This window comes from Microtetraspora sp. AC03309 (assembly GCF_020826795.1).
Classification (GTDB): domain Bacteria; phylum Actinomycetota; class Actinomycetes; order Streptosporangiales; family Streptosporangiaceae; genus Microtetraspora; species Microtetraspora glauca.
This window is the reverse complement of record NZ_JADDIL010000055.1, coordinates 1-57671: the sequence shown is the minus strand read 5'-3', so window position 1 is coordinate 57671 and position 57671 is coordinate 1. Positions and strand designations below refer to the sequence as shown.

The following is a 57671-nucleotide window of genomic DNA, read 5'->3' as shown; positions in this document are numbered from 1 at the left end:
CATGAACTCGGACGTTCCCTGGGCGAATACCGCCAGTCCGAGGATGTAGATGGCGAAGGGCATGAGCGGAAACTCCACGGCCGCGTCGGAAAAGCATCACAAGGGGACGCGGCGCGCCACCACGCAACCCCGAACCGGCCCGTTTTCGGGCGTACATCCAGGGCGCGCGGGCGCTACCGCGTGAAAGGAGAGGCCGGGTTCGGCACGACACCGCGGCACCACGACGGTGGCGGAGGTGGCGGCACTCCCGGAAAGAGTCAGTCCGTACGACGGTGATCCGGCGGCGAGGGTGACGAAAGGGCGCGCGGCCTCAGGGACGGCGCTGCCGCGTGACATCACAGGAAGCCACCGAAGGACCGGTGGCTAGCGTCTTGACGCCTCAGGACTGGACATGGGCCACACCATAGTCAACGCCGGCAAGACCCGTCCACCCGTGTCTCATCCACCACATAAAGGAAACCGACCGGCCCACGGTCACCCGAGCGCGCGTCGGCGACGAATCGGGACGGTCACCCAGAGGCCGGGCCGCTCCAGACCTCGGCGTCGGCGAGGAACGCGTGCGTCGCGTCCCCCGCCACCGGGACGCCGCCGACAGCCAGCGTGCCAGCCGGGCAGGGCATGTAGACGTTGGTCAGCAGGTGCGGGATCCCGCCGAGGTCGAAGTCCTCGACCCGGCAGGCGCGCCGCTCCAGCGGGGGCCCGTCGATCGTCACGGTCACGTCGGCCGCCGAAGCCCGCAGGCCGGCGGTGAGGTCCAGGTCCATGTCCACTGGCGCGACGGTGACCTCGGGCTCGGGCCAGTGCAGGCCCGCCACCTCGGGGAAGTGCCGGGTGAACTCCTCGGCCAGCCAGAGGGCCAGCGTCGGGTCGGGGCCCAGCGCCCTGGTGCGGCCCTCATGCCACAGCACGACCGCCCTGCCGCTCCCGGCCTGCGACCAGTCGGCGCGCCAGACGGAGGCGAACGCCACGCGCCGCCCTCCATCGGAAACTGTCAGGCCGGGGTTGGCGCCGATCAGCCGAATCGACATAGACGCTCCGTCCTCTCGCGTTCGGTCGGGAGCCGCCCGGTGCCGCGGCCGACGACCGGGGCGGTGATCGGCCGGGCGGCCCCAAGGACGGTACAACACCCCGCTATGCGCGGGAGAGTCCGCTTCACCCCTGGCCTGAAGGCCGGAGTAATGCGGGCGAATCCGGGTAGCCGCCGCACCGGTACCGCCTGCTGATCAATGCGGTCGGTGACATGCTCTGAGAGGTGATCGCGCCAGGAGCGGGGAGAACCCAACGGCTACGGTCCCGCGGTCGCCGGCCCCCGTTCCTGAACGTGAAAAGCGCCTTCGGCGGGGCGCTGACAGGACCTTCGGCGCCCGCTGCGCCTCCCGCTCAAAGGCGCTTTTCCTCACGGCGTGTTCATCAGCAGCAGTGGGCCATATCGGCCGACGCGGACGATGCGACGACCACCCCACCGGCAGTGGCGGACACGGCGAACAGCACGGCGGCCGTCAGGCGTAGCAACGTGCGCTTCATGGGATCTCCTTCGTTGGCAACAGTCGGTCACCTCGGTCCGGGAGTGGATCCGTCGGCGACCCCATCCCGGTTCGTAGACGACGATGCGCGGCCGACCCTGGACAAACCTTGCGAACAACCTTGAATCGGCAGATCGGAACCGTTACGCATTCGGCGCCGGTCGCCCGGCCGTCTGAGCGTCGATCCGCGCGGCGGCCCCGTCGTCCACCACGTCGACTGCCATGGCGTGGCGGCGCGACCCCACCGCCACAAGATCGGCCAGGTCTCGTTCGTCTTCGGCCACCGGAACTCGCAGAGCGACGTTCGTACCCGAATCGGGGTAACAGCGGCGTTACGGATCCATTCACGGCCGTGTAACCCGCTTCCGGCCACCATGGCGCCATGATCAAAACCCTCTGCGCCGCCGTCCTGATGGCGGCCTGCTCTATGTCCGCGCCCGCGTCCTCCCCGGCCACCACCTCAGGCGAGCGCTGCGCCGCCGCCACCGCGCCACCTCCGGAGTCGGCGCCGCCGACATCGGTGAGCACGCTCCGGCAGGCGTACTTCTGCGTGCTGGACAACTACTACAGCGGTCCGGCCATGGATCCGAAGGTGCTGCTGAAGAGCGCCTTCTCCGCCTATACCCAGGACCTGATGCGGCGCGACGCCGATCGGGCCGACCTCCGGCTGCCCGAGCTGACCGGGAACCGCGACATCGACTGGGCCGCCTTCGCGAAAGTCCTCGGCGCCGGTGACCTGTCCGCGCTGCGCGCCGCGATCACCGCGATGGTCGCCGGACTGCACGACAACCACGCCCGCGCGGTCAGGCCGACTCCCTCGCCGGAAGGCGGGCCGACCGGAACGGGCATCGTGGGCATATCGGCCCAACAGGGCCAGCAACTCGACCCGGCGGCCAAGCCCCCGTTGTTCATCACCAGCGTCCTGCCCGGCAGCCCCGCCGCCAAGGCCGGCATCAGACCCGGCGACATCATCGTCAAGGCCAACGGCGTGCCGGCGTTCACCGGGAACACCGTGAACCAGAGCATCGTCGAAGCCTTCGCCACCAACCCGGTGAAACTCACGCTCAAGCGCCCTACGACGGGCCGGACCCGCACCGTCGACCTCAAGGAGGGGCCCATAACGAGGCAGGCTACGACGGTGACATCGAAGGCGCTTCCCGGCGGCGTCGTGTACGTCCAACTGCCCGGATTCTTCGAAGGCGCCGCCGACCAGGTCATCGCCAAGCTGAAGGGCAAACCGACGGCAGTGGTCCTCGATCTGCGCGGCAACGGCGGCGGGTCGCCCCGCGAGGTGACGCGACTGCTCGGCGCGTTCGCACACGGCAAGGTCACCAGCTACTTCTGCCCGCTCAAGGGAGACTGCGTGCCCAACCGGACCGACGACACCGTAGCGCTGCTCGGCCTGCGCCTCGTCGTCCTCGCCGACCGGAGATGCGCCTCGGCCTGCGAGGACTTCAGCGCGGCCGTCAAGGACAACAACCTGGGCACCCTCATCGGAACCCGCACCGCGGGAGCCGTCTCCGGCCCCGCCGAAGCCTACCTCCTCAACGACGGCAGCCTCCTGTTGCTGCCCAAGGTCCGGCACCTCGGGCCCGCCCGCGAGACCGTCGACACGATCGGCGTACCGGTCGACCACTACGCCCCCATGACCGCCCTTGATTCGGCCACCGGGCGCGACCCGGGCGTGGCCAAGGCGCTCACGCTTCTTTGACGCCTTCAGGCTCGGGCGGCATGGTCGAGGTGGCGCGTCCGGCTCCTTGAGTCAGGCGCGCCCGGACGCGGTCGGTCAGCGCTGCCAACGCCCCGAGGCCCGCTCGTCGCCACCGCGAATCCGCCCAGAACGAAACAACGATCATGCGGTCCGGCCTGGGCTGTAGTTTCCCGGCATGCGTGAGGTGAGCACCGCGGACGGCCGTCTCCTCGCTGTGGAGGAGTGGGGGGTCCCGGACGGCACCCCGGTCTTCTCCCTGCACGGCAGCCCGATGGGGCGGCTGGCTCGACACCCGGACGACTCCGTGTTCACCGGGCTCGGCATCCGGCTGATCACCTTTGACCGGCCGGGGTTCGGCGGCTCCACCCCACGGCCCGGACGCCGCGTGGCGGACGGCGCCGACGACATCGCCGTCGTCGCCGACACCCTCGGTTTCGACCGCTTCGCCGTCTACGGAGTCTCGGGCGGCGGCCCGCACGCGCTGGCGTTCGCGGCTCGTCACCCCGACCGCGTCACTCGGGTGGCCTCGCTCGCCGCTCTGGCACCGCGCGACGCCGACGGGCTCGACTGGACCGCCGGGATGATGGACGGCAACGTCCGCAGCGCCGCCGTCGCCCTGCAGGACCGCGAGGCGATGGCGGCCCACCTGGGGGCGAACTCGTCCGGCCCGCCGCGGCTGCCCGTGACCGAGGCCGCCGTCCTCACCCGTCCCGAGATCAGTGCCATGCTCGCCGCCGCGTACGCCGAAGCCGTCCGCCCCGGCATCGACGGCTGGGTCGACGACGTCATGGCCCTGTTCGGGAACCCGTGGGGTTTCGACCCCGCGACCATCACCGCGCCGGTCCGGCTCTGGCACGGCGAACTGGACCAGGTCGTACCGGCCGCCCACGCCCGCTGGCTCGGCGCCCGTATCCCGACCGCGACGTTGATCGTCCAGCCCGACGCGGGCCACGCGGGTCACTTCGACGCGACCCCGGCCACTCTGGACTGGCTCCTGAACGGCGACCGCGCGCTCTCCGGCACCCCCATGCCCGGCACGGGGCTCTTTGAGGGCGTTTGATCACAGTCTGGTGCGATTGCATGTGCCTCGCCAGGGTGTGGTGGATTCGCCCTCAGTTTGTTCATGAGCACTGAGCGATTGCCGGATCCGACCCGGCATCGCGCGGCCTGCGTCCCGGCGGCTCACGCGTCTTGGCGGTCGCGGGAACGAACCTTGGCCCAGGCTTTAAGTCAACTGCTTGACTTAAGCTAACCACCCGAGTTGACTGACAGCCAACTGGCAGTCAGACCGGAGGGGGCCGCAGTGAGTCCAGGTGACGGTGAGCAGGTACTGAGCTACCCGATTCCCAGCGAGGCGGCGCTCGAACCGCCGGCGGAGTGGGCGGCGTTGCGGCAGCGGTGCCCGGTGGCGCGAGTGAAGCTGCCCAGTGGCGACGAGGCGACGCTGCTCACCCGCTACGACGACGTCAAGCAGGTGCTGGCCGACCCGCGCTTCACCCGGTTGCTGAACGCGGACGACGCGGCGCGACTGTCGGACAACGAGTCGGGCGGGCTGTTCAGCACCGACATGGCGCAGGTGATCCCCGACAGCGGCGAGGGGCACCAGCGGTGGCGGCGGCTGGTCGGCAAGTGGTTCACGGCCAAGCGGATGGCCGCGCTGCGGCCCGTGATGGCGGAGATGGCCGAGCAGCTCATCGACGACATGATCAAGCATGACCAGCCGGCCGATCTCAAGGCGTGCCTGGGCTTCCCGCTGCCGGTGTACGTGATCTGCGACCTGCTGGGGGTGCCCGCCGCCGACCGGGACAGGTTCGCCTACTGGTCCGACACGCTGCTCAACCTCACCCGCTACGGCCAGACGGAGATCGACGCGGCACAGGCCGAGTTCATCCAGTACATGGCCGACCACGTCGCCGCCAAGCGGGCGCAGCCGAGCGAGGACCTGCTCAGCGAGCTGATCAAGGAGTCGGACGCCGACGGCGGCCGGCTGTCCGACGTCGAACTGCTGGCCACGGGCATGGCGCTGCTGGTGGCCGGGCACGAGACCACGGCGAACATGATCGGCAAGATGGTCGGCATGCTGCTGGCCGACCGCGCCCGATGGGAGCGGTTGCTGGCCGACCGGTCGCTGGTGCGCTCGGCGGTGGAGGAGGCGCTGCGCTTCGACGCCAACCCCGGCTTCGGCATGCCGCGCTATCTCGGCGAGGAGGCCGAGGTCGGCGGGACGGTGCTACCGCGCGGCACGACGGTGATATGCAGCATGGCCGCGGCCAACCGCGACGAGAGTGTCTTCGACGGCGCCGACGAGATGGATCTGGGCCGCAGCCCGAACCCGCACCTGGCCTTCGGCTCCGGGGCGCACTCGTGCCTGGGTCAGGCGCTGGCCCGCACCGAGCTCCAGGTCGTGCTCGAGGTGCTGCTGCGCAGGCTCCCCTCCCTGGAGCTGGCCGTCGCGGCGGAGGACCTGCAGCGGGTGGACGGGCTGGTCGTCGGCGGCCTGCGCGAAGTACTCGTGCGCTGGTAGCCATGACCGACAGGACTGTTCGAGCCGAGCGGGTCAGTGCGACGCGGGAGCAGATTCTGACGGCGGCGGAGCGGTTGTTCGCCGAGCACGGGGTGTTCGCCGTGTCCAACCGCCAGGTCAGCGAGGCCGCCGGACAGGGCAACAACGCCGCGGTCGGCTACCACTTCGGTACGAAAGCGGACCTGGTGCGTGCGATCGTGCGCAAGCACGCCGAGCATATGGAACGCATACGCCGGCGGATGCTGGCCGAGGTCGGCGACTCCGCCGAGCTGCGGGACTGGGTGGCCTGTCTGGTGCACCCGATCACCGAGCATCTGGCCGCCCTCGGCAACCCCACCTGGTTCGCCCGGTTCGGCGCCCAGGTGATGACGGACCCCGCGCTGCGCGCAATCATGATCGACGAGGCTCTCACCTCCCCCACGCTCCTCCAGATCCTCGACGGGCTGAGCCGATGCCTTCCCGAGCTGCCGGTCGAGGTGCGCGCCGAACGCGGGGACATGACGCGTCAGCTGATGATGCACGTGTGCGCCGACCGCGAACGCGCTCTGGCCGACGGCGGTCCGACGCCGCGCTCCAGCTGGCACAGCGCCGGAACCGGACTGGTCGACGCGATCGTCGGGCTGTGGGCGGCGCCCGTCACACCGGACGCGGAGACGACCTGAAACAGAGAGGAACCCCACCATGAAGATCAATGTGGACGAGGCCAAGTGCTGCGGCGCCGGCCAGTGCGTGCTGCTCGCGCCGGAGGTGTTCGACCAGCGCGACGACGACGGTGTCGTGATCCTGCTGGAGGCGGAGCCGTCCGAGCACCTGCACGCGGCGGTGCGCGAGGCCGCCGCCGTCTGCCCCGCGGCCGCCATCGAGCTGAGCGAGAGCGCGTGACCGCTCCCTCCGGCGTTCTGGTGGTCGGCGCCTCCGCCGCCGGGCTGTCCACCGCCGAAGCGTTGCGCCGCAAGGGCTACCAGGGCCGCCTGACCGTCCTGGGCGCCGAGCCGCACCTGCCGTACGACCGGCCGCCGCTGTCCAAACAGGTCCTGGCCGGCGCCTGGGATCCCGAACGTGCTCGGCTGCGGCCGCAGGCGGCCCTGTCGGCGCTGGAGGCCGAGTTCCTTCTCGCCGACCCGGCCGTCGGCCTGGACACCGAGACGCGTACCGTCCACACCGCGTCCGGGCGCGCCCTGCGCGCCGACGCCGTCGTCGTCGCCACGGGACTGCGGCCCCGAACGCTCGCCGGGCAGGCCGGACTGGCCGGGGTCCACACGCTGCGCACGCTGGACGACGCCGTGGCGCTGCGCGCTGACCTGCCGGCTTCCTCGCGGCTCGTGGTCGTCGGTGACGGGGTGCTCGGCGCCGAGATCGCCGCCACCGCGCGAGGCATGGGGCTGGCCGTCACCATGGCCGGTCCCCAACCGGCACCCTTGGCCGGCCAGCTCGGACCGGTGGTCGCGGGACTGCTCGCCGACCTGCACACCGAGCGCGGGGTCCGCCTGCGGCTCGGCGCCGGAGTCAGCGGGCTCACCGGGCATCACGGGCGGGTCACGGGCGTGCGCCTGGACACCGGCGAGGTGCTGCCCGCCGACGTGGTCGTGGTCGCGGTCGGTGCCGACCCGGCGACCGGCTGGCTCACCGGCAGCGGCCTGCGGGTGGACAACGGGCTGGTGTGCGACTCACGCTGCCGCGCGGCCGAGGGCATCTACGCGGCCGGTGACGTGGCCCGCTGGCACCACGTCACACTGGACGCCTTGATCCGGCTGGAGAACCGGACCAACGCCACCGAACAGGCCACCGTCGTCGCGGCCAACATCCTCGGCGACGACCAGCCCTACCGGCCCGTGCCCTACTTCTGGACCGACCAGTTCGACGCCAGGATCCACGTCCACGGGACGCCGTCCGCCGACGCCGAGGTGACCGTCGTGGACGGCGACCTGGCCGGTCGCCGCTTCGTCGCGGTCTACCACCGCGACGAAGCGATCACCGCCGTCCTCGGCTGGAACATGCCCAAGCAGGCCCGCCTGCGCCGCGGGCAGATCGGCGACGCACTCCCCGACCTCGCTCCGGCGCTGTGACAGCGGGCGGAGAATCGGCTTTCCCCTGCTGATCGCCTCCGCCGGCCGGCAGGGCACCGCGTCCTGTCATGCGGTCCCTCCTGGCCGGAGATCGCGACCGGCTCCCGGTCTGACATGGCATGCCCGGAAGGACCGCGAAAGGGCCGGACGCCGGGCGGGTCAGCCGCCGAGCGCCGCGACGAGAACATGGGACGCCCCGTCCGGGATTAGGAAAGCCTTATTTTATTTAGGTTAGCCTCACCTTATGTTTGCGCACCCCGGAGTTCCCGTCTCACCTTCGGGCTGCTCGCGGCGGCGATTCCCGTCCTCGCGGTGGTCCCGATGCTGACCGGCGCGGCCGGATCGCCGTCGACGGCGCCGAGATCCCGGTGGGCGTCGTGACGAGCGTGCTCGGCGGCCCCTTCCTTCTGTGGACCCTGCTCACCGACCGGAGGTCGTGAAATGCCATCAGAGAACCCGACGACGATCACGACGACGAGTCCGGCGGACCACCGGGTGACGCCGCTCGTCGAACCGTCTCCGATCCGGGGGAAGCGTCGCGTGACCTTCCTCTGGCAGGCTGGGTCCCCCGGAGAACGGGCGGTCGTCCTGATCAACACGATCACCGACAGGGACCGGCACGCGGGCGACATCAGCCGCCACGTGATGACCGGGGAGGCGGGCGGCGACCTGCTCACCCTGACCTACGAGCTGGACGAGGACCTGCGCGCCTCGTACCAGATCCTGCCCTGCACTCAGATCCCGGCGACGGACCGGAACTCCTGGCGGCGGGTCATGGAGACCGCGCTGCCCGATCCCGGCAATCCCGAGACCGTCCCCGGGCAGCTCGGCCGCGGCCCCTCCTCCCTGCTGGAACTGCCGCTCGCGCCCGCCCAGCCGTACCGGGCCCGGCGTCCGGGGACGCCGGAGGGACGGATCCACGAGGCCGGGGTCGCGGGACGGCGGGTCTGGGTCTACACCCCGCCCGGGCACGACGCGAGCACGGGCGACCACCCCGTCCTGGTCCTCCTGGACGGGGACACCTGGGCCGGCCGGATCGCGCCGACGCTGGACAACCTGATCGCGGACGGGCGGATACCGCCGGCCGTCGCCGTGCTGCCCGACGCGGTGGACCGGCCGGCCCGGCTGCGCGACATGGCGTGCCACGAGCCGTTCGTCCGTTGGCTGGCCGACGAGCTGCTGCCGTGGGCCGGGCGCGAGTGGGGGGCGACGGCCGATCCCGCCCGCACCGTCATCGCGGGCCAGAGCCTCGGCGGGCTCACCTCCTCGTACGCGGCGCTCATCGCGCCGGAGCGGTTCGGCAACGTGCTCTCGCAGTCGGGGTCGTACTGGTGGAGCGACGAGGATCCGGAGTGGCTGACCCGGCGGTACGCCGGGGCTGCGCGGCTGCCGGTCCGCTTCCACGTGGAGGCGGGCAGGCTCGAATGGCTGCTGCTGGAGGAGAACCGGCGCTTCGCCCGGACGCTCTTCGACAAGGGCTACGACGTGACCTACACCGAGTACAACGGGGGCCACGATCCCGCCTGCTGGCTCGGCGGCCTCGGCGAGGGCCTCGCCTCCCTGGCTTCGAGGTGGTCCCGGTGAACGGCCCGGCGAACTCGAACGCCCTCACGTCCCGGAAGCGGCGATCACGTCACCGACGACGCCGGGCGAGGTGACCCGGCGCGCGTACTCGGGCTGGCGCAGTTCGCCGCCCATGAACGGGTGGGGGTTGCGGTACACGGCGGGGCTGGGGGCGTCCACCAGCGCGGCGAAGTGGATCTCCTTGGCTCCGGTGGCCGCGACCACACGGCGCACGTTGCGCGGGGTGATGCCGCCGCCGGGCATGATGATCATCCGGTCCCCCGCGTGTTCGACGAGCGAGGCGATCAGCGGCGCGCCTTCGAGGGCGGTGGTGTCCTGGCCCGAGGTGAGCACCCGGTCGACGCCCAGCGGGGCGAGCGTGTCGAGTGCGGCGAACGGATCGGCGGTCATGTCGAACGCCCGGTGGAAGGTGACGGAAAGTCCCCCGGCGGCGCCGATGAGCCGCTTGACGACCTCGACGTCCACCTCTCCGGACAGGGTGAGCGCCCCTATCACCACGCCGTGCGCGCCCGCGTTCCCGATGGCCGCCACGTCGCGTTCCATGGCCGCGATCTCGTACTCGTCGTAGACGAAGTCGCCTCCTCTGGGACGGACGATCACATGGACGCGGATCGCCGAGACCGCGGCGATGGTCGCCTCCACCACCCCCAGGGTGGGCGTGAGACCGCCCTCGAACAACGCCGAGCACAGCTCCACCCGATGCGCGCCGGCCCGTTCCGCCGCCAGAGCGCCCGCGGTGCTGTCGATGCAGACCTCGTAGGTAAGGCTCATATCCCCTCCAAAGCGTGGATTTCACCGACGGGGGCGCCCCCGCCCAGCACCGGGACGCGCTCGAAGCCCGCCGCCGCCGTGACGTCGCCGCCCGCCGCCTTCAGCACGGCCAACGCGATGGCGTTCGTCGCCCGAGGGCTGCCGTCGACGACCTTGACCGCTGCCGCGTGTCCTGTGGCCAGAGCGACGACGAGCACCCCCTCGGCCCCGCCCTTCGCCACCGCTCCCGGCAGCGCCCGCATCAGGGAGGTGTTGGGGTGGCCGGTGCCGCCGACGTACTCGGGATGCTCGCGCATCGCGTCGGCGACCGCCCTCGGCGCGGTTCCCGGCTCGGCCAGCACCATGCGCTGGACGGCCAGCGCCAGCCCGGTCAGTGACATCCCGAACAGCGGCGCCCCGCAGCCGTCCACCGCGACGTGGGCCACCTCCTCCCCCGACAGTTCCTCGACCACCTCGCGCACCCTGCGCTGCAGGGGATGCGCCGCGTCGAGGTAGGTGCCGGTCGGCCAGCCGGAGGCCGCGCAGGCGGCGAGCATCGCGGCGTGCTTGCCCGAGCAGTTCATGCGCTCGGCAGACGCGCTCATGCCCTCGCGGATCAGCCCGTGCCGAGTGGCCTCGTCCTCCGGCCAGTCGGCGGGGCAGCGGAGCGCGTCGAACCCGAGCCCCACCGCGTCGAGCATCTCGGCGACCAGCCGTACGTGGACGTCCTCTCCCGTGTGGCTGCCGGCGGCGATGGCCAGGCGGGGCCCGTACAGATCGGCTCCGGCCGAAAGGCACGCCAGCGCCTGCAGCGGTTTGGCCGACGAGCGCGGCAGTATCGGCGCACCGGCCAGGCCGAGGGCGACGGCCGCGGTGCCGTCAGGCGCGAGGCCCACGGCGCTGCCGAAGTGCAGGCTCTCCGTGAATCCGGAACGCACCACCTCGGCGAGCGGGACGAGTCCGGGCACAGACGGTTCGGGCACAGACGGTTCGGGCACAGACGGTTCGGGCCCAGACGGTTCGGGCCCAGACGGTTCAGGCACGGGCGATGCTCCTTCGTGATCGGTCGGCCGCGACTGCGCGGGTCTCCTGAGTACGGGCTTCGAGGACGCGGGCGAGCTTCGACAACGACCCGTTGATCGCCAGGTAGACCAGCGCCACGACGATGTAGGTCTGGATGAGCAGGCCGTTGTAGGCCGCCAGGACCTTGCCGCTGTAGAGCAGTTCGGCGTAGCTGACCACGAAGCCGAGCGACGTGTCCTTCAGCAGGCCGACCGACTGGCTGACGATGGAGGGCAGCACGCGCCGGGCCGCCTGCGGCAGCACGATCATGCGCATGGTCTGGCCGTGCGTGAGCCCGACGGCCAGACCCGCCTCGCCCTGCCCCTTGTCGACGGACAGGATTCCGGCCCGGAAGACCCCCGCGAACGCCGCCGCGTTCGACACCGCGAGCGGCACGACGAGCTTCCAGAACAGGGGCAGGTCCACCCCGTATCGGGGCAGGGCGAACAACACGACGTAGACGAGGAGCAGCGCCGGGATGGTCCGTACGGCCTCGATGTAGGCGGCCGCGGGCAGGCGCACCCAGCGGCGGCGAGACAACCTGCCCAGCGCCAGTGCCAGTCCGGCCGCCATGGCGAGCGCCGCCGCGACGACCGCCGCCAGCACCGTGGACCACAGGCCTCCGAGCAGGTAACGCCACATCGGCCACGTCGCGTACGGCTGCCAGCGCTCCGGATCGAGCTGGCCGCCCGCGGCGAACTGGCGGACGGCCAGCGCGAGGAGCCCCAGGATCGCGACCGTGCCGACCACGGTCGCGATCCGGATCCTACGGCGGGCGCGCGGTCCGGGCGCGTCGAAGAGGAGATCGCTCATCCGGCCGTCACCAACCGTCGTTCGAGCCGGCCGGTGACGAGGCCGACACAGGCGGCGATCAGCGCGTAGGCCAGGCCCGCCCCGACGAAGATCGGGATCGGCTGGGCCTCGATGAGGTTGACGCGGTTGGCCGCCGCGGTCAGGTCGACCACGCCGACGGCCGCCGCGAGCGAGGTGTTCATCGTCAGGGCGATGAAGACGTTGCCCAGCGGCTGGATCACCGTGCGCAGCGCCTGCGGCAGGACCACGTGGCGCAGCGACTGGCCGAAGGTCAGCCCGAGCGCGCGGGCCGCCTCACCCTGGCCGGCGGAGACGGCGTTGACGCCGGAGCGCAGCGCCTCGGCGATGTAGGCGGCCTCGTAGACCGCGATGACCACGACGGCGGTGACCAGCAGATCCGCCTTGATCCCGATCTCCGGCAGGCCGAACACGGCGAGCACCAGGAGCACCAGGAGGGGCAGGTTCTGGAAGGTCTCGACGTACGCGGTGCCGATCCCGCGCAGGACCGCGACCGGGCTGACCCTCATGGAGGTGACGACGAGCCCGAGCACCGCGGCGCCGGCGAACGAGGCCGCGGTGAGCTGGAGCGTCACGACCAGCCCCTCCCAGAACTCGGGAAGGTGATCCAGGAGCACGGACATCAGGAACCCGGAACCGATCCGATCTGCGGCGGGGCCGGGGCCTCGCCCTGGACGACCGTGCCGATGGAGTTCTTCCAGATCCCCTGCCAGACACCGGCGCTCTGGGTCTTCTTCAGCCAGTCGTTGACGAACTTCTTGAACTGGTCGTCACCGTGCTTGAGGCCGATGCCGTACGGATCGGTCGTGAAGGGGCTGCCGACGACCTCCACCGCCGGGTCCTTCTGCGCGTCGGCGATCAGGAGGGTCTCGTCCTGGACGTAGGCGACGCCGCGATCCTGCTTGAGCGCCTGGATGCACTCGGGGTCGCTTCCGAACGTCACGATCTCGGCCTGCGGGGCGAGCTTCTTGATGGCCGGGATGGCCGGGGTGTTGGCTCCCGCGATGACGGTCTTGCCGTTGAGGTCCTCCGGTTTGGCGATGCCCGTCGTCCCCTTCTTGACCGCGATGGTCAGGCCGGACGAGTAGTACGGCCCGGCGAAGGCGACCTGCTCGGCCCGCTCAGGCGTGATCGTGTAGGTCTGGAAGACCACGTCGACGGTGCCGTTGCTCAGCAGCGCCTCACGGGTCTCGGAAGCCGAGTTGACGATCTTCACCTTGGGCTCGCCGATGATGTACGTGGCGAGGGCCTTGCCCATGTCGGCGTCGAATCCCTCGACCTCGCCGGTCACCGGGTTCTGCTGCGACAACAGGGGTGCGTCGAGCGACCCGCCGACGATCAGCTCGCCCCGCTGCTTGATCTTCTCCATCGTGGAGCCGGGCAGGATGTCGGCGGCCGCGGCCACCGGCGCGTTGGCGAGCACACCGGCGCCCTCGGCGGCTCCTCCCGTCTCGCCCGGCACCGCCGGACTACCCGAGCCCGTGCCGGAGCAGGCGGACAGGCCGATCATCGACACGGCGGCGACAGCGGCCACCCGCTTCATGGACACCACCATCGTGCCCACCATCCTTTGCGATCAGTGAGTGAGTACCTTGGCCAGGAAGTCCCTGGCCCGGTCCGTCCTTGGAGCTTCGAAGAACGTGTCCGGCCGGCCTGTCTCGACGATCCGGCCGCCGTCCATGAACACCACGCGGTCGGCGGCCCTGCGGGCGAACCCCATCTCGTGGGTGACGACGACCATGGTCATGCCGTCCGCGGCGAGCCCGGCCATGACGTCGAGGACCTCGCCGACCATCTCGGGGTCGAGCGCCGAGGTGGGCTCGTCGAAGAGCATCACCTTGGGGCGCATGGCGAGCGCCCGGGCGATGGCTGCCCGCTGCTGCTGCCCACCGGACAGGCGTGCGGGCAGCTTGCCGGCCTGCTCGGCGATGCCGACGCGTTCCAGCAGGTCCCGCGCGGTCCGCTCCGCCTCGGCGCGGCCGACGCCGCGCACCTTCATCGGCGCGAGCACGACGTTCTCCAGGACGGTCTTGTGCTGGAAGAGGTTGAAGGACTGGAACACCATCCCGACGTCGGCCCGGAGCCTGGCCAGTTCGCGGCCCTCCTCGGGAACCGGCACTCCGTCGATGCGGATGGTGCCGGAACTCGCGCTCTCCAGCCGGTTCAAGCAGCGGCACAGGGTGGACTTGCCGGATCCCGAGGGGCCGATCACCACGAGGACTTCGCCCTGCGCCACTTCGAGGTCGACATCGTGGAGAACATGATGATCACCGAACCATTTGTTCAGTGCTTGTATCTGGATCATCGGCCATCTTCCTTCGAGATCGAAGATTAAACGGACCGTAATGGACGATTCTCACGCAAGTCAACACATTGCCGCACTAAGTACAGCCGTGGTATTCCTCTGTTCATGTCAGGCAAAGAGCGACTGCCCGTACGAGGGGCTCAAGGAGACCTCCTGCGCCTGGTCGCGGGCGGCCACGCCGAGTCCCGGGCGGAGCTCGCCCGCCTCTCCGGTCTGGCGGCCTCCAGCGTCTCCCTGCGCGTCGAGGAACTGATCGATTCCGGCCTGCTCGTCGAGGAGGGATCCGGAGCCTCCCGCGGCGGGCGGCGGCCACGGCGGCTGCGGCTCAGCCCCACCGCCGGACTGCTGGCGGTGGCCGACCTCGGGGCGCACCACGTCCGCCTCGGCCTGCTCGACCTCAGCGGCACCCCGCTGGTCATCGAGGAGCACCCCTGCGACATCAACCGGGGCCCCGAGGCGGTTCTGGACTGGATGGCGGACGTGTTCGACGAACTGCTGGAGCGCCACGGGAGGGACGGCTCCTCCGTCGTCCCGCTGCGCGGGATCGGCACCGGGATCCCCGGTCCCGTGGACCCGGCCAGCGGTCGCGTGGTGTCCCCCTCGCGCATGCCCGGCTGGAACAACTTCCCCGTCGCCGAGCATCTGGGCAGGCGGTACGACCTGCCGGTCCTCGTGGAGAACGACGCCAACCTCATGGCCATCGGCGAGGCCCGCGCCTGGCCCGGCTGCGACAACCTCATGGTCCTGAAAGCGGGCACCGGCATAGGGTGCGGGGTCATCGTCGAGGGCCGCCTGCACAGGGGACGAGGGGCGGCGGGCGACATCAGCCACGTCCGGGTCAGGACGGACTCCTCCGTCACCTGCTCCTGCGGGCACTCCGACTGCCTGGAGGCCTACGCCAGCGGAGCCGCGCTGATGAGCGCCCTGGCCGAGCAGGGCATCACCGTACGACGGCCCGCGGGCATCGTGACCTCCGTCGACGACGGCGTACCCGAGGCGACGGCGCTGGTCAGGAACGCCGGGCGCCTCATCGGCGAGGTGCTCACCGTGCTGGTGAACTTCTTCAACCCTGACGCCATCGTGGTCGGTGGCAGCCTCTCCGCGGCCGAACCGCTCATCTCCGCGATCCGAGCCGCCGTCTACGAGCGCTGCCTACCTCTCGCCACGCGCGACTTGGAGATCGCCGTCACCCGCGTCGGCCGGGACGCGGCCCTCCTCGGTGCCGGATCCCTCCTCCTGGACGCCGCGCTGGCCTTCGAGTCCACCCACGGCTAGACCGGGGCGTGTCACGTGGATCTCCGCCACGGCGAGTGGGCGGCGCGTAGGCCGAGAAGATCCTTGAACCCGAGTTCTCCGGGTCAACGCCCGTAACCGACCTCCGCACCGGCGACCGTCGAGGGTTCGAGCGCGGGAGCGGACGCGGCGGGATCTCCGTACATCCGATGGTCGTCCGTGACGAGTGTGCCGGGGTCCACGTAGTACCGGCCGGAGGCGACGGGCTCCCCGAGGAGGAGGCGGCGCGCGGCGTCCGTGACGATGCCTCCGCCGAGTGAGACTCCGGAGGCGAGTTGAGGCCAGCTGCTGATCGTCTTGCCGATCTCGGGGAGCGAGGCGACCATGCGCGGGCTCAGCAGCCGTTCACCGAGGAGGGCCAGCACGATGGGGATCTTGTCCTCGGCCGCCAGCCCGTCCAGATCCTCGGCCCGGACGTCGCCCAGCAGGCCGTGGAGGATCGGCCGATCGGGCTCCAGGTCGAAGCGCTCGACGTCCAGAAGACCTCGATCGCTCGTGTCCATGAGCACCGGGATGCCGTGCGCGCGTGCGCGCTCCCGTACGGCGACCTTGACGTGCAGGTCGTCGCACTCCTCGACGAGGAGGTCCAGCTTGCCGCCCGCGAGAAGGAAGTCGTCGACGGTGTCCCGCCGCACCCCGTGCGGGTAGCGCTCGATGTCCAGGTACGGGTTGATCTCGGCCATCTGCCGCGCGGACAGAACGGTCTTCTCCACTCCGAGGTCCGGCAGGCCGGCCCTGATCCGATTGAGGTTCGTCATTTCGAGCGTGTCGAAATCGGCGAGCCGGAAGAAGCCGCCCACACCTTCGAGGGCCATCGTGACCGCCGCCGCGTTGCCGACGGACAGTCCGATGACGCCGATGCGCATGCCGGAGAGGCGTCGCTGCTCGGCGCGAGTGATCTTGTTTCGGTTGCGGTCGGTGCGCAGCTCTCCGAACTCCGCGGCGGGAAGCGCGCGTACGAGTGCGCCGGACCACGGATACCAGACGAACGTGCCGTACCGCGTGAGCTCACGCCCGGCCAGGTGAAGCCGGATCCGCCGGTCCAGTTCTGCGTCGGATCCGCTCACCGCGGGGTCGCGGGCGGCCATCAGCTCGGCCAGCTGCCTCTCCACGGAGTCGTGGACCCGCCGTACGGACCCGGAGCGCAGCAACCGGTGGAGCGCCGCTTCGTCCTCTTCGGCGGAAAGGTCGAAGAGGACGGGACGCCAGTCGGGCGATCCTGGGGATGTGGCGGAGAGTCTGGTCAGCTCGTGCCAGAGTTCGTCATGCATCGGAGTTCCTCGGGGGTGGCGGTGATCGGTGGGAGATGACGGGACCGGCATGACGAGGACAAGCGGGCGATGTCGGGGACCGGCGGGAGATGACGGGGATCGACGTCCATTCCATCGGCCGGCACCCGCTGTCATCGCGAAACGGCGGCCAGTTCCTCTCTGGGACCGTACGGACGCATGGCGCCGGCGAGAGCCGCGACGCCGTCGCGCACGGCGTGCAGAACCTGGGCGCGTGTGGCGAAGCTCAGGAACACCTGCTCGTGCCGGTTCGTCGGCGGGAAGAACCCGTCGACGCACAGAGCGGCGTCCGCCGTCCCGTAGGCGGATGTCAGGACCGCCTTGTCGGCGATCTTCCGGAACGAGACCCACGTGTCCCAGTCGGCCGCGAACCGGTCGAGTACGGCTCCGCGAGCGAGGCGCGCCAGTATGGTCGAGAGGCCCTTCCCGCGGAACTCCGGGTGGATCCACAGACCGCCGACGTGCCCGACCCTCCCGGCCAGCGTGGGAAACGTCGCCGGGAGAACCAGCCGGAGCCCGTCCGGCATGCCGGCGGGAACCGGATCGAACCACAGTTTCAACGACCTGACCAGCATGGTGAAGTCCGTGGTCTCGAACACCCGGCCCGCGATGCAGGCGACGGTTCCGCCCGTCTCGTCACGGACCCACAGACAGAGGCTCTCGCCGGGCGCCACCTTGCCGCACCCGGGATCGAACGTCGGGTTGACCCCGTCCGTGCCCGCGGCGCTCCTCATATGGGACGCCCAGCGGGCCAGGTCGTCGCTCAGGAACAGACGCAGTCCGCGGATGCCCGACAGTTCGACGCAGGTGGCCGCCAGTTCCCGGACCTCGGCGAGGCGGAAAGCCGCTTCGACGGTGGATGGATTCAACGACAATTCCATGACTGCCCCTCAGGCATGCGGATGTACGGGTGACGCCGTGTACTCGTCGAGGACGGTAGTGGCGGCATGTCAGAGCCGGATCCGAGTCGTCTCAAGGTCGGCGGCGTCGCCCTCATCACGGGCGGGACGGTCCACGCGGCCACATCCGCGTCACCGCCCAGGTTTTCACGTGGGCATCGGTTTTCAAGCGCACAGCAATCGAATAGCCGTATATACGAAACCTCTGACACGCCCCCTGCACAACTCCATCCACCGCCGCGGCGAGCCCGCCTTCACGATCGAGCGATCTGGACACCACATGACGTCGGCCATCCCATGCCACTGGAGCGATCACGCGGAATCCGGGGATCATCCGCGGCGGGTCCTCCCCACGCGTCCAGCCGGGCACTCGGCCGGACGCTCGGCCGGGCGCTCCCGTCCCGCGGCCGATGCGGCGGCCGGGATGCACCGGACCCCGTACTCCACGGCGATCGGAGCGGCCAGATGAACCGGACGGCGACGAGCCCGCCGAACGCGCGCTGCACACTCGTGATCGCGGCGGCCGGCTACGGCAAGACCGAGACGCTGCACCGCTGGTTACGCGGCCACCGCGCGAGCTGGCATTCCGCGGTGGTTCCCGACCTCGGCGACGAGGACGTGGCGGTACTCGACGATCTGCCCGCGGTCCCCGCCGCCGAGCTCAGGGCGTTCGTCGAGCGCGCGGCGCCGAAGACGAGGCTCATGCTCGTCTCACGCCTGCCCCTCCCCGGTCTGGCGGCCGTACCCGGTCTGCGGATGATCGGCCCGGCCGATCTCGCGCTGCCTCCGGCGAGGGTGGCCGCGATCCTGCGGGAACAGTACGGCGTGCACGACGCGAACCTGGCCAGAAGGGTCCACGGCCTGACCGCGGGCTGGCCCGCCCTCGTCCACCTGACCGGCGCGCGACTGGTCACGGCGGCTCCCACTCCCGCCGAACTCCTGCCCGCCAGCATCGCGGGCCCGGGAACCGCACCCTTCGGATTCGTGGAGACGGAGGTGCTCGCGCCCTTCGAGCCCGGCACGCGCCGGCTGCTGCGCGCCATCGCGCATCTGGGCCCCGTCTCCGCCGGGCTCTGCCGCGCGTTGGGCGTCGACAGTCCGGAGCCGGCGCTCGACCTGTTGCTCAGAACCGGCCTGCTCGTCCCGACGCACAACACGGCCGCCCGCCCACACGACGATCCGCGGTGGGCGCCCACGTACCGGCTGGTGCCGTTGGTGGCCGAGGTGGTCCGGACCCGCTGGCCGCTCTCCGAGGCGAAGCGCCATCGACTGCTTCGCGACGCCGCGGGCTGGTACGAGCGCATGCGGATGATCGGGGCGGCGGTCACCGCCCGCCGGCACGCCGCGGACCACTCCGGCTTCCTTCGCGTCCTCCGGGAGCACGGTCGCGAAGGGATCGCGGAGGGCTCCGCCGCGGCGGTCGGCGACGCGATCCGTTCGCTTCCGCCGGCGTCGCGCGACCGGGAACTCCGCCTCCTGCTCGGGCAGGCGCTGACCGTGACGGGTCACTTCGACGAGGCGCTCGCCACGTTCGCCGCCGACGCGGACCGCCTCGACGCGGGACTCGCCTGGCGGCTCGGCACGGTGCACTACCTGCGCGCGCGCCCCCATGCCGCGATAGAGACCTTCGAGCGGGTGGAGCTCCCGGAGGTGGAGGGCGTCGACGAGGCGATGCTCCACGCGTCGCATGCCCTCGCCCGCTGGATGATCGGCGATCTCGTGCGATCCGGCGAGTTGTCCGAGCGGGCGCTCGCCGTCGCCGGCCGCGGCGACGACACCGCGGCCGCGGCCATGGCCCACACGGCCCTGGCGATGCACGCGACGCTGTCCGGGGACCCGGTCGCCAACGCGGAGCACTACGAGCGCGCGCTCGGGCTCGCGGAACGAGCCGGAGACGTCGTCCAGGTCTCGCGCGTCCGCGCCAACCGCGCCGGGCTGTTACTCAACGAGGGCAGCTACCCGGAGGCGCTCGCCGAAGCGCTCGCGGCGGCGGCTCTCGCGGAGACGTGCGACGCGATGGCGGTTCTCCCCGTCGCCCTGTGCAACGCCGGTGAGGCGCTCACCCTGCTCGGCCGGATCGAGGAGGCGTCCGATCTGTTCGGGTACGCCGTGTCGCTCTACCAGCGGCTCGGCTCGGCCAAGGTGGCCTACCCGTTGCTCGGGCTGGCCGACATCCACCACTGGCGAGGGCAGCACCAGCTCGCCCGCGCCGCCTACGAGGAAGCGGTACGGATCGCCGAACCGACGGGCGACCTGCAGGCTCTCGTGCCCGCGCTGTCGGGTCTCGCGCTGGTGCTGTGCCGTGATGACCCGGGTACGGCGGAGCGCCTCGCGACCCGCGCCGCCACGATGGCGACGGGGAGACGCGCGGCGCGGGCGCTGATCGTCAGGGGCTGGGTCGCCGTCCTCTCCGGCGATCTGGAATGCGCGGCCGGCATGGCGGGAGAGGCGGCGGATCTCGCGCGCCGCCACCGCGACAAGCCCGCCGTGGCCCAGGCGCTGGAGCTGCACGCCGCGATCGACCCCGCCCAGGCGGCGCACGCGCTCGCCGAGGCCGCCACGACATGGCAGGTCACCGGGGCCACCCTGCACGTCGATCGCCTGCGGGCGATGCGCGGCCGGCTGCCCGACTCCAACGCCGCCGACCGCATCGAGGGGCGGGCCGCCGCCGAGAGGCTCCGGGGGGCGGGCATCCGGCTGATCTCTCCGCTGGCGCCGGAACCTCCCCAGGTGTCGATCTCGACGCTCGGCCGCTTCGAGGTCGTGGTGAACGGCGTCACGCTGCCCCCGTCGGCGTGGCAGTCCAGAAAGGCGCGCGACCTGCTGCGGATCCTCCTCTCCCGGCGTGGCCGGATGACCGGGCGCGAGGAGATCGCCGAGTCGCTGTGGCCGGGCGAGGATTCCGGCAGAGTCGGCCACCGGCTGTCGGTCGCGCTGTCGGTCCTGCGCTCGGTCCTCGATCCCGACCGCCGTGCCGCGACCGATCACTTCATCCGGGCCAGCCCCGGCGCCGTGGCCCTGGACACCTCCCGGGTGACGATCGACGTGGAGGACTTCCTGGAAGAGGCGGAGCACGGTCTGCGCCTTGGGAAGCACGGCCGGGCCGTACTGGCCGGCGTCGAGCGCCACTACACCGGGGACTTCCTGGAGGACGAGCCGTACGAGGAATGGGCGGTCGCCACCCGCGAGCTGGCACGCGCCACCTACCTGCGGGTCGTGCGAGCGCTGGCGCGGCTCGCCGTCGAGGCAAGGGACGTCGACGAGGCGATCCGATGGCTGCTGCGCATCCTCGACCTGTCCCCGTACGACGAGCAGCCGCACCTGGACCTGGTCCGCGTGCTCAGCGACGGGGGCCGGCACGGGGAGGCGCGGCGGGCGTACCAGAGGTACACGGCGGCCATGCGCGCGATCGGGGTCGCTCCGTCGCGGCCGCCCGCGGCCGGGGACCGCGCACGGCCAGACGGGGCGGGGCCCTGACCTCCCGCGACACCGAGGAGGAGACGCGGGGTGTCGGCGCCCCCGGCACCGGGTCATGAGTCCCGCGGGAGTGGGCCAGGCGACGGCTCCGATCGACGCCGGAGAAGCCGAGGAGATCGTATCCGCGGTCGGCGGGTCACCCTTCGAGATGTACCTCCGCCTCTCGTTCCGTGAAAGCGGCTGCGCTTTCTGCCGGCCGCACGAATCGCCGACGGAGCGGGGCGTGGGCCGCATATTCACGTTCGAGACGTTCGAAAGCCTGGACCACACGATCCAGTTGATCGCCGGTATTCCTCAGGTCAGCGCCGTGAATATCCTCCCCGCCGTCACGCGGGGGGCGGATCCGGGCTCGCGGAATCTCCGGCACGTCCCGCGGGATTCCCACAGCGCCGAGGTACGCGACCAGATGTGGCTCTTCGCGCGGAACACGATGCGCGCGTTGGGATACGTCGAGGGTCCTGTCTCCTCCATGCGCCGGTCGAGCCGGTCGGACCGGCGAAGTGACGAGTTCGAGCAGGTCGTTTCCCTGGGAGTCGGCATCTCGGCGTCCGGCTATCTGGACGGCCCTGACTGGGGAGCGCGGTACTACAACGCCCGCGATCCCCGGGACTACGCGGAGCGAATCGGTCGCAACCGGCTGGCCATCTGGCGTCTCGGCAGGTTGGACCGCACCGAACAGGTGCGCCGCACGATCATCGCCGGCCTGGCGAACCTGGAGGTCGGCGACCTGTTCGAGATCGAAGAGCGCTACGGCGTATCGATCGACGCCCTCTACGGTCGCGTCTTCAACGCCCTGCTCGAACTCGGTCTCATCGGCGTCGACACCGCACGCCGTGGAATCCGCCTCACCGAAGAAGGGCTCTGCCGCCTGGAGGAGATCACGTACTTTCTCGGCAGTGACCTCGTCAGGACGCCTGCGATGAACCGCCGTCGCCGGACGATCCCCACCATCGCACGGTCACCGTGCCGCGTAGGGACCGCCGACGGTTCGAGGCCTTCGTCGGCGAACAGGACGAGGCTTTCCTGCACCGGCTCAGGTGAACGCGTCCCTCTGCCATCCCGGCCGTCGGCGGGTCACCGCACCACGTGATCACGGTCAGTGCGCGGCCGGTACGTCGACGGGCGCCTGGCCGCGCCGTACGCCCAGGACCGCGGCGAGGGCGCCGGCGACGCACAGCACACCGGTGACGGTCAGCGCGGCGTGGAAGCCGTCGACGAACGCCTGGTTGCTCCCCTCGATGACGGCCGCCTTCAGGGTGGCCGGCATCGACGAGGAGACGGGGGCGACACCCTGGGCGACGGCGCTCACGGCCCCTTCCAGCTCGCGGGCCGTGACGGCGGGTGTGCCGGCGTCGGTGAGGGCCCCGAACAGGGCCGAGCCCGCCCTGCTCGCCAGAAGCGACGCCAGGACCGAGGTGCCCAGCGCGCCGCCCAATTGCAGTGCGGTGCTCTGCAGGCCGCCCGCGACGCCCGCGTCCTTGATGGGGGCGTTGCCGACGACGGCCTCGGAGGAGGCGGACATGACCATGCCGACGCCCAGGCCCAGCAGGACGAACCCCGGCCACAGGGAGTGGTAGGACGAGTCGACCGCCACCCCGAGCAGGGCGAAAGCGGCCCCGGCCTGCAGCGCCATGCCCAGCGGCATCGTCAGCCGGGGGCCGAAACGCTCGGTGAGCTTGGCGCCGATCAGCGGCGCGACGATGGAGGCGAGGCTGAGCGGGAGCGTGTAGACACCGGTCATCACCGCGCTGTATCCGCGGACGTTCTGCAGATAGAGCATCAGCAGGAAGATCACGCCGAGCAGCACGAAGAAGTTGAGTGCCGTGATCACCGTACCGACCGTCAGGGACGGATTCCGGAACAGCCGCATGGGCAGCAGCGGGTACCGGCGCCGGGTCTCGAAGAGGCAGAACCCGGCCAGGACGAGGACGCCGAGTCCCAGGCAGCCGAGCGTGGCGGCGGAGCCCCAGCCCCAGGTCTCCCCCTTGACCACGCCGAAGACCAGGATCAGCATGCCGAGCGCCAGCAGGGCCACGCCCACGACGTCGAATCGCTCCGCGCCGCCGTGCGGCCTGCTCCGGGGCAGCACGCGCAGGCCGAAGACGAGGCCGACGACGCCGATCGGCGCGTTGATGTAGAAGACCCACTCCCAGCTGACGTGTTCCACGAACAGCCCGCCGACGATCGGCCCCAGCGCGGTGGAGACGGACGAGACCATTGCCCAGATGCCGACCGCCATTCCGAACTTCGCCGGGGAGAAGACGGCGCGCATCAGCCCCAGGGTGTTGGGCATCATCAGCGCGGCGAAGAGCCCCTGGACCGCGCGGAGGGCGATGACTCCCTCGATCGAGCCGATCAGGCCGATGGCGACCGACGAGACGACGAAGCCGGCCATGCCGACGAGGAAGAAGGTACGGCGGCCGAACCGGTCCCCGAGCTTGCCGCCGAGGATCAGCAGGGCGGCGAGCGCCAGCAGGTAGGCGTTGGTCACCCATTGCAGCTGGGCCAGGGACGCGTGCAGATCGGCGCTGATGTACGGATTGGCGATGGACACCACACTGCCGTCGAGGCTGACCATGAACAGCCCGAAGCAGACGGCGGCGAGAGTGAACCAGGGGTTCAGGCGCGCGGGTGGTCGGGCGGGAGCCACGCCGTCCGTGGATGGAGCGATCTGACGGTCCACGGAGGGAGAAGTCATGAAGGGGTGGTTCCTTGTCGTTCGATACGGCTCTTGCGAGCTGGCGGCCGCCGGACGCGTCATCCGGTGGCGGGGTGAACCTGACGGAGCAAGGCGGTGAGGGCGGGCAGTGCCTGCCCGATGGCCGCGACCTCGTCGGCGCTCAGGGCGTTCAGACCGTCGCCGAGGACCGTCGACGTCAGGGCCTCCGCGATCGCGAAACGCCGGTCGGCCTCTTCTGTGGTGTGCAGATGCACGATGCGGCGGTCGGCGGGATCGGTGACCCGCTCCAACTGCCCCTGCCCGGCGAGCTGCGACACCATCGCGCTGACGTTGTTGGGCTTCATCAGCAGCTCGTCGGCCGCCTCGCGCACGGTGACGCCCGGCCGCTCCTTCACGAGCCGCACCAACGCGAGCTGCCCCTCGGGAAGCACGGGATGGGGGAACTCGATGTGCACCCGGCGCTCCACTGCCCGCAGGAGGCGGGGAAGCAGGGCGCCCAGCTGTGACACCACCTCGGGAGACACAAGGGCGGCGTGGTCGTCCGGGCTCGGCAGGGGGCTGGAGGAGGGCATGTCAGCAAATATAGGTATACGAAGATAGGTATGTCAAAATACCCAAAACCGCCGCCCCGGCGCCGAGGACCGGAATCCACCCGATCACCACCACGGACGCCGCGACCTGCCGAAAGGGGACCCGCCGACCGGGCCGCATCGTTGACGGCGACGCCTGGCCATGGCCCTCTGCCAGGACACCGACTACGTGCTGCCGGACGAGCCGACGCTCCGAGCGCCTCCACGCGTTCGAGCACAGGGATCAGGCCGCGGGTGTCACGTCTCCATGCCTCGCAACAGGGTGGCCAGTCCCCCGTGGAACTCCTCGTCGGCGTCGACGGCGCGAGCGCGCCTCGCCGTATCGGCCAGGTGGGGGAACTCGGTTCGCGACAGGTCGGCGATGCCCTCCGTGCCGGACCCCGCCAGGGACCCGAGGTGTTCGAGCTGGACGGCCCCGACGACGTAGGCGAGCAGGCAGCGCAGGGCGATGACGCGCTTCCGGCCGTCCAGGCCCGCTTCGGTGAGGATGCCGACCACCGATTCCGACCAGCGCATCAGACCGGCGGACCGGTGCCGGTGCGTGATGATCAGCGGAACGACCCCTGGGTGAGCGCCGACGCTGTCGCGCACACGGTGGACCAGGATCTCGATCCGCTCCTGCCAGGACCCGTCCGTGGCGGGCGGCGTGGTGTCGACGGCGCCGAGGACGGACTCGATGACGAGCTGTTCGAGTTCCTCCCGATCGTCGATGTACCGGTAGAGCGCCATGGTGCTCATCCCGACCTGTTGGGCGACCGCGCGCATCGACAGGCCGGCGAGCCCCTCGCGGTCGATGACGGCGAGGGCGGCCGAGGCCAACTGGGCCGGAGTGAGTGAACGCGGGCGTGGCATGACGCTTGAAAGCGTACGGCATACACCTATGATCGTAGGCGTATGCCGTACACCTAAAAGAGAGGTGCCCGATGAGTTCGTCCCGAACGGTGCTGGAGCCCGGGTCCTTACTTCCCGCCCGTGAGCTGACCGCGGTCTCCGGCCGTCCGGTCTCCATCCCCGACCCCGAGCGGATGATCCACCTGCAGTTCCGGCGGTTCGCGGGTTGCCCGGTCTGCAACCTGCACCTGCGCTCGGTGGTGCGGCGGCACGACGAGATCGAGGCGGCCGGAGTCCGCGAGGTCGTGGTCTTCCACTCGCCCGCCGAAGAACTGGCCGAGCACACCGCCGACCTGCCGTTCCCCCTGATCGCCGATCCCGGCAAGCGGCTGTACGTCGAGTTCGGCGTGGAGTCGGCGCCCCGCTCGCTGCTCGACCCCCGGGTGTGGGGTCCGATCGTCCGCGCGGCCACGCTGAGCACGTGGGCGATCCTGCGCGGCCGGGAACGCGCACCGGCGGCCATGCCTCATGGCGGCCGCCTCGGCCTTCCCGCCGACTTCCTGATCGGCCGCGATGGGCGGGTGCTCGCCGCGAAGTACGGCGAACACGCCTACGACCAATGGCCCGTCGACGAGCTGCTCGACCTGGCGTCCCATGCGCCGACGCCGACGAGAGAGGGGCCGTCCCCCGACGCGACCTGACGCGATCGACCGCACTGCGGCGGCCCGACGTCATGAGGTGGCGGACTGCGGCTTCGACACGTGTACCGGCCGGGCATGATGTGGCGGCAGTGGCGGCGGGCGCCACTGTCGGCGCCACTGTCGGCGCCACTGCCGGCGCCGCTGTCGGCGCCGGGCCCATCCAATGATCGATACTGCGCCGCAGGGCGATGACAGCCGAGGTTCCGGCCCTCGCCACCAGCCCCGATCCGATCACGTCGGTGAGGTGATGGCCGCCGAGACACACGCGCGCGAACGCCCGCGCGGCCACGAGAGCGAACGACCCCTCCACCTGAGTGGCGGCGCCGACGTGCGACGCGGCAGACTGAGCGCTCACCGAGACATAGGGGGATTCGCATAGATGGGCACCGCTTCGTTCCCAGAGAACTTCGTCTGGGGAGTGTCCACGTCCGCGTTCCAGATCGAGGGCGCCACCGACCAGGACGGCCGAGGACCCTCCATCTGGGACAGATTCGCGGGCGAGGCGTACGGCGACCCCGCCTGCGATCACTACGTGCGCTATCCCGAAGACGTCCGGCTGATGCAGGACCTGGGCATCGCCGCCTACCGGTTCTCGGTGAGCTGGTCGCGGGTGCTCCCGGAGGGGCGCGGCCGGGTCAACGACCCGGGGCTCGACTTCTATGACAGGCTCGTGGACGAACTGCTGCGGGCGGGCATCGCCCCCTACGCCACCCTGTACCACTGGGACCTGCCACAGGCGCTCCAGGACCGCGGGGGGTGGACCTCCCGTGACACGGCCCTCCACTTCGCCGACTACGCCGGCCTCGTGTACGACAGGATCGGCGACCGCGTGGACACCTGGTTCACGTTCAACGAGCCATGGGTCGCCGCCTTCCTCGGCCACGCCTCAGGAGTGCACGCCCCGGGCCGGCAGTCGGCGGCCGACGCCTTCGTCAGCTCCCACCACATGCTGCTCGCTCACGGACTGGGCCTGGAGGCGCTGCGCGCGCAGGGCGCCGCCAGAGCCGGCGTCGTGCTGAACATCTCGCCCGTTCTCACTCCCGCGCAGCTCGGTGACATGTCCCTCGACCTCCCGGAGGAGGACGCCGAGGCGGTGGCGAGGATCGACGCCCTGCACAACCGGCAGTTCCTGGACCCGGTGCTGCGTGGCCACTACCCCGCCGATCTGCTGCCCCTGGTCGAGAAGATCGCGGGGCTCGGCCACATCCACGACGGAGACCTCGACCTCATCGGCCGGCCCATCGACCTGCTCGGCGTCAACTACTACACGCCCATCGTGGTGCGGGCCCAGCCCAGCACCCCGGCCGACCCGGCGTTCCCGGGCAGCGAGGGCGTCCTGTTCTGCAGCGTTCCCACGGCCGTCACCGCGATGGGCTGGCCCATCATGCCGAACGGCCTCTCCCTGGTCCTGCGGCGCCTGTCGGAGGAGTACCCCGAGACCGAACTGATGATCACCGAAAACGGCGCCGACTTCGTCGACGTCGTGGCCGGCGACGGCATCCACGACCTCGACCGGATGAGCTTCGTCGAGGAGCACCTGCGCGCCCTGCGGGCCTCGCTCGACGAGGGCGCCCGGGTCCGCGGCTACCTGCTGTGGTCGCTGCTCGACTGCGTCGAATGGGCGGACGGCTACCGGCGCAAGTTCGGCATCGTCCACGTCGACTTCACCACGCAGCGGCGGCTGCTCAAGGACAGCGCCCTGTGGTACCGCGACGTCATCAAGCGCAACGGGCTCGGCGCCGAACGGCCGAAGCGGCCCACTCTGGAGACCGTCGCCGCCCGCGCCGGCGTCTCCCGGGCCACGGTCTCGCGGGTCGTCAACAGCGAGGCGGCGGTCAGCCCCGAGGCGCGCGCCGCCGTGTTGCGCGCCATCCAGGAGCTGGGCTACGTACCCAACGCCGCCGCGCGGAGCCTCGTCACCCGGCGGACCGACTCGGTGGCGCTCGTCCTGTCCGTCCCCCGGCACGGCGGCGACCCGCTGATCTCCGCCGTCGTCCAGTACGTCACCAGCGTCCTGGAGGGGGCGGGCAAGCAGATCACGCTGATGCTCGCCGACACGGCCGAGAGCCATCGGCGCATCATCAGGCACGTGGAGGCGAGGCAGGTGGACGGGGTCGTCCTCGTCCCCCCGGACGGTCCCGACACGCTGGCCGAGCGGCTCGCGCGTACCGGTGTGCCGATCGTGCTGCTCGGCCGGCCCGCCATCGCCTCCCTCGTGCCCTACGTGGAGGTGGACAACACGGGTGGCGCCAAGGCCGCGACCCGGCACCTCCTCGACCGGGGACGCCGCCGCATCGGCGTGATCTGCGGGCCCATGGACCTCGTCGCCGTACAGGACCGCCTCGCCGGGCACCTGGCCACGCTCCACGAGGACGGGCTGCGACCGGCGATCGCGCTCGCCGGCCTGGACAGTCGGTCGGGCGTCACGGCGGCCCGCGAGCTCCTGTCCGGCCATCCCGACCTGGACGCCGTGTTCGCCACCTCCGACGAGCTGGCGATCGGCGCGCTGGAGGCGGCACGTGAGGCGGGGCTGCGGGTGCCCCAGGATCTGGCGATCGTGGGCTTCGACGACATCCACGCCGCCTCCTGCACGACCCCGCCGCTCACCACCGTCCGGGCGCCCACCGCGGACCAGGCCCTCGCCCTGTCCCGCCTGCTCCTGTCCCGCCTCGACGGCCGCCACACCCCCCTCGTCGTCGTTCCCACTCGCCTGGTGGTCCGCGACACGACGTGACCCCCGCCGTCGAAGAACAGGCCGGGCGGAAGAAGCACCTTGGCGGGTGGTCGCAAGCGTGCCGTAAGTGATCTCCCCTATTCATGATCCACCACCGATCACGCCGTGAGCGGGGCCGGGACACGTAGGGGAGATCGAGATGAGTGAAGCGATTCGATGAGCTACTTCGACTGGCAGGACCTCGTCGAGCACTTCGGCTCGATGACGTACGAAGCGGGTTCGAGGACCGTGGAGGCGATCGACACGCTCACCGACGACCTCGGCATGGCGTACGTGCCGAGCGACCTTCCGGACACCATCAGGGAGGACTGGGCCGAACGGGTGCAGGCCGCGGCGGACGCCGGAGTTCCCGCGCTGCTGGCCCGCCTCGACCACCCCGACCCCGAGATGCGGCGCATCGTGACCTTCGTCCTGGCGTACATGGACGGGGACGAGGAGCTGGCCGCGGCGCTGCGGGCGCGGCTCGACCCCGAGTCCGACCCGGCCACGAAGGTCGGCCTCCTGGCCGCGCTGGCCCGCCACCCGGGCGAGCACGCGTTCCTGCGGGCGCTGACCGCCGCCGCGCATCCGGCCGTGACACGTTTCGGCGCCGCGTTCGGGCTGGTGCTGCAGCGCAAGGAGTGGTTCGGAGACGACAAGGACGTCACCTCCGGCAGCGACCTCGATGACCAGACCATCGATGCGCTGACCCTCTTCGTCAGGGACGAGGTCGAAGAACCCCTGTGCGAGCTCGCCTGGGCGGAGCCGGAGTGGAACTCCACCTTCCACGCCGTGAGCGAGCTGCTCCGATGGATCCCGGACGCGGAGATCCGCTGGGCGGCCCGAATGCTCGACCTGCTGCGAAGCGGCGAATGCTCGAACGAGTGGGCCGACAACTGCTGCTGGAAGGCGATCAAGGGTGTGCACCCTCAGCACCCGCTGGCCGAGCCGCTCGGACGACAGGTCGCGGACCTGCTCACGCACCCCGACCCCACGCTACGGAAGGCGGCGCTCGAGAACATCGGGAGCTGGATCCGCGATTCGGACGACCCGGCCGCCGCCGGTTACGTCGACCGGGTGGCCGCGGCGCTGTCCGATCCGGACCTGCCCGCCATCGCGCTCGACGTACTCGTGGAATGCGGCGACGAGCGATGCGTGCCTGTCTTGCGGCGGCTGCTCTCCCTGCCCATCGACGAGACGGCGGAGAAGCTGCTGTCCGGCGCCGCTCCGTTCGCTGACGCGTTGCTGCCCGCCGTACGGGCACGGTTGGTGAAGGGGATCGACCAGTTCGAGCTGCTCCGCCTGCTCGGGGCGATCACCACGTGGGGCGAGCCGATGCGGGCCGCCCTGCCGGAGCTGACCGCGATGATCACGCCTACGCACAGCCCCGAGTTGTGGGATCAGAACGTCATGCGTCTGTGCATGGCCATCGGCAGGCTCGGTGCGCCGGCGGCCGACCCTGCGACGGTCGAGGCACTGCGTTCCGTGGCGACCGGACCCTCTCTGCACCAGCGGCTGTGGGCCATCAGCGCCCTGAAGGCCATCGGTCACCCCACCGACCACATCGTGACGTTGCTGCTCGGGGTCATCGCCGACAACCCGGCCCGGTCACCCGAGCCCGGGGGACGGGTGAGCACCTTCACTGATGCCATGGCCTGTGACGACCTCTGCCGTCTGGGCCCGAGCGCAGGGCGGGCCGAGCCGGTGCTACGTGCGCTGCTGGACGAAGGCGGTGAGACGGCGGGAATCCGCTCAAAAGTGGCATGGACCCTGTGGAAGGTCACCCATGATGCCCAGACCGCCGTCCAGGTGTTGCTGGAGCAGATCGATGTCGTGGACCGGCCAGAGCACGAGCTCGGCTACCTGAGCTGGATGGGCGCCGCTGCCGAGTCCGCGCTCACCGTGTTGGACGTGCTGCGGGAGGGTACGGGCGCGACAGCCCGGCAGGCGGGATTCACCGCCGCCGCCATCCGCCGAGCGATCCACGAAGCCCCGCAACAGACCGGTGCCGAGGCCGACCTCGGGCCCGCCGGTGTCCGCCCGCTCCGCAACCCCGATGAGCCGGACCGGGAGGAGGACATCCTGTAGAGGGGGTCGGCGTTGTACCCCGATGAACGCTATGGCAGGTGTGTCGCTCTGGCGGCGGATAGGGCGTAGGTGACGCCGGTAAGCCGTTCGGACATCTGCCAAAGGCGAGCGGCTGTGACGGTGTCGCGGATGGCGCGCTCGCGAGTTCGACGAGTGGGCTCGCCACGCAGTTGCAGTACACCGTTGGGAACGATGTAGCTGCCGCCGGGCAGGTCCGGCACGGTCGCTGCGTGCAGGGAGGTCTTTGCCCCTTCCGGGGTGGGACGGAAGGCCACGCGCACCATCAGGCGCGTGAGGGTCGCATACAGCCGTCCCCTGCTGCTGTTGGCGCCGCCGGTGAGCACGTTCGTGCGGGTGAGTCCAGGTGCGACGGCCATGCTGCGGAGCTTCTGCCCGGCGGCGTCGGCTCGGCGCTGCAGCTCCATCGCGAAGTAGAGGTTGGCCCGCTTGGACTGCACGTAGGCGAACGCCGTGCGGTAGCGGCGTTCGGCGTTGAGGTTCTCCAGGTCGAAGCGGGCGAAGCGCTGACCTTCGCTGCTGACGGTGACCACCCGTGGATCGGGCGCGGCGAGCAGGTGCGGCAGGAGCAGGCCGGTCAGGGCGAAGGTGCCCAGGTGGTTGATGCCGAACTGCGATTCGAACCCGTCGGCGGTCCGGACGTAGGGCACCATCGCCACTCCGGCGTTGTTGACCAGCAGATCAAGCCGACCGCGGTCCCAGCCGGCGGCGAACTCCCGGATGGAGGCCTGACTGCCCAGGTCCAGACGCCGCAGTTCCAGGTGAGCGCCGGACAGCTCATCCTGCATGCGGGCGAGGGCGGCCTGGCCGCGTCTGGGGTCACGGCAGGCCAGCACGACATGCGCGCCATGGCGGGCCAGCTCACGGGCGGTGACGTAGCCGATGCCGCTGTTGGCTCCGGTCACTACCGCGACCCGTCCGGTCTGGTCGGGGATGGCGTGGAAGGTCCAGGGGCGAGAGTTACGCATGATGTGCCACCTCAAGGGGACGCGGATGAATGTATCGCAACTCTGAGTTGCGATACATTCACCTTGTCATCGCCCTGCGGATATCGCAACTTGGAGTTGCAATGCAGTCTGATCAACCCTCTGCCCGGCCGATCGGCCGCGGCGCCAAAGTACGCGCCGCCGTCCACGCCGCCACGCTCGCCGAACTCGTGGACAAGGGCTATGCCGCGTTGAGCGTCGAGAACGTCGCACAACGCGCCGGGGTCCACAAGACGACGGTCTACCGGCGCTGGAAGGATCGCGAGAGCCTGCTCACCGATGCCCTAGCCGAGCACATGGCGATGGACATTCCCGTTCCCGACACCGGAGCAATCGAGACCGACCTGCGAGCGCTGGCACGCTCGATCGTCCAGACGTTCACCAGCCCGACCGGGCAGGCCATCCTCGCCGCAATGTTCACCGGAGCAGCTCATCTCCCGGAGATCGCCGCAGCACGGCGCCAGGTGTTCGACGACCGCCTCGCCAGAGCCGAACCCGTAGTCACACGCGCCATCCAGCGCGGTGAACTTCCCGGAGACACCGATCCCGCCGAGCTGCTGAAGACCTTGGCCGCGCCGATCTACCTGCGCCTGCTCATTACCGCCGATCCAGTCGACCAGACGACCGCCGACCAGGCAGTGCACGTCGCCCTGACCGCCGCGCGCGGCGGCGCCCTGCGAACAGATCGCGGCCGCTAGTAGGACTTTGTTAGGTCGTCATGGTGGGCGTTGGTGACAGGTGGGGCATCGGCCTGCCCAGGTCGCCAGTAGCACCTGGAGCATGTGGAGGATCGTGTAGAAGGTCAGGCCGCCCCAGCTGCTTTCGGGCTGGTCAAGCGCAGTTCGGTAAGGAACAGGTGTGCGGCCGAGACCAGGGTGACGTGGCGGCGCCAGCCGGTGAAGGAGCGGCCTTCGAAGTGGGTGAGGCCGGGTCCGGTCTTCAGTTCGCGGTAGTCATGCTCGATCCGCCAGCGGATCTTGGCCAGTCGTACCAGGTTCCGCAGCCGGATATCAGCCGGCAGGGTGGACAACCAGTAGTCGGTGGGCTCGCTCTCGCCGGGAGGCCATTCGGCCAGCAGCCAGCACTCGGGCAGCCGGCCGTCCTCACTGCGAGGGATGTCGCGGTTGGCCGGGCGCACCCGCAAGGCGATGAACCGGGAGGTCATCTTCGCGGTGGGGTTGCCCTTGGTGTGCTTGCTGCCGTATCGCCATGTCACCCGGCGCAGCCGGGAACGGCCCGCGGACATCACCAGTTCACGCAGGTTGGACGGTTTGGTGCGGTACCTGGCAGTCGGCCGGCGGCCCGTCCCCGCATACGGTGTCGTCTCCGGCAGGACATCGGCGGCGCGGGCGCTGGTGGTGCCCTTGACGCCCACGATGTAGGGGATGTCCCGCGCGCTCAGGCCGAGCCGCAGCGCGGTGATGTCCCCGTACCCGGCATCGGCCACCACCAGCGGTGGCACATGCCCCCAAACCGCGAGTTCATCGAGCATGTCCAGAGCGAGTTGCCACGTGGGGCGGTGCCGCTCCTCGTCGGGAATCTGGCAGCGCCGACGGCGCTGGGCGGTCCGGGCCGCCTCAGCCGCTCCGCCATCGGCACCATCGACTTACGCCGACCGTCCAGCATCAACCCACGCAGGTACAACCCTCCGTTGGACCGCTGCTCCCGACGGGCGAAAGAGGTGAACACCTCACCCGCGAAGTGTCTCCCCGGTGATCAGCGCGGTACGGCGACGACGACCGGCCGGCGGGGTCGCCGAGGATATCGCCACGTTCTATCGGGTGTGGCGGCCTCGTGAATGACTCCGGGAGTGACGTTTCCCTGCCTCGGCGGCGGTCTCCGCTGGGCTTGCCGGCGCTGAGGGGGGCGGATGGCCGTGTTCATGACCGTTCCCCGTCGCGAGATCACACTCTTGACGAGTCAATTGAATGATCTTTTAATTCCCGCATGGGACGTATCGCGGGCGTCACCGCCGCCGAGACCCGGGAGAGGCTGGTGAGTGCGGCGGCGGACGCGTTCGCCGAGCGAGGCTACGATGGCACGCGGGTGGCCGACATCGCGGCGGCCGCCGGAGTGAGCAACGGAGCGTTGTACGCGCACTTCGGCTCGAAGGCCGAGCTGCTCGTGGTCGCCCTGCGCACGAACGGGCCCCGCCTGCTCGCCGAGTTGCTCACCGCCGATCCCGACCGGTCGGTCGCGGACCTGCTGGTCAGCATCGGCCGCCGCCTGCCCCGCCGCCGCGATCCCCGCGGCTACCTCATCGTCGAGGCGCTGGTCGCCGCCCGCCGCGACGAGGACGTAGCCCGGCCCATGCGCCGCTATGTCGGCGAACGCGCCGACCGGCTCGCCGGGCTGGTCGGCGTCGCCCAGGCGGGCGGCGAGCTGGACCCCGCGCTGTCGCCCGGCGCGCTGGCCCACCTCTGCCTCCTGCTCGCCTTCGGCAGCGCGCTCGTCACCCCCGACCTGCACGCGGTCGACGACCAGGAGTGGACCGCGCTGCTGGACCGCGTCCTGGCCGCGCTCACACCCCCTTCCCAGAACGGAGCACCAGAGTGAGAGTCCAGATCGACCCTGAACGCTGCCAGGGCCACGGCCGCTGCTACGACCTGGCCCCCGACCTGTTCACCGAGGACGAGGAGGGTTACGGGCAGGTACTCGCGGACGGCGTCGTGCCGCCGGACCAGGAGCACGACGCCCGCAGAGCCGTGTCCAACTGCCCCGAACGAGCGATGACCCTTCTCCAGGATGCGTGACATGACCGCCGACGAGCGATTCGTACAGGACTTCCGGCGCGCGGAGACCGACCCGCCCCTCGGCACGCGCAACGAGATCGTCACCGGCCCCGTCTCGGACTGGGCGACGGACTTCTCCCACCTGGAGGCCGAGTGGGCCGCCGACCCGTACACGATCCAGGACGAGCTGCGGCAGCGCTGCCCGATCGCGCACACCGACCGGTTCGGCGGTGGCTGGTTACCCACCCGCTACGAGGACGTCGCCGAGATCGCCTACGACACCGAGCGCTTCTCCTCCCGAGCGGTCATCATGGGCAACTTCCGACCGCCCCGGGAGCTGGCGCCGGTGGGCAGCACACCGCCGATCTCCTCCGACCCACCGTTCCACCACGACGCGCGCAAGCTGCTGCTTCCGGCGTTCACCAGAAGCGCGGTCGCCAGGCGGGAGGAGGCGACCGAAGCGTTCTGCCACTCGCTCATCGACACTTTCGAGGGGCGGGACGTCGTCGACGCCGCCCGCGACTACGCCCAGCACATCCCGGTGCGGGTCATCGCCGACATGCTCGGCTTCCCACCCGACGACGGGCCGCGGTTCCGCGAGTTCGTCGAGAACGCGCTCGAAGGCGTCAACCTGCCCGCGGAGCAGCGTACGGAACACATGGCGACGCTGTTCGACTACCTGCTGGAGCAGATCCGCGACCACGTCGACAATCCCCGCGAGGACCTGACGACCTACCTCATCGAGGCCGAGCTGTACGGGCACAAGCTCGCCCCCTCCCACGTGGCGGGGACGATGGCCCTGCTGCTCGTCGCCGGCATCGACACGACGTGGAGCGCGATCGGCGCGTCGTTGTGGCACCTGGCGAAGACTCCGGCCGACCGGGAGCGCCTGGTCGCCGACCCGGCACTGCTGCCGGGCGCGATCGAGGAGTTCCTCCGCGCCTACGCGCCGGTCACGATGGCGCGGCTGGTGAAGAATGACATGCACTGGCGCGGCGTCGGCATGAAAGCCGACGACTGGGTCCTGTTGTCGTTCCCGGCCGCCAACAGGGACCCGGCGCAGTTCGAGCGAGCGGACGAGGTCGTCATCGATCGCGAGGTCAACCGGCACGCCGCGTTCGGTCTGGGCATCCACCGCTGCCTGGGCTCGCACCTCGCGCGCATGGAGCTGCGGGTCGCCCTCGAGGTCTGGCTGAAGCGGATCCCGGCGTTCGATCTCGCCGATCCGGCGGCCGTCACCTGGGCCACCGGCCAGGTCCGCGGGCCGCGCGCGCTGCCCGTTCGCATCGCCCCCAGGTGACGGCCCCGAGAGCGGGCGCCGACGCACTTCCTCTTGGCGGTCACGCGGCCCTCTCCACCCAGGGCCGCTGACCTCCAGGCCCGTGAAGCAGCCCCGGAGGAACGGCATTCGACGATTGGCTCAGGCCGACGCCTTTACGGTGTAGATCACATCATGGGCACCTCTCCAGGGGTGTCAAATCAAGCCTTAGGCAGGCTTAGGGCGGGCTTGGCGCGGCCGGCGGTTCCTGCGGGCAGGGGCAGATGGACAGGCGAGCGACACGCCCCTCGCGCGTCGCGGGCGATGTGAAACGCCGGAGGCGGAATGCGAACCGAGAAGAACCAGCGGCCGACCGGTGCCAACCGGATCTTCGAAGAGACGGACGAGGGGTACCTCACCTCCGCACGTGGCCTCGAGGTGCTGCGAGAGCCCCTGCTGAACAAGGGGACCGCGTTCACCGTCGAGGAACGCGACGAACTCGAACTGCACGGTCTGCTGCCGTCGGCCGTGGAGACGATCGACCAGCAGGCGCGCCGGGTGTACGCCCAATACCAGGCACAGGCGAGCGACCTGCTGAAGAACATCTACCTGGAGGCCCTGCGCGACCGCAACGAGGTGTTGTACTACCGGGTGCTGTCCGATCACCTGCGGGACATGCTGCCGATCGTCTACGACCCCACGGTCGCCCAGGCCATCAAGAACTACAACCACGAATACCGGCGGCCCCGGGGCGTCTACCTGTCCGTCGACAACGTGGACGGCGTCGAGCGCGCCTTCACCGACCTGGGGCTGGGCCCGGACGACGTGGACCTGGTGGTGGCCTCCGACGCCGAGGAGATCCTGGGCATCGGCGACTGGGGAGTCGGCGGCGGCGCCGGGATCACGGCCGGCAAGCTCGCCGTCTACACCGCCGCGGCCGGGATCGACCCGGCACGCGCCGTCCCGGTGGCGCTCGACGTCGGCACGGACAACGAGGGCCTGCTGAACGATCCCGGCTATGTCGGCAACCGGCACGCGCGGGTACGCGGACGACGCTACGACGACTTCGTCGACGCGTACGTCGCCGCCGTCACCCGGATGTTCCCGGGCGCCCTGCTGCACTGGGAGGACTTCGGCCCGTCCAACGGACGGCGGATCCTGGAGAAGTACACCGGCCGCATCCCCACCTTCAACGACGACATGCAGGGGACCGGCGCGATCGTGCTGGCCGCCATGCTAGGCGCCGTCCGGGTGTCAGGGACGCCGATGCGCGACCAGCGGATCATCGTCTTCGGCGCGGGCACCGCCGGCATCGGAATCGCCGACCAACTGCGGGCGGCCATGGTGCGGGACGGCCTGGATCCGGGCACCGCCATCCGGCGGATCTGGCCCGTCGACAAACAGGGCCTGCTCCTCGACGACATGACCGGCCTGCGGGACTTTCAGACGCCGTACGCCAGGCCCGCCGAGGAGGTGCGCGGCTGGAAGCGGGACGGTGGCATCGGCCTGCCGGAGGTGGTCGAGCGGGTCAAACCGACGATGCTGCTCGGCACCTCGACCGCGCACGGCGCCTTCACCGAGCAGATCGTGCGCGCGATGGCGGCGGGCGTCGACCGGCCCGTCATCTTCCCGATCTCCAATCCCACGGAGCGGATCGAGGCGATGCCCGCCGACCTGCTGCGCTGGACCGACGGCCGTGCCCTGATCGCCACCGGCATCCCGGTCAACCCGATCACCTACGGCCGGATGACCTACGCGATCGCGCAGGCCAACAACGCGCTGCTGTACCCGGGATTGGGGCTGGGAACGATCGTGTCCCGCGCGCGGCGGGTCAGCGACGGCATGCTCCAGGCGGCGGCCGAGGCCGTGGGCGGCAGGGTGGACGTGACGGCTCCGGGCGCGTCGCTGCTGCCTCAGGTGGAGAACCTGCGGGAGGTGTCGGCGACCGTCGCGGTCGCGGTCGCCGAGCAGGCCGCGAGGGAGAACCTGGCCCGCGCCGATCTCAAGGACCCGGTCCAGCAGGTTCAGGACGCGATGTGGCAGCCGGTGTACAGGCGGGTCAGGGGGCGGTAGCCGTGACCGCGGACGATCGACGCGCCGGCGCGGGGCCGCCCGTCCGGGACGTGCCCATCGGGCTCACGGGCTCCGGCACCCGCACCGAGACCGACTCCATCGGCGAGATCGAGGTGCCGGCCGACCACTACTGGGGCGCGCAGACCCAGCGCTCGCTGATCCACTTCGACATCGGGGATGACCGCATGCCGAAGGAGGTCTACCACGCGTACGGCTACATCAAGAAGGCCGCGGCGATCGTCAACGGCGCGGCCGGTCGGTTGCCCCGGTGGAAGGCCGACCTCATCGCGCGCGTCGCCGACGAGGTGATCCGCGGCGACCTCGACGCGGAGTTCCCCCTGTACGTCTGGCAGACCGGCTCGGGGACGCAGTCGAACATGAACGTCAACGAGGTGATCTCCAACCGGGCGATCCAGCTTGTCGGAGGCGAGCTCGGCAGCAAGCACCCGGTACACCCCAACGACCACGTCAACATGGGGCAGTCGTCCAACGACACCTTCGTCACAGCCATGCACATCGCCGCCGTCCAGATGATCGAGACGCGGCTGCTGGCGGCGTCGGGCCGGTTACGCGACGCCGCCGAGACCAAGAGCCGTGAGTGGGAGAATGTGGTCAAGATCGGCCGTACCCATCTCGAAGACGCGACCCCGCTCACCGTCGGTCAGGAATGGTCGGGATACGCCGCCCAGCTCGCCGACGCGATCGATCATCTCAGCGGTACGCTGGCCGGACTGTACCGGTTGGCGATCGGCGGAACGGCGGTGGGCACCGGCCTGAACGCGCCTCCCGGATTCGGGGACGAGGTCGCCGCGCGGATAGCCGACCTCACCGGGCGCCCGTTTGTCAGCGCGGCCAACAAATTCGCCGCCCAGGCCTCCTGCGACGCTCTGGTTCGCGCGTCGGCGGCCGTACGCGCGCTGGCGGTGCCGCTGTTCAAGTTCGCCAACGACATGCGCTGGCTGGGATCGGGGCCGCGCACCGGCCTGCACGAGCTGATCCTGCCCGCCAACGAGCCGGGATCGTCGATCATGCCGGGTAAGGTCAACCCCACCCAGGCCGAAGCGATGCTGATGGTCGCCGTTCAAGTCATAGGAAACGACACCGCGGTCTCGTTGGCCGGAGCCGAGGGCAACTTCGAGCTCAACGCCTTCCGCCCGATCATCATCAACAATGTCCTGCATTCGGTGCGGATCCTGTCAGACATGATCGACCACTTCCGCACCTACCTCGTCGAAGGCGTCCGGCTCGACACCGCGAAGCTCAAGGACGACGTCGACAGGTCCATCATGATGGTGACCGCGCTCAGTCCGGTCGTCGGCTACGACAGGGCCGCACGGATCGCCCATCGCGCGCTGGATGAGGACCTCACGCTCAGGGACGCCGCCCTCAGGTCGGGGGTCAGCGAACATCTGTACGACCAGATCGTCATAGCCGAACGGCTCACCCGGCCCGGAGTCGCCGGACAGGACAGCGGCCACGAACCCCCGAAGAAGGCCTGACCCCCGACAGCATCACCATGACCGCCACCTTCGCCGGCCGCCCATGCCGCCGATGTCGAAGCCCTTGTCCCCTGACACGAGCATGTCCGGCTTCAGCAGGTACGGCAGGCGCCGGGGTCAGGGCGCTCGACACGAGCCTGGTCACCGCGTCCTTCTCGCAGGATCTGTGGTATCGCGATCCCAAGGCGACGCCGGGCGACCTCGTCGTGGTCTTCCACGAACCGGGCAACGGCTCCGGCCTCCTCGTCCGCCTGCTGCGAGGGACATGGCGGCGGCCGCGCGGAGTAGCGCGCCCACGCCCCCGGCGGGGGTCAGAGCAGGCCGAGGGCCCGGGCCAGTGCGGTGGCGGTGGACGCGATCACCTTCTCGTCGGCGGCGACGCCGTTGGTGCTCCGGTTGGTGAAGATCGAGATGATGATCGGCGCGGAGGATCGGGGTGGCCAGGCGATGGCGATGTCGTTCGCGGTCCCGTAGTTCCCCGAGCCGCCGGTGCCGGTCTTGTCGCCGATCGTCCAGTCCTTGGGGAGGCCGGCCCGGATCCGCTCATAACCGGTGACGGCGCCGCGGAGCCAGCCGATCAGCCGCTTCCTGTCCCTGGCGTCGAGCGCGTCGCCCACGGTGAGCCGGGACAGGCTGCCCGCGGCGGCCGCGGGGGTGGAGGTGTCGCGCTTCTCGCCGGGCTTCCACCTGGTGAGGTGGGGTTCGTAGCGATCGAGCCGGCTCACCGGGTCCCCCAGGGAGCGGAAGTACTCGGTCAGCCCCGCGGGACCGCCGATCTGCTTCAGCAGCAGGTTGCCCGCGAGGCCGTCGCTCTTGGTGACCGCCGCGCGGCAGAGCTGCGCGAGGGTCATGCCCGTGCCGGTGTGCTCCCTGGTCTCCGCCGAGTTCGGCAGCACCTCGCTGGGCTTCCAGCGCTGTACCCGGCCGAGGAGGCCGGGGTCGGTGTCGCGCGCCTTGCGGAGGACCGCGGCGCACGCGTACGCCTTGAACATGGAGTTGAAGGGGAAGCGCTCGTTCGCCCGGTAGCCGACGGCCTTGCCCGTGCCCAGGTCGATCGCCACCGCTCCGACGCGTCCCTTGTACGACGCTTCGAGTGCCCGAAGCTTGCGCCGGAGACCGGCGTCCGGGGTGATCCGGATGGGAACCGCAATGCTGTCCTGGACAACGGGGGTCGGGGTGGTCTGGGCGGGAACCGCGCCGCTGGCCCGGGCAGCGGAGGGCGCGGCACCCGTCTGGGTGACGGGCGCGCTCGTTCCGCAGGCGGACGCGAGCAGAGAGGACGTCGTCATCACCGCGACACCCAGCCGGGACGGCAGCGGGATATCCCGTCGGAATTGAAATCTCATCCGGGGAAGCAGAGCAGAGATCGACCACGCGTGTCCAATATCGATACGAGGAATCGATCGATACGGAAGCGGGTATCGCCGCCCGGGCGCGATACCCGCGCCGCCTGATCGGCCGCTTGATCGACGGTTACCTGCTCGGCCGCCGCGGCCGCACGCTCGGCCCGCGCGACACGACACAGGCCGTCGTCACCGCGTACGGGACGGGGCTGGTCGTGCCGCGCTCCCGCGGTCCGAGGATCAGCGTGCGCTGATCGTCGTCCAGGTCGACGGCCGGGCCGTGCACGGGCCGCCGTCGTGCAGCATGAGCCGGCCGGCCTCGGGATCGACCGCGATCGTGGCCAGTGTCGCCCACCGCGCGCCGAGCTTCGCGTCGACCGGCGGATGGCAGCAGACCTCGGCGTCGTCGCCGTGATGGGCGGTGAGCAGCGCGGCGATGTCGTCGGCGTCGTCGAGGCGGTGGCCGTCCCGCAGCCTTTCGTTCAGCAGGCGCGACCGGTCATACGTCTCGGGTTCGGCCCGTCCGCGGAACTCGCCCGCGGCGAGTGCCGGGTCGATGAAGTGGTTGGTGTGCACGAGCCGGCCGGTCTCGTCCGGCGGGATCACCGCCACGCCGGCGGGGCTGAGTTCGACGCACGCTGCCCGGTCCGCGGTCACGACGGTCACGACGGTGGAGGCGGACACCGGGGCCCCGCTCAGGATGTCGATCGCGTCGGCGAACGACTCCGCGCCGCCCAGCACCCTGCGCGCGACGAGGTGGACCGGTACGCCGTGCGCACCGTCGTCCATGTGGCCGAGAATGTTGAACAGCACTCCGACCCCGGCCTCGTTCACGCCGATCTTCGCGAGTATGCCGTACTCGGTGATGCCGGTGAAGCTCACCGTGTCACCGCGCACCGACTGGACGTGCCATCCGTCGGCCAGTTCCTCGTGCCAGTCCCACGTCTGGCCGCCCAGGGAGCGTGGGCCGGTGCGGACCACGGTGGAGCACTCGCCCCCGCGGGGCGTACCCGCCACGGCGAGGATCTCCGTACGCGCGTTGAGCGCGGCGACCACCCACAACGGCACGCCCGCCCCTTCGGCGACTCCCTCGATCTCCTCGGCCAGCTCGGGTGACCAGGCGCTCGTCGCGGCGAGGCACCGCAGGGCGAGCGCGGGGACGTCGAGCGTCACGCCCCGGGCCGCCGCGGCGACCTCGAAGAGCTCGGAGTACGTGCGCCACGTCCGCGCGATCTCGGCACCGGTCCGGCGGCCGCGGTCGTGGCCGCGCCGCCTCGGGTCGGTTCCCTCCACCCGCAGATGCGTACGGGGGCTCACTGGTGCACCATCCTCCTGTCCGTGGTCATCATGTGTGGCAGGGAGACTCACGTCTCCACCTCCGCGAGGTCGCTGCCGTTGGAAAGCCGCGGCCGCCATCCCGGTCGCGGCGCGCTGTCGCGAAGCAGCACGGTGTACGGGTGCCGTGGATGGTCGAGCACCTCGGATGTGCTTCCACGCTCGACGATCCGGCCCTGTCGCATGACGACGACCTCCTCGCTCACCTGCCGGACGACGGACAGGTCATGGGTGATGAACAGGTACGTGAGCCGCCGGGCCCGCCGGATCTCGGCCAGCAGGTTCAGGACCTGCGCCTGCACCGAGACGTCCAGCGCGGCGACGGCCTCGTCCAGCACGAGGACGCGTGGTTCTGCGGCGAGCGCCCGCGCGATCGCGACCCGTTGCTGCTGCCCGCCGCTGAGCTCGCCGGGCAGCGCCCGGGCGTGCGCGGGTCGCAGCCCGACCTGGTCGAGCAGTTCGTCGACCCGGCGGCGCGCGTCCGCGCCGGTGACCCGGTGATGGGCCGCCAGCACCTCTCTGATCGCCGCCTCGACCGTGCGGCGGCGGTTCAGCGACCCGTTCGGGTCCTGGAAGACCATCTGGATGTCCCGGGCGCGGGATCGCCGCTCCGCCCGGCGCGGCCGCTGCGCCACCGGGCGCCCGGCGAGGACGACGTCTCCGGCGTCCGCTCGTTCGAGACCGACCAGGACCCGCGCGAGGGTCGTCTTGCCCGATCCCGACTCCCCCACCACCGCGAGGCAGCTTCCGTCGGCGACGCTCAGGCTGACGTCGTCGAGCGCGCGTACCGTGCGGCGCCGACGGCCCCGGCCGACGGCGAACTCCTTGCGCAGCCCGCTGATCTCGATGACGTTCCCGCCGGTCGTGCTCACGTCGTCGCCTCCGTTTCCCTGTCCCGGACCGGTTCGCCCGTTGTCTCGCCGGTCGTCTCGCCGGTCGTCTCACCGGCCAGCTCGTCGGCCAGCTCGTCACTGCGCAGGCAGCGGGTGGCACGGCCGGCGTGGTGGACCAGCGCGGGCTCGTCCCGCTCGCAGCGGGACACCGCCCACGGACAGCGGGCCGCGAAGGCGCAGCCTCCCCCGACCTCGTACGCGGCGATGGGCCGGCCGGGGATGACGGGAAGCTCCGAGGCCCTCGCGGTGATGCTGGGCCGGGAGTCGAGCAGCAGGCGCGTGTACGGATGTCTCGGCGCCGCGTGGAGCTGCGCGGGCGTCGCGATCTCGACGATCTCCCCGGCGTACAGCACCGCAATCCGGTCGCACACGGCCGAGGCCAGTTCGAGGTCGTGGGTGACGAAGAGCATCGCCATCCCGTGCTCTCGGCGTTGCCCGTCGAGGATGGCCATGACCTCCGACTGCGTGGTCACGTCGAGTGCCGTGGTGGGCTCGTCCGCCAGCAGCAGCCGCGGGGAGCTCGCCACCGCGGCGGCGATGACGACCCGCTGCAGCATCCCGCCGGACAGCTGGTGCGGGTAGGACCCCATGCAGCGGTCCACGTCGGCGATCCCGACCCGCGCGAGCAGGTCACGCGCCCGGCGGGTGGCCGCGTCCCGGCTCTCCCCCCGCGCGTCGCAGAGCCCTTCGACGAGGAACCGCGAGACGCGGAGCACTGGGTTCAACGCGGCCCTGGGGTTCTGGCTGATCATGGTCACGTCGTTGGCGCGTACCCGGCGTAGGGCGGCGGCATCGAGCCCCCGCACATCCGCGCCGTCGAGCAGCACCCGGCCCGTCACGCGAGCTCCCGGAGGCTCGGTGCGCAGAACGGTGCGCAGCGTCATGGACTTGCCCGACCCGGATTCACCGACGAGACCGAGGGCCTCGCCGGGCGCGAGGGACAGGGAGACGCCCCGCAGGAGCGCCCGGTCCCCGCGCTTCGACGGCAGGTCGAGGCGGACATCGTCGAGTTCGAGGACGTTCACGCGCGGCCACCCGCCTTCCGGCCACCGAGCCGTTCGCCGATGACGCTGAACGCGGCGACCGCGACGACGATGCACACGCCGGCGTACATGCTCTGCTGGGGGTGGCCCTGGAGCAGGGAGTCCTTCCCCTGAGACACCATCAGTCCCCAGTCGGCGGTCGGCGGCTGGACGCCGAGGCCCAGGAACGACAGCGCGGCGAGGTCGATCATCGCGTACCCGAAGTTGATGGCGGCCCCGGTGAGGATCTGCGGCGCGATGTTGGGCAGGATGTGCCGCAGGCTGACGACCGCCCCCGACAACCCCTGGAGCTCGGCCGCCTGGACGTAGGCGAGCCGCCTCTCACGCAGCGCGACGCTGCGCAGCACGCGGGCACTGTAGGGCACGTACGCGATCGCGAGCGCGATCGTGACCTGCGCGAGCCCGGTCCCGAACACCGCGACGGCGAGGATCGCCAGCAGCAGGTTCGGGAAGGCGAAGAGCAGGTCGAGGACGCGGCCGAGGAACGCGTCGACGTGCCGGCCGAACCAGGCGGCGACGAGCGCCAGCAGGGTGGCGCCCCCGCCGGCGAGCAGGACCACGACGGCGGCGCCGAGCAGGCTGGTCCGCGCGCCGTACAGGAGCCGGGCGAGCAGGTCCCGACCCGACTGGTCGGTGCCGAGCAGGTGTTCGGCGCTGGGACCCTGATAGCGCTCGATGACGCTGCCCACGGCCGGATCGTGGGACGTGATCAGAGGTGCGCACAGCGCGGCCAGTGTGATCAGGGCGATGACCACGGCGGCGGCGATGCCGAGCGGGCCGAGCCGTTCGGCCAGGTCGCCGCCGCGCCGGCGGGCCGCCGGACGGGCGAGGGTCTCCGCGCTCACGCGCTCTCACCTCCGAACTGGACACGCGGGTCGATCACCGCGTAGAGGACGTCGATCACCAGGTTGACCAATCCGAACACCGCGACCAGGACGAGCGCGATGGCCTGCACCACGGCGAAGTCCTTCTGCTGCACGGAAATGATGAGCATGGCGCCGATGCCGTCGAGGGTGAAGGCGTGCTCGACGACCGCCGCGCCGGCGACGAGTGCGGCGATGTTCACCCCGACGATCGTCGTCACGGGCAGCATCGCGTTGCGGACGATGTGCCGGCGCGCCACGACGCGCCAGGGCACGCCGCGCGCCAGGGCGACGGAGACGTGCTCCGCTCCGCGTTCCTCCACGACGGCGGTGCGCGTGATCCGGGCGACCACGGCGGCCGCCGGGAGCGCGAGCGCCACGGCGGGCAGCGTCAGATGCGCCATGCGATCGGCGAACCCGGCGCCGGCTCCGAAGACGGGGAACCAGCCCAGCGTCACGGAGAACATGCTCATGAGCAGGACGGCCGCGAAGAACGTGGGGATCGCGAATCCGACGCTCGATCCGAGCAGGACGGCGGTGTCGAAGGCGCCGCCCCTCAGACCGGCGATCGCCCCCACGAGGACGCCGAACACCACGATGATGACGGCGGCGTACAGGGTCAGCCACAGGGTCGTCGGGATCCGGGACAGCAGCAGCGACGCGACGTCCTGGCGGGTCGTGAGGGACTCGCCGAGATCCCCGGTGAGCACGCCGCTCAGCCAGTTCCAGTAACGGAGCAGGAAGGGATCGTCCAGGCCGTACTGCGCCCGGATCGACGCGAGGACCTCGGGACTGACGGTCCGGCCCTGGACGAGGAAGCTCTCGGGCGTGCCCGGGGCGGCGTACATCGCCGCGAAGATGAGGAAACTTGAGATGAGGAGGGTGGCGGCCAGCGCACCGAGCCGCCGGATAACGAAGCGCAGCACATTGCCTCCGATCAGGAGGTCAGGGGCGCGTCACCGCGCCCCGGGTCCGTCATGGTCACGCCGCGCCGAGGTCGGCGGCCCAGGGGTAGTAGAGGTAGACGAACGAGGCCGGCACACCGGTCACCCGCTTGTTGAGGAACAGCCGGACCGACGGCGCGGCGATCGGGATCCACGGCATCTGATCCATGACCTTCGCCTGGAGCTCGGTGACGAGCGTCGCCCGCTTCGCCTCGTCCAGCGTTTCGGCCGCCTCCGCGATGAGGCTCTGGGCCTGCGGGTCGTCGTAGCCGTTGAAGTTCTGCGATCCGCCCTTGGCGGCGATCGTACGCAGGAAGGCGAGCGGGTCGGGGATGTCCATGTAGTTCGTCGTCATGAACCCGTCGTAACCGGCGCGGGCCTTGGGGTCGGAGAAGAAGGCTCCGTACTGCGCGCTCGGGACTCCCTTGGGCTGGATGGTGAGGCCCAGCTCGCGGGCGGCGTTGGACATCTCCGACAGGATGTCGGCGTAGAACTGGCGCTCGCTGGGGTAGGCGATGGTGATCGGCGCGCTGCCGACGTCGACCCCCGAGAGGAGCTTCTTCGCCTCGTCGAGGTTCTTCTTCGTGTCCGGCAGGGCGTCGTACGCCTTTCCGAACACCTCGTCGCCGTACGTCCAGCCGCCTCGCGGCACCAGCGAGCGCGGCACCTGGGCGGTTCCGGCGAACACGGTCTGCGCGATGGCCTCACGGTCGGTGGCGAGAGCCAGCGCCCGCCGCACGGCCGGGTTGCCGAGGGCCCCGTCACCGGTGCTGATGACGCCCACCAGCTGGAGCGACTTGCCGAAGTACAGCGTGCCGTCGCCGGCGTTGGAGAGCTGGTCGACCGCGCCGAGGGGGACGTCGTACGAGCCGTCGATGGCGTTCGTCTGGAGGGCGCTCGCGATCGCGCCCGGGTCGACGATGAACTGCAGGTCGATCTGCTTGGTCTTGGCCCGCCGCGACGCGTCCCAGTAGGCGTCGTTGCGCAGCATCGTGATCTTGGAGCCCTTCTCCCACGACGAGAGTGTGAAGGGCCCGGTGCACATGACCGATCCTTCGGGCGTGCCGTACTTCGCGCCCGCCTCGTCGCGCTGCTTGCGCTCGACGACCACGCCGATCGGGGTGGCCATGTACGAGTTGAGCGTGGCGTCCGGCTTCTTCAGCGTGATCGTGACCTGCCTGTCGCCGGTCTTCTCGATGCTCGCGATGTTGCCGGTGATCTGGTCGGAGGCCCAGTAGCTGCCCTCCTTCGGGTCGAGGTGTCGGCGGAGGCTGAACACCACGTCGTCGGCGGTCATCGGCTCACCGTCCCAGAACCGCACGCCGTCCCGCAGGGTGTAAACCCAGGTCTTCTGGTCGGAGGTCTCGACCTTCTCCGCCAGGTTGGGCTTCATGGAGTAGTCGGGGTCCAGCCGCATCAACCCCTCGCAGAGGTTCGCGACGACCGTGTTCTCCGGGTAGTTGAACGCCTTGATCGGATCAAGTGACGCGGGCTCGCCGAAGGGCAGGTTCCAGGTCGCCTTGTCGAGATCCCGCTGTGCGGCCGGGGTGGTCACCAGGAGGTCGTCGAGCTTCTGACCGGCCGTCTTCGGGCCGACCGGGTCGGCGCCGCCGCCACACGCGGCGAGCCCCAGGCTCAGCGAGGCGGCGAAGATCGCCTTCGCGTATATGCGCATCTCGTTCTCCGAACTGCCGGGGAGTGGACCCTTTGAGGCCATTTGTGCAGGCCCTGGGCGTAACAGGCAGCGACCATACAACACAAAACGTTTTAGTAAAAGGTTTTGTGGCCTACTATGTTCGGTATGTCCGAGCAGGGATCACCACCCGCACGCCCGACGATCCGTGATGTCGCGCGTGAGGCGGGCGTCTCCGTCACGACGGTGTCCCACGCGCTGAACGGCAAAGGAACCGCCTCGGAGGCCACGCGGCAGCGGGTCCTCGCCGTCGCCGACCGCCTGGCCTACCGCGCCCACCCCATGGCGCGCGGGCTCCGCCAGGGGCGCACCGGTGTCCTCGGGCTCGACATGCGCCCGCTCGACGCGATCGGGTCGTACCTGCCCGAGGGTGTGGATTACTTCATGCGGTTCGCCGGCGCGGCCGCGGTGACCGCGCTCGACCACGGCCTCGGGCTCATGCTCGTGCCGGACCTGACGCGCTCGGACATCCCCCAGTACGCCCATGGCGTGGACGGCTACGTCGTCGGCGATCCGGTGCGGGGCGATCCCGTCCTCACCCGGCTGCTCGACGCCGCCATTCCGGTCGTCACCGTGGGCCGCGACCCCGGGCGGCCGAAGTTCACCGACTGGGTCGGGCCCGACGACGCGTACGAGACCCAACGCGTCCTCGACCTGCTGCGGTCGCGCGGCGCCGAAAACATCGCCCTTCTGGCCGGCACCGACGACAACGCGTGGAACGTCGACTCAGAAAAGGCCTACCGGTCGTGGGCGCGACGCGGCGGCATGCCGACGCGGGTACTGCACATCCCCGAGGCGGCGGGCGAGGACGGCGGCCGCGACGCCGCCCGGCGGCTCCTGAGAGGAAAGCAGCCGCGACCCGACGCGATCTACTGCCAGACGGGTCGGCACGCGGCGGGGGTCCTCGCCGAGGCTCGTCGACTGGGCGTGTCCGTCCCTCACGATCTGCTCATCGCGGCCGGCTCGGACGCGCAGCAGACCCGCCTCGCCGTACCGGGGATCACGGCCCTCGATCTCGGACCGGAGGACTCGGGCAGGGCCGCCGTGGAACTGCTCATCGCACGCCTGGCCGGCGACACCGCACCCGGGCCGATCATCCTGCCCGCCGAACTGCGCATACGCGCGTCGACCGGGGACGCCTGACACCGGACGCGCAGCGGGTACGGCGGCGCGGTCCGAGCCCCCGTCGAGGAGCGGGCGGGACGACGCGGACGAGCGGTGCCGCGATACGGTGCGGAAGCACGCCGAGCGGAGCGCGTTGGAGAAGGCCGGGTTCCAGCGTGAAGGCGTCCTCCGCGAGGCTCCCGCGAGGGGCTTTCAGGCGGTGGCGGGATCCGCGTTCGCGGAGAGGCGGGCGTGCGGGACCACCATCGGGGTGAGCGTCCGCGGGTCGGGCACGATGTCGCACGCCAACCCGAAGACGTCCTCGACGAGCTGCGGTGTCAGTACCTCAGCCGGTGGACCTTCGGCGACCGCCTGTCCGCCGCGCATCACGATCAGGTGGGAGGCGAACCGGGCGGCCTGGTTGAGATCGTGGAGCACGGCGACGATGGTCGTGCCCTCGTGGTTCAACTCCCGGCAGAGCTCCAGCAGCTCGTACTGATGAGCGATGTCGAGGAAGGTGGTCGGCTCATCGAGGAGCAGCAGATCCGTCCGCTGCGCCAGCACCATGGCGATCCACGCGCGCTGCCGCTGACCACCGGACAGCTCGCTCACCTGCGCCTCCGCGAGATCGGACAGGCCGGTACGCTCGAGCGCGAAGCCGATCGCCACGTCGTCGTCCGGCGACCACTGGCGGAGCAGCGTGTGGTGCGGGTAGCGGCCGCGCCGTACCAGGTCTCCCACGCTGATCCCGTCCGGTGCGATCGGGTTCTGCGGCAGCAGGGCCACGTGGCGGGCGGCCTCCTTCCCCCGGTATGCCCAGAGGTCCCTGCCGTGCAGGAGCACGCGCCCTCCGGCCGGTTTCAGCCCGCGTGCCAGCGCCTTGATCAGGGTCGACTTGCCGCACCCGTTCGGTCCGATGATCATGGTGAACCCGCCGTGCGGGATGTCGAGGCTGACCTCGCGCACGATCGGGGCACCACCGTAGGAGAGCGTCAGCTCCCGTACGGCCAGCCCTTTCCCTCCTGGTTCGACCTGGGTGTTCAAAGGCGTCCCTTTCTCCATTCGCGGGTCAGCAGATAGCCGAGGTAGAGGCCGCCGACGGCCAGCGTGTAGATGCCGACGGGCAGGTTCACGGGGACCGGCGACTGCTGCGCGGCGAGATCCGCCAGTGCCAGCAGCAGCGCGCCGACCAGTGCGGCCAGCGTCAGGTGCGGTCCCGGCCGGCCGGTGATCCGCTTGGCGATCTGCGGGGCGGTCAGCGCGATGAAGGCGACGGGTCCGGCGACGGAGACGGCTCCCGCGGAAAGGACGATCGAGAGGGTGACGGCCCAGGCTCTGGTGGATCTCGGCCCGGCCCCGAGCACGCCCGCGAGCTCGTCGCCCATCTCGCCGATGCGAAGGCGCCCCGCGATGAGCGCGACGAGCGGCACCACGACGAGGAGCACCACCCAGATCGTGACGGCGTGACTCCACGACCGCGCCGCCAGGCTCCCGTTGATGTACGCGGTGAGAACGGCGGCCTTGTCCCGCTCCACGGCGTACACCACGTACTGCGTGAACGCCGTCGCGATCGAGAAGACGCCGATGCCGGCCACGATGAGGCGCCCGGGGTTGCGGAATCCGGTCCCGGTCGACAGGTAGACCAGCGCCATCGCGGCCGCGCCGCCGGCCAGGGCGCCGGCGGGCACCGGCAGCACGCCGGGCAGGAACAGCGCGACGACCGCGGCGCCCGCTCCGGCGCCGGCGGCGAGTCCGATCACGTCAGGGCTGCCGAGCGGATTGCGGGTGACGGTCTGGAACAGCGCGCCGGAAAGCCCGAGTGCGGCTCCGGTGCCGACGGCCACGACCAGGCGCGGCCCGCGCAGCCGCTCCAGCACGAACGCCTGCTTGCCGTCCGCGCCTCCGGTGAGGGCACCGGGCAGATCGGCGACCGGGATGCCGAGCCGGCCGAGCGACAGCGTGGCGACGGCGGTCGCGACGATGAGGACCACCGTGACGACGGCGACGACGACGGAGACGCGCGCGACCGGGATCGCCACGGCGCGGCCGATCGTGACGAAGCCGCGCGGGGACGCGGCGCGGGTCCGGGTCATGAGGTGCCCTTCATCCTGCGCACGGCGAGCAGCAGCGCCGGGGCTCCGATGAACGCGGTCACGACGCCCACCATCAGTTCCTGCGGCCGCAGGACCAGACGGCCCACCACGTCGGCGAGGAGCAACAGGGCGGGACCGATGACGGCCGAGAAAACGATCTGGACCCGGAAGTCGATGCCGACGAGGGCCCTCACCATGTGCGGTACGGCCAGGCCGACGAAGGCGATGGGGCCGACCGCCGCGGTCGCCGCCGTGCTCAGCAGCACCGCGGCGAGAAGGCCGCCCGAACGTGTCAGGGCCGGATTCGCGCCGAGCGCCGACGCGGACTCGTCGCCGAGCGCGAGCGTGTTGAGGCCCGAGCTCAGCAGCACCGCGAGGACGAGACCGGCCACGGCCGCCGGGAGCACCGACATGAGGACGTCGACGTCCCTGCCGCCCAGAGCGCCGACCACCCAGTAGCGGTAGCTGTCGAAGACCTGCGGCTTGCTCAGGGCCACCGCCTGCACGTACGCCCCGAGCACCGCCGAGACCACGGCCCCGGCGAGGACGAGTCGTACCAGGCCGGAACCGGAGCCCACCGCCCCGATCACATGGACGACCACCCCGGCGACGAGCGCCCCGGCCAGCGCCCACCACACGGCGGCCCATTGGCCGGTCGCTCCCAGGAAGGCCGTGGCGGTGACGATCCCGGCGGACGCGCCGGCGGTGATGCCGAGCAGCCCGGGGTCGGCGAGGGGGTTTCTGGTCACCCCCTGCATGAGCGTGCCGGCGACGGCGAGGCAGAGACCGGCCAGCAGGCCGAGCGCGGTCCGCGGATAGCGGCTCTCCACGACGGTGGTGATGTCGGGATCCGCGGTCCCGTTCAGTACGGCGACGACCTCGGAGAGCGAGGTGGGATGGCTGCCGAACGCGATGCTCGCCAGCACCGCCAGCCCGAGCACGACGAGCCCGAGGAGCAGGAAGGACGACCGCCGAGCGAGGCCGGCGCGTTTCGCGCCGGCCTCGCTCGGGCGGGGCGGGGTGCCGATGGCCATGGGAGCCGGGCGTCTCAGCGGACTCAGCGGTCGATGGTGGCGACGGCCTTGTCGATCATCGGCAGGTACCGGTCGATCACCCACGGGACGGTGAGCGGGTTGATGATCGACGACGCGGTGACGAACGAGTTGTCGTGGCTGTACACGACACCGCCGCGCTTGACCGCCGGGATCGCCGCGTACAGCTTCTGCGCCTCGATCTCCTTGCGGGTCTTCTCGTCGGTGTAGAACGTGAAGATCAGGTCACTGTCGGCGAGCTTCGGCGCGTTCTCCAGGCCGATCAGGGCGGAGGCGGTGCCCTTGGTCTCCTCGAAGGTGTTCACCACCGGGTCGACCGTGAGTCCCAGCGAGGAGACCATGTCGACCCGCTGCTCCCCCGGCATGAACACGCCGAGCGTGCCGGGACCGGCGGTGTAGATGTAGGAGAAGGTCACGTCCTTGTACTGCGCGCGGGACGCGGCCGCGTCCGCGAGTTGCTGCTTGACCTGCGCGATCAGCTTGTCGCCGTCGGCGGGCTGACCGAGCGCCTTGGCGATGATCTGGATCTGCTCGTCCCACTTCGTCGTCCACGGCTCGCCCGGGTAGGCGACGGTGGGCGCGATGTCCTTGAGGATGTCGTACTGCTCCTTCGTGATGCCGGACCAGGGGGCCAGGATCACATCCGGGTCGAGTTCGACGATCGTGTCGAAGTCGATGTCCTCACCGCCGTCGAACTGCTTCGGCAGCGTGCCGCCGGCCTTGGTCACCGCCTCGTGGATCCACGGCAGGTAGCCGGTCTTGTCGCTGCCCCAGGCGTAGCTCTCGATGCCCACCGGCGTGTGGCCGAGCGCGATCGCGGTCTCGGTCGATCCCTGCCCGAGGGTGACGATCCGCTCGGGCTTCGCGGTGATCGTCGCCTGGCCGAGCGCGCTGTCGATCGTGACCGGGAACGCGGCGCTCGCGGTCGTGGTCGGCGCCGGGGCGGGCTTCTCCTCGGCCGTCTTCTCGGTCGTCGAGCAGGCGCCGAGGGCGAGGACGGTCGTGGCGACGATCGTCGTGAGGGTGAGCGCGCGGCGGCGCACCCGAGTGAGCGAGAACGACATGGGGGTTCCTCGTTTTTCATGGACTGCGCGGCCGCACGGCGCCACCGGGGACAGGGGTACAGGATCCGAGGACGAGCCCGGGCGGGAGGCTGCGCAGGTCACAACCAGAGCTGCAGTGTTAGGTAAGGCTAACCTATGCAGCGGCCGATCCACAATCTACCCTCCCTTTGTCGGGCCATTACCCGGAGCCCGCTTCGCCGGTCGGGGGCCACGACCGGCCGCCGAAGCGGGACGGGGGCTCGGGGCGGGCTCAGCCGCCGGCGCCGAAGTCCGCCCGGTCCAGGAAGACGAGCCTGGCCCGCTTCTCGGGCAGGTCGATCTCGGGCCCGAGGACGAACCCGGTCCGGAGCAGGCGAGCGATCGCCTTGTCGTTGCGGGCGTCGGGTTCGGCCACGATCCGCTTCCGGCCGGGCTCCGCCAGGACGTGGCCGAGGAAGACCGAAAGGAGCGTGCCGGTGAAACCCGGTTCCGGCCCACCCGCGACCGGTCCGATCATCAGGTGGATGCCGAAGTCGCCCGGCTGGACCTCGTAGCACTCGCCGACCGGATCGAACTCCGGCTCGTACGTCTGGAAGAGCGCGACCGGCCGGTCGTCCCGATGGACCAGGTAGGCGTGGTGCGTGGTGAGGGTGTCCAGGAAGCCGTACACCTCGAGGACCCGCTCACGGTCGGCGTCCAGCATGCCCCAGAATCGAGCCCGTTCCTGGGTGACCCACTCGTAGATCACGTCGATGTCGACCGGAGGGTCCAGGGGGATGATCCGGACGGTGCCGAACCCGTCGATCACCTGCTCGTGCACGGCCGCACGGCGGGTGGGGAACTCAGTGGTCATGTCTCTCCTCGGTCAGCAAGGTCCAGTCGGTGATCACAGGAACGAGGTCGCCCCGCAGCCAGAGCGGAAGCTGGTCTCGCCGGTGGGCGTCGCCGGGCACGCCGGAGGCCCCGAACGGGACCACCCACAGGCTGTCGTCACGCCGCGCGAGGTCCCACACGTAACGCGCGGCCGGCCCGCGGGCGCTGAGGTCGGTGACGCCGGGCACGCTCGACGTGGACAGCACGCAGTCGTGGTCGCCGGACAGCGCGGGCCACTCCTCGGGCGTCTCGCCGGGCAGCGCCTGCCAGGGCGCGAGCCGGTGCGTCTCCCCCCATGGCACCGACGTCCGTCCATGCGACGCCACTTCCTCGACGGCCGCTCTGACCATGTCGGCACGGCTCGGCCCGGTCTGGTCCAGCGCGGGCAGCGCGGTGGTGGTCAGCAGGTTCTCCAGCGCGTACGCGACCCGGGGGACCAGCGCGATCCAGGGCAGGAAGATCTCCGGATACGGGATGGGCGCCCCGGACTCCCCCGACCCCCCGGACTCCCTTGAGTCCTCGGAGTCGCGTACGGCTCCGGCCGTCCCGGTCGGTCCCGCGAGGGCGGCCAGGGCCGGATGCGCCGCCAGGCGGCGCACCACCGCCGAGCGCAGCGCGGCGTACGACGCGGCGTCCGCGCTGCCCGCGTCCATCCGCCGGTCCCAGCGCAGCAACCGGTCGCGGAGCCGTACGGCCTCGGGACCGAGCCCGTCCAGCGCCGCGAGCAGGTCGAGCAGCGGCCCGGCCGAGGCCAGGTGCGTGTCGGTGTGCACGGCCGCCATGTCCTTGGCGGTCCAGGCCGTGGGGACGTCCAGCAGGTGGCGGATCCGGTCCGCGCGGTACGGCGGGGCGAACTCGACGCCGAGAGGCTCGGCCAGGTCCCGATGGTTCGCCATCACGGCGAGGCCGTCGACGTCCGCGCGCGGCATCGGATCCTGCCAGCCGCGCCATTCGTGACCGGGCTCCCACGCCCGCACGACCCGCACGCCGTTGTCCGGATGGCGCAGGGGTACGGCACCGGCGACGCGGTGGAGCAGCCCGCCGTCCGTGTCCGCGGCCAGCACGACGTTGACCGGCTCCGCCCACAGGTCCAAGGCCCGGTCCACGTCGGCGACGGTCTTCGCCCTGAGCAGCGCGGGCAGCGCGCGGAACCCCAGATCGGCGCGGACCCGTGGGGGGCAGCGCAGGCTGATCGCCTCCCAGGCGGCCTCCCCGGAGGGGTCCGCGTCGGGCCTCCCGCCGGGATCCCCGTCCCCGGAGCCGTCTCGGCCCGCGGCGGCACCGGAACCGGCCCGGCCCGCGGGGGCACCGATCACGACGGGGCCGCGCTCGGTCTCGATCACCTCGACCTCGACCGGTTCGCCACCGGCCACCTCGATGATCTCGACGTGCGCCGACGCGGGCCGCCAGCCGTCCGGGCCGAGCGCCTCGACCTCCGCTCCGCGGCGGCGGAGCCGTTCCCGGTAGAGGTCCTGGTAGTCGGCCATGGAGTTGGTGATCGCCCAGGCGACCGAGCCGGCGTGCCCGAAATGCGCGATTCCGGGCACGCCCGGGACGGCCAGCCCGACCACGTCGTACTCCGGGCAGGCGAGGTGGATCTGCTGGTAGATCCCGGGGTCCTCGATGAACCGGTGCGGATCGCCCGCGACGAGCGCCGCGCCCGTGGTGGTGCGGTCCCCGCCGACGAGCCAGCCGTTGCTTCCCGAGGTGCCGGGGCCGTCGGTGGCGAAGACCTCGATCGCGTGCGTGCCGAGTCTGGTGGCGACCTCCTCACGCCACAGCTTGGCGGGGAAGCCCGCGAAGAGGATGTGATGCGACAACCAGATCGCCAGTGGCGTCCACGGCCGCCACCGCCCGGGGGCGAGCCCGGTTGCCGCGAACTCCGGCGCGCGGCGCGCCCCGTCGGCGAGGCCGGCCTCGACACCGTCGACGTAGCTTTCGACCCAGGCCGCGGTGTCCGCGTCGAGCGCCCGGAAGCAGCGCCGGGCCGTGTCCTCGATCCTGGCCTGCCGGGCGAAGCGGTCCCAGCCGACGGAATCGCCGCCGAGGAAGGCGGCGCTGGTGCCCGCCGCCCGGTGCCGTTCCACCTCGATCTGCCAGGCCCGGTCCGTCGCGGCGGCGCGCCCCTGGGCGAAGGCGAGCTCGCGGGCGTCGCCCGCACGCAGATGGGGGATCCCCCACGCGTCGCGGAAAATCTGGATGCTCACACCTCTCCTCACCAAGATTAGGTAAAGCTAACCTAATCTAAACCGGCCATGATCCGGCAGGGCGGTCCGTGAACCCCATGGGGGCGCTTCAAGATTAACTTAGGCTAGGCTAACCTAAGTTTTACTTTTCCGAACCCGCGACTGTTGAGGACTTGACCATGACTTTTCACGGGTACACCGCCGACCTCCCGTCGGCGGGCGTCCGCCCCGAAGCCGCACGGGCCCGGTCGCACCTTTTCAACGATCGCAACGTGGCCCGCTACCGCAACGCCATGAGCGCGGGGGCGGAGCGGGTGGCCGCACGGGTGCTCCGCACCGAGCGTCCGTTCAGCGGGATCTCGCCGTCCCGGCTCGCTCCCGAGGTCTCCCGCATCGACCTCGAACTGCCGTTGCACGACCCGTCGGCCGCCCTCGACGAGCTGGAGGACGTCTACCTGCGTGACGCCGTCTATTTCCACCACCCCCGCTACCTGGCGCATCTCAACTGCCCGGTGGTGATCCCCGCGCTGCTCGGCGAGGCGGTGCTCAGCGCCGTCAACTCCTCCCTCGACACCTGGGACCAGAGCGCGGGCGCCACCCTGATCGAGCGCCGCCTGATCGACTGGACGGCCGGCCGCATCGGCCTCGGCCCCGGCGCCGACGGCGTGTTCACCAGCGGCGGCACCCAGTCGAACTTCCAGGCCCTGTTGCTCAGCAGGGAGGAGGCGTGCGCCGCCGTCATGGCGCGCTCCCCGCTGTCCCGGCACGACGTCCTCTCCCGGCTGCGCGTCCTCACCTCCGAGGCCGGACACTTCAGCGTGCGGAAATCGGCCAAACTTCTCGGCCTCGCCCCGGACGCCGTCATCTCCGTGGAGACCGACCCCGACCGGCGCATGCGGCCCGCCGCGCTCGCCCGCGAGCTGGAGCGCTGCCGGCGCGAGGACCTGCCGGTCATGGCCGTCGTCGCCACCGCCGGGACCACCGACTTCGGCTCCATCGACCCGCTGCCCGAGATCGCCGACCTGTGCGAGCGGGCCGGGGTGTGGCTGCACGTCGACGCCGCGTACGGGTGCGGGCTCCTGGTGTCCCGCACCCGGCGCGACCTGCTCGACGGCATCGAGCGCGCCGACTCGGTGACCGTGGACTTTCACAAGTCGTTCTTCCAGCCGGTGAGCTCCAGCGCCCTCCTGGTACGCGACGCGGCCGTGCTGCGGCACGCGACCTACCACGCCGACTACCTCAACCCGGCCCACATGGTCGAGCAGCGCATCCCCAACCAGGTCGACAAGAGCATCCAGACCACGCGCCGCTTCGACGCGCTCAAGCTGTGGCTGACCCTGCGCATCATGGGCCCGGACGCGGTCGGCGAACTCTTCGACGAGGTGGTGGACCGGGCGGCCGACGCCTGGGCGCTGCTGGCCGCGGACCCGCGGTTCGAGGTCGTCACCCGATCACAGCTGAGCACCGTCGTCTTCCGCTACCTGCCCCCGGAGGGGCCGGGCCGCACGCTGGCCGACGACGCCAACCTGTACGCGCGCGATGCCCTGAGCGCCTCCGGCGAGGCGGTCGTGGCCGGGACCAAGGTCGACGGCCACCACTACCTGAAGTTCACCCTGCTCAACCCGGAGACGTCGCTGGACGACATCGCGCACGTCCTGGACCTCATCGCGAACCACGCCGGCCGGTACATCGAGGACCGTGCCCCCCTCCAGACCTGCCACCG

General features: G+C 70.9%; 49 protein-coding genes and 2 pseudogenes (1 of these 51 running past the window's edge). 22 read left to right on the top strand and 29 right to left on the bottom strand.

Features of this window, described 5'->3' with window-relative positions; all coding sequences use genetic code 11:
* The 3 genes and pseudogenes from IMZ11_RS28300 to IMZ11_RS28290 all read right to left on the bottom strand — a co-directional run.
* Window positions 1-63: the start of a Cmx/CmrA family chloramphenicol efflux MFS transporter gene (locus IMZ11_RS28300; RefSeq protein ID WP_228645481.1), read on the bottom strand. Its footprint begins 1176 nt before the window's first position; the window shows 63 of its 1239 coding nt (coding positions 1-63); its start codon is at window positions 61-63; the stop codon falls past the left edge of the window.
* Window positions 64-509: 446 nt separating this feature from the next.
* The gene (locus tag IMZ11_RS28295; RefSeq protein WP_228645479.1) at window positions 510-1028 is read right to left on the bottom strand and encodes a hypothetical protein; all 519 of its coding nucleotides are present in this window, start codon (window positions 1026-1028) and stop codon (window positions 510-512) included.
* A 683-nt stretch (window positions 1029-1711) separates the two neighbouring features.
* Window positions 1712-1819 (bottom strand): annotated as a pseudogene (locus IMZ11_RS28290) (response regulator transcription factor); the annotation flags it as partial.
* An 86-nt stretch (window positions 1820-1905) separates the two neighbouring features.
* On the opposite strand from IMZ11_RS28290, the gene IMZ11_RS28285 reads away from it, so the two are divergent.
* From IMZ11_RS28285 to fes, 7 genes are all read left to right on the top strand, one after another.
* Window positions 1906-3234, top strand: coding sequence for a S41 family peptidase (locus IMZ11_RS28285; RefSeq protein ID WP_228645477.1), 1329 nt, complete (start codon window positions 1906-1908; stop codon window positions 3232-3234).
* A 175-nt stretch (window positions 3235-3409) separates the two neighbouring features.
* The gene (locus IMZ11_RS28280; RefSeq protein ID WP_228645475.1) at window positions 3410-4294 is read left to right on the top strand and encodes an alpha/beta fold hydrolase; all 885 of its coding nucleotides are present in this window, start codon (window positions 3410-3412) and stop codon (window positions 4292-4294) included.
* A gap of 243 nt (window positions 4295-4537) precedes the next feature.
* The gene (locus IMZ11_RS28275; protein WP_228645473.1) at window positions 4538-5758 is read left to right on the top strand and encodes a cytochrome P450; all 1221 of its coding nucleotides are present in this window, start codon (window positions 4538-4540) and stop codon (window positions 5756-5758) included.
* A gap of 2 nt (window positions 5759-5760) precedes the next feature.
* Window positions 5761-6420 carry a TetR/AcrR family transcriptional regulator gene (locus IMZ11_RS28270; protein ID WP_228645471.1) on the top strand — a complete coding sequence of 220 codons (660 nt, stop codon included), beginning with the start codon at window positions 5761-5763 and terminating at the stop codon, window positions 6418-6420.
* Window positions 6421-6439: 19 nt separating this feature from the next.
* Complete coding sequence (locus IMZ11_RS28265; protein WP_228645469.1) at window positions 6440-6640, top strand: ferredoxin; 201 nt, start codon at window positions 6440-6442, stop codon at window positions 6638-6640.
* On the top strand, window positions 6637-7824 hold the full coding sequence (locus IMZ11_RS28260) for an FAD-dependent oxidoreductase (protein ID WP_228645468.1): 1188 nt from the start codon (window positions 6637-6639) through the stop codon (window positions 7822-7824). The genes IMZ11_RS28265 and IMZ11_RS28260 overlap by 4 nt, the downstream gene beginning before the upstream one ends.
* Window positions 7825-8265: 441 nt before the next feature.
* Entirely contained in the window at window positions 8266-9408 is a 1143-nt protein-coding gene (fes, locus tag IMZ11_RS28255) for an enterochelin esterase (protein WP_228645466.1), read from the top strand.
* Window positions 9409-9432: 24 nt separating this feature from the next.
* Here fes and IMZ11_RS28250 read toward each other — a convergent pair whose 3' ends face one another.
* Genes IMZ11_RS28250 through IMZ11_RS28225 form a run of 6 tightly spaced genes read right to left on the bottom strand, consistent with a single transcriptional unit; the run spans window position 9433 to window position 14356 of the window.
* Entirely contained in the window at window positions 9433-10179 is a 747-nt protein-coding gene (locus IMZ11_RS28250; RefSeq protein ID WP_228645464.1) for a copper homeostasis protein CutC, read from the bottom strand.
* Window positions 10176-11141, bottom strand: coding sequence for an asparaginase (locus IMZ11_RS28245; protein WP_228645462.1), 966 nt, complete (start codon window positions 11139-11141; stop codon window positions 10176-10178). The genes IMZ11_RS28250 and IMZ11_RS28245 overlap by 4 nt, the downstream gene beginning before the upstream one ends.
* A 52-nt stretch (window positions 11142-11193) precedes the next feature.
* Window positions 11194-12033, bottom strand: coding sequence for an amino acid ABC transporter permease (locus tag IMZ11_RS28240; RefSeq protein WP_228645460.1), 840 nt, complete (start codon window positions 12031-12033; stop codon window positions 11194-11196).
* Window positions 12030-12674, bottom strand: coding sequence for an amino acid ABC transporter permease (locus IMZ11_RS28235; RefSeq protein ID WP_228645459.1), 645 nt, complete (start codon window positions 12672-12674; stop codon window positions 12030-12032). The genes IMZ11_RS28240 and IMZ11_RS28235 overlap by 4 nt, the downstream gene beginning before the upstream one ends.
* Window positions 12674-13606: a glutamate ABC transporter substrate-binding protein gene (locus IMZ11_RS28230; RefSeq protein WP_228645457.1), complete on the bottom strand. Its 933-nt coding sequence runs from the start codon at window positions 13604-13606 to the stop codon at window positions 12674-12676. Before IMZ11_RS28230 ends, IMZ11_RS28235 begins: the two co-directional genes overlap by 1 nt.
* Window positions 13607-13627: 21 nt before the next feature.
* Window positions 13628-14356 carry an amino acid ABC transporter ATP-binding protein gene (locus IMZ11_RS28225; protein ID WP_228645455.1) on the bottom strand — a complete coding sequence of 243 codons (729 nt, stop codon included), beginning with the start codon at window positions 14354-14356 and terminating at the stop codon, window positions 13628-13630.
* A 105-nt stretch (window positions 14357-14461) separates the two neighbouring features.
* On the opposite strand from IMZ11_RS28225, the gene IMZ11_RS28220 reads away from it, so the two are divergent.
* The gene (locus IMZ11_RS28220) at window positions 14462-15631 is read left to right on the top strand and encodes an ROK family transcriptional regulator (protein ID WP_228645453.1); all 1170 of its coding nucleotides are present in this window, start codon (window positions 14462-14464) and stop codon (window positions 15629-15631) included.
* 83 nt (window positions 15632-15714) lie between these two features.
* Here the strand turns inward: IMZ11_RS28220 and IMZ11_RS28215 are convergent, their stop codons facing one another.
* Window positions 15715-16920: a ThiF family adenylyltransferase gene (locus IMZ11_RS28215; protein WP_228645451.1), complete on the bottom strand. Its 1206-nt coding sequence runs from the start codon at window positions 16918-16920 to the stop codon at window positions 15715-15717.
* Between the two features lie 131 nt (window positions 16921-17051).
* On the bottom strand, window positions 17052-17819 hold the full coding sequence (locus IMZ11_RS28210; RefSeq protein WP_228645449.1) for a GNAT family N-acetyltransferase: 768 nt from the start codon (window positions 17817-17819) through the stop codon (window positions 17052-17054).
* Window positions 17820-18302: 483 nt separating this feature from the next.
* Between IMZ11_RS28210 and IMZ11_RS28205 the strand changes: the two genes are divergently transcribed.
* The gene (locus IMZ11_RS28205) at window positions 18303-21314 is read left to right on the top strand and encodes a tetratricopeptide repeat protein (RefSeq protein ID WP_228645447.1); all 3012 of its coding nucleotides are present in this window, start codon (window positions 18303-18305) and stop codon (window positions 21312-21314) included.
* Between the two features lie 223 nt (window positions 21315-21537).
* Window positions 21538-22404, top strand: a complete 867-nt coding sequence (locus IMZ11_RS28200) for a hypothetical protein (protein ID WP_228645445.1) — start codon at window positions 21538-21540, stop codon at window positions 22402-22404.
* A gap of 6 nt (window positions 22405-22410) precedes the next feature.
* On the opposite strand, the gene IMZ11_RS28195 is transcribed toward IMZ11_RS28200, so the two are convergent.
* The 3 genes from IMZ11_RS28195 to IMZ11_RS28185 all read right to left on the bottom strand — a co-directional run bounded on the left by IMZ11_RS28195 (window position 22411) and on the right by IMZ11_RS28185 (window position 25436).
* Window positions 22411-24012, bottom strand: coding sequence for a DHA2 family efflux MFS transporter permease subunit (locus IMZ11_RS28195; protein WP_228645444.1), 1602 nt, complete (start codon window positions 24010-24012; stop codon window positions 22411-22413).
* A gap of 59 nt (window positions 24013-24071) precedes the next feature.
* The gene (locus IMZ11_RS28190) at window positions 24072-24566 is read right to left on the bottom strand and encodes a MarR family winged helix-turn-helix transcriptional regulator (RefSeq protein WP_228645442.1); all 495 of its coding nucleotides are present in this window, start codon (window positions 24564-24566) and stop codon (window positions 24072-24074) included.
* Window positions 24567-24821: 255 nt separating this feature from the next.
* The gene (locus tag IMZ11_RS28185; RefSeq protein WP_228645440.1) at window positions 24822-25436 is read right to left on the bottom strand and encodes a TetR/AcrR family transcriptional regulator; all 615 of its coding nucleotides are present in this window, start codon (window positions 25434-25436) and stop codon (window positions 24822-24824) included.
* 71 nt (window positions 25437-25507) lie between these two features.
* Between IMZ11_RS28185 and IMZ11_RS28180 the strand changes: the two genes are divergently transcribed.
* The 3 genes from IMZ11_RS28180 (at window position 25508) to IMZ11_RS28165 (ending at window position 30917) form a co-directional block, all read left to right on the top strand.
* Window positions 25508-26116 carry a peroxiredoxin-like family protein gene (locus IMZ11_RS28180; RefSeq protein ID WP_228645438.1) on the top strand — a complete coding sequence of 203 codons (609 nt, stop codon included), beginning with the start codon at window positions 25508-25510 and terminating at the stop codon, window positions 26114-26116.
* Window positions 26117-26495: 379 nt separating this feature from the next.
* On the top strand, window positions 26496-28850 hold the full coding sequence (locus IMZ11_RS46360) for a GH1 family beta-glucosidase (RefSeq protein WP_308066852.1): 2355 nt from the start codon (window positions 26496-26498) through the stop codon (window positions 28848-28850).
* 156 nt (window positions 28851-29006) lie between these two features.
* Entirely contained in the window at window positions 29007-30917 is a 1911-nt protein-coding gene (locus IMZ11_RS28165) for a HEAT repeat domain-containing protein (protein ID WP_228645436.1), read from the top strand.
* 29 nt (window positions 30918-30946) lie between these two features.
* Here the strand turns inward: IMZ11_RS28165 and IMZ11_RS28160 are convergent, their stop codons facing one another.
* Window positions 30947-31903, bottom strand: a complete 957-nt coding sequence (locus IMZ11_RS28160) for an oxidoreductase (protein ID WP_228645434.1) — start codon at window positions 31901-31903, stop codon at window positions 30947-30949.
* Window positions 31904-31932: 29 nt separating this feature from the next.
* Between IMZ11_RS28160 and IMZ11_RS28155 the strand changes: the two genes are divergently transcribed.
* A complete protein-coding gene (locus tag IMZ11_RS28155; protein ID WP_228645433.1) occupies window positions 31933-32619 on the top strand; it encodes a TetR/AcrR family transcriptional regulator in 687 nt (228 codons plus the stop codon).
* Between the two features lie 104 nt (window positions 32620-32723).
* Here IMZ11_RS28155 and IMZ11_RS28150 read toward each other — a convergent pair.
* A pseudogene (locus IMZ11_RS28150) lies at window positions 32724-33610 on the bottom strand (IS701 family transposase).
* 258 nt (window positions 33611-33868) lie between these two features.
* Between IMZ11_RS28150 and IMZ11_RS28145 the strand changes: the two are divergent.
* The 5 genes from IMZ11_RS28145 to IMZ11_RS46355 all read left to right on the top strand — a co-directional run bounded on the left by IMZ11_RS28145 (window position 33869) and on the right by IMZ11_RS46355 (window position 39483).
* Window positions 33869-34477 carry a TetR/AcrR family transcriptional regulator gene (locus IMZ11_RS28145; RefSeq protein ID WP_228645431.1) on the top strand — a complete coding sequence of 203 codons (609 nt, stop codon included), beginning with the start codon at window positions 33869-33871 and terminating at the stop codon, window positions 34475-34477.
* Complete coding sequence (locus tag IMZ11_RS28140; RefSeq protein ID WP_228645429.1) at window positions 34474-34674, top strand: ferredoxin; 201 nt, start codon at window positions 34474-34476, stop codon at window positions 34672-34674. The genes IMZ11_RS28145 and IMZ11_RS28140 overlap by 4 nt, the downstream gene beginning before the upstream one ends.
* Before the next feature lies 1 nt (window position 34675).
* Entirely contained in the window at window positions 34676-35953 is a 1278-nt protein-coding gene (locus IMZ11_RS28135; RefSeq protein ID WP_228645427.1) for a cytochrome P450, read from the top strand.
* A gap of 303 nt (window positions 35954-36256) precedes the next feature.
* Window positions 36257-37984 (top strand): NAD-dependent malic enzyme, encoded by a 1728-nt coding sequence (locus IMZ11_RS28130; protein ID WP_228645425.1) that lies wholly within the window; start codon window positions 36257-36259, stop codon window positions 37982-37984.
* 2 nt (window positions 37985-37986) lie between these two features.
* Window positions 37987-39483, top strand: coding sequence for a lyase family protein (locus tag IMZ11_RS46355; protein WP_228645423.1), 1497 nt, complete (start codon window positions 37987-37989; stop codon window positions 39481-39483).
* A 311-nt stretch (window positions 39484-39794) separates the two neighbouring features.
* Here IMZ11_RS46355 and bla read toward each other — a convergent pair whose 3' ends face one another.
* Window positions 39795-40772 (bottom strand): class A beta-lactamase, encoded by a 978-nt coding sequence (bla, locus tag IMZ11_RS28120; RefSeq protein WP_228645422.1) that lies wholly within the window; start codon window positions 40770-40772, stop codon window positions 39795-39797.
* 173 nt (window positions 40773-40945) lie between these two features.
* Between bla and IMZ11_RS45535 the strand changes: the two genes are divergently transcribed.
* A complete protein-coding gene (locus tag IMZ11_RS45535) occupies window positions 40946-41080 on the top strand; it encodes a hypothetical protein (protein ID WP_255707236.1) in 135 nt (44 codons plus the stop codon).
* Here the strand turns inward: IMZ11_RS45535 and IMZ11_RS28115 are convergent.
* Genes IMZ11_RS28115 through IMZ11_RS28090 form a run of 6 tightly spaced genes read right to left on the bottom strand, consistent with a single transcriptional unit; the run spans window position 41067 to window position 47579 of the window.
* The gene (locus IMZ11_RS28115; RefSeq protein WP_228645420.1) at window positions 41067-42143 is read right to left on the bottom strand and encodes a C45 family peptidase; all 1077 of its coding nucleotides are present in this window, start codon (window positions 42141-42143) and stop codon (window positions 41067-41069) included. The genes IMZ11_RS45535 and IMZ11_RS28115 overlap by 14 nt on opposite strands.
* A gap of 47 nt (window positions 42144-42190) precedes the next feature.
* Complete coding sequence (locus IMZ11_RS28110) at window positions 42191-43033, bottom strand: ABC transporter ATP-binding protein (RefSeq protein ID WP_082776430.1); 843 nt, start codon at window positions 43031-43033, stop codon at window positions 42191-42193.
* Window positions 43030-44079, bottom strand: coding sequence for an ABC transporter ATP-binding protein (locus IMZ11_RS28105; RefSeq protein ID WP_228645418.1), 1050 nt, complete (start codon window positions 44077-44079; stop codon window positions 43030-43032). The genes IMZ11_RS28110 and IMZ11_RS28105 overlap by 4 nt, the downstream gene beginning before the upstream one ends.
* Window positions 44076-44942 (bottom strand): ABC transporter permease, encoded by an 867-nt coding sequence (locus IMZ11_RS28100; protein WP_228645416.1) that lies wholly within the window; start codon window positions 44940-44942, stop codon window positions 44076-44078. Before IMZ11_RS28100 ends, IMZ11_RS28105 begins: the two co-directional genes overlap by 4 nt.
* On the bottom strand, window positions 44939-45886 hold the full coding sequence (locus tag IMZ11_RS28095; RefSeq protein ID WP_228645414.1) for an ABC transporter permease: 948 nt from the start codon (window positions 45884-45886) through the stop codon (window positions 44939-44941). Before IMZ11_RS28095 ends, IMZ11_RS28100 begins: the two co-directional genes overlap by 4 nt.
* Before the next feature lie 55 nt (window positions 45887-45941).
* Window positions 45942-47579 (bottom strand): ABC transporter substrate-binding protein, encoded by a 1638-nt coding sequence (locus IMZ11_RS28090; RefSeq protein ID WP_228645413.1) that lies wholly within the window; start codon window positions 47577-47579, stop codon window positions 45942-45944.
* Window positions 47580-47705: 126 nt separating this feature from the next.
* Between IMZ11_RS28090 and IMZ11_RS28085 the strand changes: the two genes are divergently transcribed.
* Complete coding sequence (locus tag IMZ11_RS28085; protein WP_228645411.1) at window positions 47706-48740, top strand: LacI family DNA-binding transcriptional regulator; 1035 nt, start codon at window positions 47706-47708, stop codon at window positions 48738-48740.
* Between the two features lie 174 nt (window positions 48741-48914).
* Here the strand turns inward: IMZ11_RS28085 and IMZ11_RS28080 are convergent, their stop codons facing one another.
* From IMZ11_RS28080 to IMZ11_RS28055, 6 genes are all read right to left on the bottom strand, one after another.
* Entirely contained in the window at window positions 48915-49763 is an 849-nt protein-coding gene (locus tag IMZ11_RS28080; protein WP_228645409.1) for an ABC transporter ATP-binding protein, read from the bottom strand.
* Window positions 49742-50794, bottom strand: coding sequence for an iron chelate uptake ABC transporter family permease subunit (locus IMZ11_RS28075; protein ID WP_228645408.1), 1053 nt, complete (start codon window positions 50792-50794; stop codon window positions 49742-49744). Before IMZ11_RS28075 ends, IMZ11_RS28080 begins: the two co-directional genes overlap by 22 nt.
* Entirely contained in the window at window positions 50791-51828 is a 1038-nt protein-coding gene (locus tag IMZ11_RS28070; protein WP_228645407.1) for an iron ABC transporter permease, read from the bottom strand. The genes IMZ11_RS28075 and IMZ11_RS28070 overlap by 4 nt, the downstream gene beginning before the upstream one ends.
* 23 nt (window positions 51829-51851) lie before the next feature.
* Window positions 51852-52910 carry an iron-siderophore ABC transporter substrate-binding protein gene (locus tag IMZ11_RS28065; protein ID WP_228645406.1) on the bottom strand — a complete coding sequence of 353 codons (1059 nt, stop codon included), beginning with the start codon at window positions 52908-52910 and terminating at the stop codon, window positions 51852-51854.
* Window positions 52911-53160: 250 nt separating this feature from the next.
* Window positions 53161-53742 (bottom strand): GNAT family N-acetyltransferase, encoded by a 582-nt coding sequence (locus IMZ11_RS28060; RefSeq protein WP_228645405.1) that lies wholly within the window; start codon window positions 53740-53742, stop codon window positions 53161-53163.
* Complete coding sequence (locus tag IMZ11_RS28055; RefSeq protein ID WP_228645404.1) at window positions 53732-55969, bottom strand: penicillin acylase family protein; 2238 nt, start codon at window positions 55967-55969, stop codon at window positions 53732-53734. The genes IMZ11_RS28060 and IMZ11_RS28055 overlap by 11 nt, the downstream gene beginning before the upstream one ends.
* A gap of 158 nt (window positions 55970-56127) precedes the next feature.
* Here IMZ11_RS28055 and IMZ11_RS28050 point away from each other — a divergent pair.
* The coding region (locus tag IMZ11_RS28050) for an aspartate aminotransferase family protein (RefSeq protein WP_305075912.1) at window positions 56128-57671 on the top strand (1544 nt) is incomplete at its 3' end.

Excerpts from the sequence above, each read along its gene's own strand:
- IMZ11_RS28070 (WP_228645407.1), bottom strand. The coding sequence starts at position 51,828 with ATGGCCATCGGCACCCCGCCCCGCCCGAGCGAGGCCGGCGCGAAACGC.
- IMZ11_RS28065 (WP_228645406.1), bottom strand. The coding sequence starts at position 52,910 with ATGTCGTTCTCGCTCACTCGGGTGCGCCGCCGCGCGCTCACCCTCACG.
- IMZ11_RS28220 (WP_228645453.1), top strand. The coding sequence starts at position 14,462 with ATGTCAGGCAAAGAGCGACTGCCCGTACGAGGGGCTCAAGGAGACCTC.
- IMZ11_RS28165 (WP_228645436.1), top strand. The coding sequence starts at position 29,007 with ATGAGCTACTTCGACTGGCAGGACCTCGTCGAGCACTTCGGCTCGATG.
- IMZ11_RS28145 (WP_228645431.1), top strand. The coding sequence starts at position 33,869 with ATGGGACGTATCGCGGGCGTCACCGCCGCCGAGACCCGGGAGAGGCTG.
- IMZ11_RS28270 (WP_228645471.1), top strand. The coding sequence starts at position 5,761 with ATGACCGACAGGACTGTTCGAGCCGAGCGGGTCAGTGCGACGCGGGAG.
- IMZ11_RS28075 (WP_228645408.1), bottom strand. The coding sequence starts at position 50,794 with ATGACCCGGACCCGCGCCGCGTCCCCGCGCGGCTTCGTCACGATCGGC.
- IMZ11_RS28280 (WP_228645475.1), top strand. The coding sequence starts at position 3,410 with ATGCGTGAGGTGAGCACCGCGGACGGCCGTCTCCTCGCTGTGGAGGAG.
- IMZ11_RS28080 (WP_228645409.1), bottom strand. The coding sequence starts at position 49,763 with ATGGAGAAAGGGACGCCTTTGAACACCCAGGTCGAACCAGGAGGGAAA.
- IMZ11_RS28155 (WP_228645433.1), top strand. The coding sequence starts at position 31,933 with ATGTATCGCAACTCTGAGTTGCGATACATTCACCTTGTCATCGCCCTG.
- IMZ11_RS28285 (WP_228645477.1), top strand. The coding sequence starts at position 1,906 with ATGATCAAAACCCTCTGCGCCGCCGTCCTGATGGCGGCCTGCTCTATG.
- IMZ11_RS28215 (WP_228645451.1), bottom strand. The coding sequence starts at position 16,920 with ATGCATGACGAACTCTGGCACGAGCTGACCAGACTCTCCGCCACATCC.
- IMZ11_RS28160 (WP_228645434.1), bottom strand. The coding sequence starts at position 31,903 with ATGCGTAACTCTCGCCCCTGGACCTTCCACGCCATCCCCGACCAGACC.
- IMZ11_RS28085 (WP_228645411.1), top strand. The coding sequence starts at position 47,706 with ATGTCCGAGCAGGGATCACCACCCGCACGCCCGACGATCCGTGATGTC.
- IMZ11_RS28235 (WP_228645459.1), bottom strand. The coding sequence starts at position 12,674 with ATGTCCGTGCTCCTGGATCACCTTCCCGAGTTCTGGGAGGGGCTGGTC.
- fes (WP_228645466.1), top strand. The coding sequence starts at position 8,266 with ATGCCATCAGAGAACCCGACGACGATCACGACGACGAGTCCGGCGGAC.
- IMZ11_RS28195 (WP_228645444.1), bottom strand. The coding sequence starts at position 24,012 with ATGACTTCTCCCTCCGTGGACCGTCAGATCGCTCCATCCACGGACGGC.
- IMZ11_RS28090 (WP_228645413.1), bottom strand. The coding sequence starts at position 47,579 with ATGCGCATATACGCGAAGGCGATCTTCGCCGCCTCGCTGAGCCTGGGG.
- IMZ11_RS28250 (WP_228645464.1), bottom strand. The coding sequence starts at position 10,179 with ATGAGCCTTACCTACGAGGTCTGCATCGACAGCACCGCGGGCGCTCTG.
- IMZ11_RS28130 (WP_228645425.1), top strand. The coding sequence starts at position 36,257 with ATGCGAACCGAGAAGAACCAGCGGCCGACCGGTGCCAACCGGATCTTC.
- IMZ11_RS28240 (WP_228645460.1), bottom strand. The coding sequence starts at position 12,033 with ATGAGCGATCTCCTCTTCGACGCGCCCGGACCGCGCGCCCGCCGTAGG.
- IMZ11_RS28180 (WP_228645438.1), top strand. The coding sequence starts at position 25,508 with ATGAGTTCGTCCCGAACGGTGCTGGAGCCCGGGTCCTTACTTCCCGCC.
- IMZ11_RS28225 (WP_228645455.1), bottom strand. The coding sequence starts at position 14,356 with ATGATCCAGATACAAGCACTGAACAAATGGTTCGGTGATCATCATGTT.
- IMZ11_RS28205 (WP_228645447.1), top strand. The coding sequence starts at position 18,303 with ATGAACCGGACGGCGACGAGCCCGCCGAACGCGCGCTGCACACTCGTG.
- bla (WP_228645422.1), bottom strand. The coding sequence starts at position 40,772 with ATGACGACGTCCTCTCTGCTCGCGTCCGCCTGCGGAACGAGCGCGCCC.
- IMZ11_RS28265 (WP_228645469.1), top strand. The coding sequence starts at position 6,440 with ATGAAGATCAATGTGGACGAGGCCAAGTGCTGCGGCGCCGGCCAGTGC.
- IMZ11_RS28190 (WP_228645442.1), bottom strand. The coding sequence starts at position 24,566 with ATGCCCTCCTCCAGCCCCCTGCCGAGCCCGGACGACCACGCCGCCCTT.
- IMZ11_RS28230 (WP_228645457.1), bottom strand. The coding sequence starts at position 13,606 with ATGGTGGTGTCCATGAAGCGGGTGGCCGCTGTCGCCGCCGTGTCGATG.
- IMZ11_RS46360 (WP_308066852.1), top strand. The coding sequence starts at position 26,496 with ATGGGCACCGCTTCGTTCCCAGAGAACTTCGTCTGGGGAGTGTCCACG.
- IMZ11_RS28295 (WP_228645479.1), bottom strand. The coding sequence starts at position 1,028 with ATGTCGATTCGGCTGATCGGCGCCAACCCCGGCCTGACAGTTTCCGAT.
- IMZ11_RS28060 (WP_228645405.1), bottom strand. The coding sequence starts at position 53,742 with ATGACCACTGAGTTCCCCACCCGCCGTGCGGCCGTGCACGAGCAGGTG.
- IMZ11_RS28135 (WP_228645427.1), top strand. The coding sequence starts at position 34,676 with ATGACCGCCGACGAGCGATTCGTACAGGACTTCCGGCGCGCGGAGACC.
- IMZ11_RS28185 (WP_228645440.1), bottom strand. The coding sequence starts at position 25,436 with ATGCCACGCCCGCGTTCACTCACTCCGGCCCAGTTGGCCTCGGCCGCC.
- IMZ11_RS28210 (WP_228645449.1), bottom strand. The coding sequence starts at position 17,819 with ATGGAATTGTCGTTGAATCCATCCACCGTCGAAGCGGCTTTCCGCCTC.